Origin of the sequence: Pseudomonas sp. 10(2024) (genome assembly GCF_045164175.1) — a bacterium.
GTDB lineage: Bacteria > Pseudomonadota > Gammaproteobacteria > Pseudomonadales > Pseudomonadaceae > Aquipseudomonas > Aquipseudomonas alloputida.
Genome location: NZ_CP174006.1, coordinates 1524571 through 1580964 on the forward strand (window position 1 = coordinate 1524571; position 56394 = coordinate 1580964).

The 56394-nt window shown below is 62.8% G+C and carries 53 protein-coding genes and 1 pseudogene (2 of these 54 cut by a window edge); 28 read left to right on the top strand and 26 right to left on the bottom strand.

Translation table 11 applies throughout. The features are described 5' to 3' along the window. Positions 1-558 carry the final stretch of a long-chain-fatty-acid--CoA ligase FadD1 gene (fadD1, locus tag ACI7M0_RS07045; RefSeq protein WP_014590057.1) on the top strand. 1140 nt of this gene lie to the left of the window's left edge, so 558 of the gene's 1698 nt are visible here — the last part of the coding sequence; the start codon falls outside the window, past its left edge; the stop codon is at positions 556-558. A 527-nt stretch (positions 559-1085) separates the two neighbouring features. On the opposite strand, the gene ACI7M0_RS07050 is transcribed toward fadD1, so the two are convergent. The 3 genes from ACI7M0_RS07050 to ACI7M0_RS07060 form a co-directional block, all read right to left on the bottom strand. Continuing rightward, positions 1086-2144, bottom strand: a complete 1059-nt coding sequence (locus ACI7M0_RS07050) for an IS110-like element ISPpu11 family transposase (RefSeq protein ID WP_405314606.1) — start codon at positions 2142-2144, stop codon at positions 1086-1088. Between the two features lie 138 nt (positions 2145-2282). Next, positions 2283-3590, bottom strand: coding sequence for an FAD-binding oxidoreductase (locus ACI7M0_RS07055; protein ID WP_129932892.1), 1308 nt, complete (start codon positions 3588-3590; stop codon positions 2283-2285). 24 nt (positions 3591-3614) lie between these two features. Continuing rightward, a complete protein-coding gene (locus ACI7M0_RS07060; RefSeq protein WP_010955221.1) occupies positions 3615-4979 on the bottom strand; it encodes a glutamine synthetase family protein in 1365 nt (454 codons plus the stop codon). Between the two features lie 458 nt (positions 4980-5437). Here ACI7M0_RS07060 and hrpA point away from each other — a divergent pair, with 458 nt between their 5' ends. Then, positions 5438-9343, top strand: a complete 3906-nt coding sequence (gene hrpA / locus ACI7M0_RS07065; RefSeq protein ID WP_129932891.1) for an ATP-dependent RNA helicase HrpA — start codon at positions 5438-5440, stop codon at positions 9341-9343. 174 nt (positions 9344-9517) lie between these two features. Further along, positions 9518-10639, top strand: coding sequence for a beta-ketoacyl-ACP synthase III (locus tag ACI7M0_RS07070; RefSeq protein ID WP_049587008.1), 1122 nt, complete (start codon positions 9518-9520; stop codon positions 10637-10639). A 200-nt stretch (positions 10640-10839) separates the two neighbouring features. On the opposite strand, the gene ACI7M0_RS07075 is transcribed toward ACI7M0_RS07070, so the two are convergent. After that, positions 10840-12084: a putative porin gene (locus ACI7M0_RS07075; protein ID WP_003254615.1), complete on the bottom strand. Its 1245-nt coding sequence runs from the start codon at positions 12082-12084 to the stop codon at positions 10840-10842. A gap of 262 nt (positions 12085-12346) precedes the next feature. Between ACI7M0_RS07075 and ACI7M0_RS07080 the strand changes: the two genes are divergently transcribed. Continuing rightward, complete coding sequence (locus ACI7M0_RS07080; RefSeq protein WP_129932890.1) at positions 12347-13474, top strand: GNAT family N-acetyltransferase; 1128 nt, start codon at positions 12347-12349, stop codon at positions 13472-13474. Between the two features lie 124 nt (positions 13475-13598). Here ACI7M0_RS07080 and ACI7M0_RS07085 read toward each other — a convergent pair whose 3' ends face one another. The 4 genes from ACI7M0_RS07085 to ACI7M0_RS07100 all read right to left on the bottom strand — a co-directional run bounded on the left by ACI7M0_RS07085 (position 13599) and on the right by ACI7M0_RS07100 (position 17794). After that, positions 13599-15431, bottom strand: a complete 1833-nt coding sequence (locus ACI7M0_RS07085) for an ABC transporter ATP-binding protein (RefSeq protein WP_129932889.1) — start codon at positions 15429-15431, stop codon at positions 13599-13601. A 62-nt stretch (positions 15432-15493) separates the two neighbouring features. Then, positions 15494-16051, bottom strand: a complete 558-nt coding sequence (locus ACI7M0_RS07090; RefSeq protein WP_047604243.1) for a peptidylprolyl isomerase — start codon at positions 16049-16051, stop codon at positions 15494-15496. Further along, on the bottom strand, positions 16045-16857 hold the full coding sequence (locus ACI7M0_RS07095; RefSeq protein ID WP_020191623.1) for an alpha/beta fold hydrolase: 813 nt from the start codon (positions 16855-16857) through the stop codon (positions 16045-16047). Before ACI7M0_RS07095 ends, ACI7M0_RS07090 begins: the two co-directional genes overlap by 7 nt. Positions 16858-16870: 13 nt before the next feature. After that, positions 16871-17794, bottom strand: a complete 924-nt coding sequence (locus ACI7M0_RS07100) for a LysR family transcriptional regulator (protein WP_003254610.1) — start codon at positions 17792-17794, stop codon at positions 16871-16873. Positions 17795-17842: 48 nt separating this feature from the next. Between ACI7M0_RS07100 and ACI7M0_RS07105 the strand changes: the two genes are divergently transcribed. The 3 genes from ACI7M0_RS07105 (at position 17843) to ACI7M0_RS07115 (ending at position 20013) form a co-directional block, all read left to right on the top strand. Then, complete coding sequence (locus ACI7M0_RS07105) at positions 17843-18157, top strand: hypothetical protein (protein WP_012051530.1); 315 nt, start codon at positions 17843-17845, stop codon at positions 18155-18157. 111 nt (positions 18158-18268) lie between these two features. Beyond that, a complete protein-coding gene (locus ACI7M0_RS07110) occupies positions 18269-18868 on the top strand; it encodes an FMN-dependent NADH-azoreductase (protein WP_003254608.1) in 600 nt (199 codons plus the stop codon). Positions 18869-19137: 269 nt separating this feature from the next. Continuing rightward, positions 19138-20013: a carboxylate/amino acid/amine transporter gene (locus tag ACI7M0_RS07115; RefSeq protein ID WP_003254607.1), complete on the top strand. Its 876-nt coding sequence runs from the start codon at positions 19138-19140 to the stop codon at positions 20011-20013. Between the two features lie 41 nt (positions 20014-20054). Here ACI7M0_RS07115 and ACI7M0_RS07120 read toward each other — a convergent pair whose 3' ends face one another. Continuing rightward, a complete protein-coding gene (locus tag ACI7M0_RS07120; protein ID WP_129932888.1) occupies positions 20055-21356 on the bottom strand; it encodes a mechanosensitive ion channel family protein in 1302 nt (433 codons plus the stop codon). A gap of 103 nt (positions 21357-21459) precedes the next feature. Here ACI7M0_RS07120 and ACI7M0_RS07125 point away from each other — a divergent pair, with 103 nt between their 5' ends. Then, positions 21460-22821: a DEAD/DEAH box helicase gene (locus ACI7M0_RS07125; RefSeq protein ID WP_012051553.1), complete on the top strand. Its 1362-nt coding sequence runs from the start codon at positions 21460-21462 to the stop codon at positions 22819-22821. Positions 22822-22892: 71 nt separating this feature from the next. Here ACI7M0_RS07125 and ACI7M0_RS07130 read toward each other — a convergent pair whose 3' ends face one another. Continuing rightward, positions 22893-23165, bottom strand: a complete 273-nt coding sequence (locus ACI7M0_RS07130) for a hypothetical protein (RefSeq protein WP_012051554.1) — start codon at positions 23163-23165, stop codon at positions 22893-22895. Positions 23166-23392: 227 nt separating this feature from the next. On the opposite strand from ACI7M0_RS07130, the pseudogene ACI7M0_RS07135 reads away from it, so the two are divergent. From ACI7M0_RS07135 to ACI7M0_RS07150, 4 genes and pseudogenes are all read left to right on the top strand, one after another. Then, positions 23393-23518: pseudogene (locus ACI7M0_RS07135) on the top strand (BrnT family toxin); the annotation flags it as partial. Further along, complete coding sequence (locus ACI7M0_RS07140) at positions 23496-23750, top strand: BrnA antitoxin family protein (RefSeq protein WP_129932887.1); 255 nt, start codon at positions 23496-23498, stop codon at positions 23748-23750. The pseudogene ACI7M0_RS07135 and the gene ACI7M0_RS07140, both read left to right, overlap by 23 nt. A gap of 76 nt (positions 23751-23826) precedes the next feature. Beyond that, complete coding sequence (locus tag ACI7M0_RS07145) at positions 23827-24222, top strand: hypothetical protein (RefSeq protein WP_003254595.1); 396 nt, start codon at positions 23827-23829, stop codon at positions 24220-24222. A gap of 105 nt (positions 24223-24327) precedes the next feature. Continuing rightward, entirely contained in the window at positions 24328-25254 is a 927-nt protein-coding gene (locus tag ACI7M0_RS07150; protein WP_010955209.1) for a DMT family transporter, read from the top strand. An 18-nt stretch (positions 25255-25272) separates the two neighbouring features. Here ACI7M0_RS07150 and ACI7M0_RS07155 read toward each other — a convergent pair whose 3' ends face one another. Next, positions 25273-26445, bottom strand: coding sequence for an MFS transporter (locus ACI7M0_RS07155; RefSeq protein ID WP_129932886.1), 1173 nt, complete (start codon positions 26443-26445; stop codon positions 25273-25275). A 104-nt stretch (positions 26446-26549) separates the two neighbouring features. On the opposite strand from ACI7M0_RS07155, the gene ACI7M0_RS07160 reads away from it, so the two are divergent. Next, positions 26550-27443: a putrescine utilization regulator PtrR gene (locus tag ACI7M0_RS07160; RefSeq protein ID WP_129932885.1), complete on the top strand. Its 894-nt coding sequence runs from the start codon at positions 26550-26552 to the stop codon at positions 27441-27443. 124 nt (positions 27444-27567) lie between these two features. Beyond that, a complete protein-coding gene (locus ACI7M0_RS07165; protein WP_009683677.1) occupies positions 27568-27696 on the top strand; it encodes a PA1414 family protein in 129 nt (42 codons plus the stop codon). Positions 27697-27823: 127 nt separating this feature from the next. Here ACI7M0_RS07165 and ACI7M0_RS07170 read toward each other — a convergent pair whose 3' ends face one another. Beyond that, positions 27824-29203 carry a sodium:solute symporter gene (locus ACI7M0_RS07170; RefSeq protein ID WP_020191244.1) on the bottom strand — a complete coding sequence of 460 codons (1380 nt, stop codon included), beginning with the start codon at positions 29201-29203 and terminating at the stop codon, positions 27824-27826. A 132-nt stretch (positions 29204-29335) separates the two neighbouring features. Continuing rightward, complete coding sequence (gene speB / locus ACI7M0_RS07175; protein WP_129932884.1) at positions 29336-30286, bottom strand: agmatinase; 951 nt, start codon at positions 30284-30286, stop codon at positions 29336-29338. Between the two features lie 224 nt (positions 30287-30510). Between speB and ACI7M0_RS07180 the strand changes: the two genes are divergently transcribed. The 3 genes from ACI7M0_RS07180 to ACI7M0_RS07190 all read left to right on the top strand — a co-directional run bounded on the left by ACI7M0_RS07180 (position 30511) and on the right by ACI7M0_RS07190 (position 33771). Further along, positions 30511-31404 carry a LysR family transcriptional regulator gene (locus ACI7M0_RS07180; protein ID WP_003254585.1) on the top strand — a complete coding sequence of 298 codons (894 nt, stop codon included), beginning with the start codon at positions 30511-30513 and terminating at the stop codon, positions 31402-31404. Between the two features lie 137 nt (positions 31405-31541). Next, on the top strand, positions 31542-33107 hold the full coding sequence (locus tag ACI7M0_RS07185) for a PAS domain-containing methyl-accepting chemotaxis protein (RefSeq protein ID WP_129932883.1): 1566 nt from the start codon (positions 31542-31544) through the stop codon (positions 33105-33107). Between the two features lie 64 nt (positions 33108-33171). After that, positions 33172-33771 (top strand): tRNA-uridine aminocarboxypropyltransferase, encoded by a 600-nt coding sequence (locus ACI7M0_RS07190; RefSeq protein ID WP_017148157.1) that lies wholly within the window; start codon positions 33172-33174, stop codon positions 33769-33771. A 62-nt stretch (positions 33772-33833) separates the two neighbouring features. On the opposite strand, the gene ACI7M0_RS07195 is transcribed toward ACI7M0_RS07190, so the two are convergent. From ACI7M0_RS07195 to ACI7M0_RS07205, 3 genes are all read right to left on the bottom strand, one after another. Then, positions 33834-35192, bottom strand: coding sequence for a TolC family outer membrane protein (locus ACI7M0_RS07195; RefSeq protein ID WP_012051559.1), 1359 nt, complete (start codon positions 35190-35192; stop codon positions 33834-33836). A 311-nt stretch (positions 35193-35503) separates the two neighbouring features. Continuing rightward, entirely contained in the window at positions 35504-35869 is a 366-nt protein-coding gene (locus ACI7M0_RS07200) for a YbaN family protein (protein ID WP_010955201.1), read from the bottom strand. A gap of 7 nt (positions 35870-35876) precedes the next feature. Beyond that, positions 35877-36464, bottom strand: coding sequence for a YecA family protein (locus ACI7M0_RS07205; RefSeq protein ID WP_010955200.1), 588 nt, complete (start codon positions 36462-36464; stop codon positions 35877-35879). A gap of 243 nt (positions 36465-36707) precedes the next feature. On the opposite strand from ACI7M0_RS07205, the gene recQ reads away from it, so the two are divergent. Together recQ and ACI7M0_RS07215 are read left to right on the top strand one after the other, a co-directional pair. After that, positions 36708-38855 (top strand): DNA helicase RecQ, encoded by a 2148-nt coding sequence (gene recQ / locus ACI7M0_RS07210; RefSeq protein ID WP_129932882.1) that lies wholly within the window; start codon positions 36708-36710, stop codon positions 38853-38855. A gap of 151 nt (positions 38856-39006) precedes the next feature. Continuing rightward, positions 39007-39444, top strand: coding sequence for a MarR family transcriptional regulator (locus tag ACI7M0_RS07215; RefSeq protein WP_129932881.1), 438 nt, complete (start codon positions 39007-39009; stop codon positions 39442-39444). Between the two features lie 32 nt (positions 39445-39476). On the opposite strand, the gene ACI7M0_RS07220 is transcribed toward ACI7M0_RS07215, so the two are convergent. Next, positions 39477-41663: a patatin-like phospholipase family protein gene (locus ACI7M0_RS07220; protein ID WP_020191240.1), complete on the bottom strand. Its 2187-nt coding sequence runs from the start codon at positions 41661-41663 to the stop codon at positions 39477-39479. 67 nt (positions 41664-41730) lie between these two features. On the opposite strand from ACI7M0_RS07220, the gene ACI7M0_RS07225 reads away from it, so the two are divergent. Then, the gene (locus tag ACI7M0_RS07225) at positions 41731-42012 is read left to right on the top strand and encodes a SelT/SelW/SelH family protein (protein WP_020191239.1); all 282 of its coding nucleotides are present in this window, start codon (positions 41731-41733) and stop codon (positions 42010-42012) included. Here ACI7M0_RS07225 and ACI7M0_RS07230 read toward each other — a convergent pair whose 3' ends face one another. Beyond that, positions 42013-42903 (bottom strand): DMT family transporter, encoded by an 891-nt coding sequence (locus tag ACI7M0_RS07230; protein ID WP_010955195.1) that lies wholly within the window; start codon positions 42901-42903, stop codon positions 42013-42015. A 219-nt stretch (positions 42904-43122) separates the two neighbouring features. After that, positions 43123-43890 (bottom strand): AraC family transcriptional regulator, encoded by a 768-nt coding sequence (locus ACI7M0_RS07235; protein WP_129932880.1) that lies wholly within the window; start codon positions 43888-43890, stop codon positions 43123-43125. Between the two features lie 127 nt (positions 43891-44017). On the opposite strand from ACI7M0_RS07235, the gene ACI7M0_RS07240 reads away from it, so the two are divergent. Next, on the top strand, positions 44018-44815 hold the full coding sequence (locus tag ACI7M0_RS07240; protein WP_020191231.1) for a UDP-2,3-diacylglucosamine diphosphatase: 798 nt from the start codon (positions 44018-44020) through the stop codon (positions 44813-44815). A 38-nt stretch (positions 44816-44853) separates the two neighbouring features. On the opposite strand, the gene ACI7M0_RS07245 is transcribed toward ACI7M0_RS07240, so the two are convergent. Further along, positions 44854-45165, bottom strand: a complete 312-nt coding sequence (locus tag ACI7M0_RS07245; protein ID WP_014590083.1) for a DUF962 domain-containing protein — start codon at positions 45163-45165, stop codon at positions 44854-44856. A gap of 153 nt (positions 45166-45318) precedes the next feature. On the opposite strand from ACI7M0_RS07245, the gene ACI7M0_RS07250 reads away from it, so the two are divergent. Continuing rightward, positions 45319-46380 carry an AraC family transcriptional regulator gene (locus ACI7M0_RS07250; protein ID WP_104886532.1) on the top strand — a complete coding sequence of 354 codons (1062 nt, stop codon included), beginning with the start codon at positions 45319-45321 and terminating at the stop codon, positions 46378-46380. On the opposite strand, the gene ACI7M0_RS07255 is transcribed toward ACI7M0_RS07250, so the two are convergent. After that, positions 46337-47791, bottom strand: coding sequence for a TrkH family potassium uptake protein (locus tag ACI7M0_RS07255; RefSeq protein ID WP_010955192.1), 1455 nt, complete (start codon positions 47789-47791; stop codon positions 46337-46339). The two genes, ACI7M0_RS07250 and ACI7M0_RS07255, sit on opposite strands and share 44 nt — an antisense overlap. Before the next feature lie 102 nt (positions 47792-47893). Here ACI7M0_RS07255 and ACI7M0_RS07260 point away from each other — a divergent pair, with 102 nt between their 5' ends. Beyond that, positions 47894-48451, top strand: coding sequence for an NAD(P)H nitroreductase (locus ACI7M0_RS07260; RefSeq protein WP_010955191.1), 558 nt, complete (start codon positions 47894-47896; stop codon positions 48449-48451). A gap of 117 nt (positions 48452-48568) precedes the next feature. Here the strand turns inward: ACI7M0_RS07260 and ACI7M0_RS07265 are convergent, their stop codons facing one another. From ACI7M0_RS07265 to ACI7M0_RS07285, 5 genes are all read right to left on the bottom strand, one after another. Further along, positions 48569-49909, bottom strand: coding sequence for a HAMP domain-containing sensor histidine kinase (locus ACI7M0_RS07265; protein WP_064492116.1), 1341 nt, complete (start codon positions 49907-49909; stop codon positions 48569-48571). Positions 49910-49967: 58 nt separating this feature from the next. Further along, positions 49968-50384: a Spy/CpxP family protein refolding chaperone gene (locus tag ACI7M0_RS07270; protein WP_014590086.1), complete on the bottom strand. Its 417-nt coding sequence runs from the start codon at positions 50382-50384 to the stop codon at positions 49968-49970. Positions 50385-50542: 158 nt separating this feature from the next. Further along, complete coding sequence (locus ACI7M0_RS07275; protein ID WP_020193052.1) at positions 50543-51220, bottom strand: response regulator transcription factor; 678 nt, start codon at positions 51218-51220, stop codon at positions 50543-50545. A gap of 783 nt (positions 51221-52003) precedes the next feature. Beyond that, on the bottom strand, positions 52004-52303 hold the full coding sequence (locus ACI7M0_RS07280; RefSeq protein ID WP_003254549.1) for a YciI family protein: 300 nt from the start codon (positions 52301-52303) through the stop codon (positions 52004-52006). Between the two features lies 1 nt (position 52304). Continuing rightward, complete coding sequence (locus tag ACI7M0_RS07285) at positions 52305-52898, bottom strand: septation protein A (protein WP_010955188.1); 594 nt, start codon at positions 52896-52898, stop codon at positions 52305-52307. Positions 52899-52965: 67 nt separating this feature from the next. On the opposite strand from ACI7M0_RS07285, the gene ACI7M0_RS07290 reads away from it, so the two are divergent. The 5 genes from ACI7M0_RS07290 to rluB form a co-directional block, all read left to right on the top strand. Continuing rightward, a complete protein-coding gene (locus ACI7M0_RS07290) occupies positions 52966-53826 on the top strand; it encodes a PHP domain-containing protein (protein ID WP_129933982.1) in 861 nt (286 codons plus the stop codon). Positions 53827-53839: 13 nt separating this feature from the next. Beyond that, positions 53840-54469, top strand: coding sequence for an L-threonylcarbamoyladenylate synthase (locus ACI7M0_RS07295; RefSeq protein WP_014590089.1), 630 nt, complete (start codon positions 53840-53842; stop codon positions 54467-54469). 110 nt (positions 54470-54579) lie between these two features. Then, positions 54580-55320, top strand: coding sequence for a ScpA family protein (locus ACI7M0_RS07300; RefSeq protein WP_162490571.1), 741 nt, complete (start codon positions 54580-54582; stop codon positions 55318-55320). Beyond that, positions 55307-56074 (top strand): SMC-Scp complex subunit ScpB, encoded by a 768-nt coding sequence (gene scpB, locus ACI7M0_RS07305; protein WP_129933981.1) that lies wholly within the window; start codon positions 55307-55309, stop codon positions 56072-56074. The genes ACI7M0_RS07300 and scpB overlap by 14 nt, the downstream gene beginning before the upstream one ends. A gap of 265 nt (positions 56075-56339) precedes the next feature. Continuing rightward, a protein-coding gene (gene rluB / locus ACI7M0_RS07310; RefSeq protein WP_003254539.1) for a 23S rRNA pseudouridine(2605) synthase RluB crosses the window boundary here: on the top strand, positions 56340-56394 show its 5' end (the start). It continues 1013 nt past the right edge of the window; the window shows 55 of its 1068 coding nt (coding positions 1-55); the start codon lies at positions 56340-56342; the stop codon falls past the right edge of the window.

The following is a 56394-nucleotide window of genomic DNA, read 5'->3' on the forward strand; positions in this document are numbered from 1 at the left end:
GGTATTCCGGTGCCGTCGACCCTGTGCAAGGTCATCGACGACGCCGGCAATGAGTTGCCGCTTGGCGAAGTGGGCGAGCTGTGTGTCAAGGGCCCGCAGGTGATGAAGGGCTACTGGCAGCGTGAAGACGCCACGGCCGAGATTCTCGACAGCGAAGGCTGGCTGAAGACCGGCGACATCGCGGTGATCCAGGCGGACGGCTACATGCGCATCGTCGACCGCAAGAAAGACATGATCCTGGTCTCGGGCTTCAACGTATACCCCAACGAGCTGGAAGACGTGTTGGCGGCCCTGCCGGGCGTGCTGCAGTGCGCAGCCATCGGTGTGCCGGACGAGAAGTCGGGTGAAGTGATCAAGGTCTTCATCGTGGTCAAGCCGGGCATGACCGTGACCAAGGAGCAGGTGATGGAGCACATGCGTGCCAACGTTACCGGCTACAAGGTACCGCGCCACATCGAGTTCCGCGATTCGCTGCCTACCACCAACGTGGGCAAGATCCTGCGCCGCGAACTGCGTGATGAAGAGCTCAAGAAGCAAGGCTTGAAGAAGATCGCCTGACCATAAGCCTGCACGCTCAGTGTGGGCGCGGCCTCGTGTCGCGAAAGGGCCGCGACGCGGCCCTGGGATTTCGGCGGCGATGCATCAATGGCTGGGGGCGCTTTGCGCCCCTTTCGCGACACAAGGCCCCACAATAAGATGCGGCGCCGTCTTAACACATTGTGAGCCTCGGTAGGAGCGGGTTTACCCGCGAATACGGTAGTGGCGACAACGGTGAACGGCGGGTGGAGTTCGGTCAGCAGGGCCGGCCCTTTCGCGGGTAAACCCGCTCCTATGTATGGACTCGCCCACACTGTCTAGCTGCTTTTTTGAACATAGGAACCCGGTTGCATCTATGTATCAGGCCTGTTCGAGGAAGCTTTTTGCTTCTGGCCAACATCGTGGTGAGCTCGCAGTGTGCCGTTTACATTGAGGCCACTATCAGGCCTGTAGGAGCGGAGGCATCGGTCTGCGACGGTCTTACCTAGGGTCAATGTTCACTAGCAGGGGTTGGAGCGCCTAGCGCCCCGGTGGCATTACCCGGTGGGTCAGAGGCTCATAGCCGCCTCCGGTTTTTCGTTCGGTTTGCGTTGGTAAACCTGATCGCTCTGTAACAGGGCCCAGATAATCCGCAGATTTCGATTAGCCAGCCTGATCGCCGCCTCCTTGCGCCCAAGGCGGGATAGCCAACGCAAGAGGCGGCGATCATCTGGCTGATCGGAATCAGGCCTTAGCTGGCTCAAGACGGAATGCGCGCCCTGGATCATCAGGCTGCGTATGTAGCCGTCACCGCGCTTGCTCATCTTGCCCAATCTGATTTTGTTTCCGCTGCTGTGCTGATCGGGCACGATACCGAAGAAGGCGGAATACATTCGGCCACTGGCGAAGCGGCTGGGGTCGGTCTGTTTCGCCACGATCGCCGTGGCAATGATAGGGCCGACGCCGCGAATGGTGATCAGTCGCTGAGCGACTTTATCCTCTTGGGCAGTCGCTTCGAGCCGGCGGCTCAGCGCCGCTATGCGTTCACCTAGAGACAACCAGTCCATCAGCAACTCATCGAGCAACTCGCGCAACAGGTCGGGTAGAGGCAAGGAAGCATCCTCAAGCGCCTGAGGCACATGCTTATTGATCGCGGCATCGCCCTGGGGCATGGATACGCCATGCTCAAGTAGCAAACCACGGATCTGATTGCCCAGCGCGGTATGTCGCTTGATGTTACCGCGCCGGATACGGTGCAGCGCTTGAATAGCCAGTGCTGTGGTGCTCTTGATCGGTATCGAAGCGATGCTCGTATCGCGACCGGCACGCAAAATGGCATAGCAGTCGTTACGATCGTTCTTTGCACCGCTGCGATGTTCGGCGACACGTTGCGCCGGCAGGATGCGAACCGGATTACCTTTGGCCTGCAGCAGCCTGGCCCAGGCTTGCGCACCTGGACCGCACTCCATCAAGACGGCCACGGTCGTTGGCAGCCTGAGCAGGAAATCATGGAACGCTTGGCGGGATTTGATGCGATCTTCGTAGATCACCCGCCCAGTAGCGTCCTCGCCTGCTAATTGGAAGACCTGTTTGGCCAGGTCTACGCAGATGGTTGTGCAAAGCTCCACATCAGTGGAAGACAGGGAATCGTGTTTCGAACTATGCTTTTTCATGGTCTCGCCCTCGCTGCCGTTGGCTTCTTCGAACACCACCGTGGCACTGTGATGCCTCGGCGGGGGCGAGTCCATCGATTACATCCGCGCAACTCAGCGGAGCTTCTCGAGCATCTGGTAATACCACATCCCCGCCGCCAGCAGCGGGTTCCCCAGCAAGTCCCCCATCGGCACTCGCACATGCTTGCACTGGGCGAAGGTGTCGAACTTCTCCAGCGTCCCGGTCAACGCTTCGGCCATGATCTCGCCCATGATGTGGCTGGTGGCGATGCCGTGCCCCGAGTAACCCTGGCAGTACCACACGTTGTCCGACAGCTTGCCCAGCTGCGGGATGCGGTTGACCACGATGCCCATGGCGCAGCTCCACTGGAACTCGATCGGCACCCCCTTCAATGCCGGGAAGGTGCGTTCGATGCAGGGGCGCAATTCGCCTTCGATGTCGCGTGAATCCTTGCCTGAGTAGTTGGCACCGCCGCCGAACAGCAGGCGCTTGTCGGCCGTCAGGCGGTAGTAGTCGAGGACGAAGCGGCAGTCGTACACCGCCAGGTCCTGCGGGTTGATCTGCTCGGCCAGCTCACCCAGCGGCGCGGTGGTGACGATACCGCCCATGGCCGGGAAGATCTTGCCCTTGAGCTGGCGCTTTTCCAGCTTGTGATACACATCGCCGGCCAACATCACCTGGCGTGCCTCGACCCGGCCGTGGGCGGTAACCACCGCCGGGCGCGGGCCATGGACGATGTCCAGCACTTCGGAATTTTCGAATATCAGTGCACCCAGGCCATGCGCGGCACGGGCTTCGCCCAGGCACAGGTTGAGTGGGTGCAGGTGCAGGTTGCGCAGGTTCTTCAACGCACCCAGATAAAGCGGGCTTTGCAGATGCTCGGCCACTGCAGCGCGATCGAGCAATTGCACCTGATCGCCCATGCCACGGCGCCGCGCTTCGGCCTCGAACGCACGCAGTTCGTTCATGTGCGAAGGCTTCATGGCTGCATGCAGGTGGCCACGCTTGAGGTCGCAATCGATGCCATAGCGCGCCACGCGCTGCTCGATCACCTGGTGCCCGCGCCAGCGCAAGTGCCAGATGAAGTCGTCAACTTCGGCGCCCAGGTGGTTGCGCATCTGCGAGCGCATGGCCTCGTCGCCCGACAGGCTGCCGGTCACCTGGCCGCCGTTGCGCCCGCTGGCGCCCCAGCCGATACGGTTGGTTTCGACGATGGCGACCTTCAGGCCGCGCTCGGCCAGTTCAACCGCCGTGGCCACGCCCGTAAAGCCACCGCCGATGATCGCCACATCCACCTGCACCGTGCCCTTGAGTTGCGGGTACGCAGTTTGGTCGTTGAGGGTGGCGCTGTAGTAGGACGGCGCGCGTTGCGCCGGGCCGTTGTTCAATGCTGCGTTCATGGGTGTTCCTTGTTTTGTAGGGGCTCAGGCCTGGTGCAGGTACCAGCGCCAGTCCTGTTCGCTGACTTCGGCCATGAACTGGCGGTACTCGGCGCGCTTGACCTTCAGGTACACGCCAAGGAAGTCTTCGCCCAATGCTTCACGGGCCCAATCGGAATGTTGCAGGGCGTCGAGTGCGGTCAGCCAGTCAGTGGGCAGGTGTTCGGTGGCCTGGGCATAGCCGTTGCCTTCAACGGGCGCGCCTGGGTCAAGCTGTTCGCGGATGCCCCAGTGGCTGGCAGCAAGGATCGCCGCTGCAGCCAGGTAAGGGTTGGCATCTGCGCCACAGATGCGGTGCTCCACATGGCGGCTGTTGGCAGGGCCTCCTGGCACACGCAGGCTCACGGTGCGGTTGTCCACGCCCCAAGTTGGCGCCAGGGGCGCATAGCTGTTGGCCTGGAAGCGGCGGAAGGAGTTGGCGTTGGGGCAGAACAGCAGCAGCGAGTCGCGCAGGTGGCGCAGCATGCCGGCCACGGCCTGGCGCAGCAGCGGGGTGCCGGCCTTGTCTTCGCTGGCGAACAGGTTGTTGCCGGCGCTGTCGGCCAGGCTCAGGTGCATGTGCATGCCGGTGCCGGCCAGTTGGGCGAATGGCTTGGCCATGAAGCAGGCCTGCATGCCGTGGGCATGGGCCACACCTTTTACCAGGCGCTTGTAGCGCACCGCCTGGTCCATCGCCTGCAGCGCATCGCCATGCTCCAGGGTGATTTCCACCTGGCCCGGGGCGTACTCGGAAATGGCCGTGCGCGCCGGGATGCCTTGGGCCTTGCAGGCAGCGTACAGGTCGGCGAGGAACGGTTCGATCTGCTCCAGTTCGCGCAGGCCATAGACCTGGGTGCTGCGGGGGCGGCCGCCATCGTTGTCCAGTGCCGGTTGTGGGCGGCCCTGGGCATCACGCTGCTGGTCGAGCAGGTAGAACTCCAGCTCGCAGGCCATCACCGGGTGATAACCATCGGCCTTCAACGCTTCGATGGTGCGCAGCAGCACATGGCGTGGGTCAGCGATGCTGGCCGGCAGCCCCTCGCTGGGGTGCATGCTCACCTGCACTGCGGCGGTGGGCACCCGGCGCCAGGGCAGGCGCACCAGGCTGCCGTCAAGCGGGTAGGCACGGCAGTCGATATCGCCGACGTCCCACACCAAGCCGGAGTTTTCCACATCGTCGCCATTGAGGGTCAGGCCAAGGATGGTGCTGGGCAGTGGCCGGCCTGTCTGGTACACGGCCAGCAGTTCCTCGCGGTGCAACAGCTTGCCGCGTGGCACACCGTTGGCGTCGAGGATGAACAGTTCGAACAGCTCGATATCGGGGTTGTCGGCCAGAAAACGGGTAGCCTGCTCTACAGGGGCAAAGTGCATGATCAATTCGCTCATAGACGCGCAGGGCCACCGCGCAAGCAGGCGGCCCGGTTGAGTCAAACGGCCAGACGCTGGCCGGGTTTGGTCACAATGGCGTGAGCGAGGTGTCCGGTGGGCGCGCGTGACGGCAGTGCCACAAGGCCCAGAAGGCGAGGATGATGTGGACCAGCGGATTTTCCCCGGCACGGCTCCGGGCCTTCGGCAGCGAAGGGCGGGACGACGGTGGGGCGATGGGCTGGGCGGGAGTCATGCCTTTGATACTCACATGCGGCGTAAGGTTGATTAAAGCAGTGAATGGCAACCTTTACATCGCACTTGGCTAAACATTCGTGCTGAAAGCATCACGGTCAATGTGGGAGCGCGCAGGCAGCAGAGAATCCGCAAATCTGCGACAATCGCCCGACTTTCCGAATGCCGATCATGAAAAAGCAGGCTCACCTGCATCACTAAAAAGCCCCATGACTGACCACGCCATCGACAAACTGCTGCAAAACCTCGACCACGCCATGATTGCCGACCGCCATCGCCTGCGCCGGCAACTGCACGAACTGCGCAAGCGCCCCGACGAGGCGAAGCTGGCGCAATGGGTGGAGAAGGTCCAGGCCTCCTGCGCTCAGGTCACCGCGCGTCAGCAGAGCGTGCCGACCGTACGCTACGACGACAACCTGCCCATCGCCGCCAAACGTGACGAAATCAAGAAGGCCTTGGCCGAAAACCAGGTGTTGGTGATCGCCGGCGAAACCGGCTCTGGCAAGACGACCCAGTTGCCGAAAATCTGCCTGGAGCTTGGCCGTGGCAGCCATGGGTTGATCGCCCATACCCAGCCACGCAGGATCGCAGCGCGTAGCGTGGCCGCGCGAGTCGCTGAAGAGCTGGGCACGCCCTTGGGCGCGCTGGTCGGCTACCAGGTGCGTTTCGAAGACCAGAGCGATTCCAACACCTTGGTCAAGCTGATGACCGACGGCATTCTCCTGGCCGAAACCCAGCATGACCGCTTCCTTGAACGCTATGACACGATCATCGTCGACGAAGCGCACGAGCGCAGCCTGAACATCGACTTCCTGCTCGGCTACCTGAAAACGTTGCTGCATCGCCGACCGGACCTGAAACTGATCATCACCTCGGCCACCATCGACCTGGAGCGCTTCTCCAGGCACTTCGACGGTGCGCCGATCATCGAGGTGTCCGGGCGCACCTTCCCGGTGGACACCTGGTACCGTCCGCTGACCAGCGAACAGGACGAAGAGGGCAACCAGATCGAGGATGACCTCACCGTCGATCAGGCCATCCTTGCCACCCTCGACGAGCTGGCGCAGCACGAACGCAGCGAGGGCAAGGGCCCGGGCGATGTGCTGATCTTCCTGCCGGGCGAGCGGGAAATCCGTGATGCCGCCGAGATCCTGCGCAAGGCGCAACTGCGCCATACCGAGATTTTGCCGCTGTACGCGCGCCTGTCGCCGGCCGAGCAGCAGCGTATCTTCCAACCGCACACCGGGCGCCGCGTGGTGCTGGCCACCAACGTCGCCGAAACCTCGCTGACCGTGCCTGGCATCCGCTATGTGATTGACACCGGTACTGCGCGCATCAGCCGCTACAGCTACCGCGCCAAGGTCCAGCGCCTGCCGATCGAGGCCGTGTCACAGGCCAGTGCCAACCAGCGTAAAGGCCGTTGCGGCCGGGTCGAGCCGGGCATTTGCGTGCGTCTCTACAGCGAAGAGGACTTCAACAGCCGGCCAGCGTTTACCGACCCGGAGATTCTGCGCACCAACCTGGCGGCGGTGATCCTGCAGATGTTGCACCTGCGCCTGGGCGCAATCGATGCCTTCCCGTTCATCGAGCCGCCGGATGGCAAAGCCATCAGCGACGGCTTCAACCTGTTGCAGGAGCTTTCGGCGGTCAACCGCGAGAACCAGCTGACGCCAATTGGCCGCCAGCTGGCGCGCTTGCCGATCGACCCGCGGCTGGGCCGCATGCTGCTTGAAGGCGCGCGCCTGGGCAGCCTGCAGGAAGTGCTGATCGTCACCAGCGCGCTGTCGGTGCAGGACCCGCGTGAACGCCCTCCAGAACGCCAGCAGGCCGCCGATCAGGCGCACGCACAGTGGAAGGACGTGGACTCGGACTTCGCTGCGCTGGTCAACCTGTGGCGCGGCTTCGAGGAACAACGCCAGGCGCTGACCGCCAACCCGCTGCGCAACTGGTGCCGCAAGCAGTTCCTGAACTACTTGCGGCTGCGCGAGTGGCGCGATGCTCATCGTCAGTTGGCGCTGATTTGCCGTGACCTGCAGCTGACGGTGAACAAGGAACCGACCGATTACCAGAAGATGCACAAGGCAATCCTCAGCGGGCTGCTCAGCCAGATTGGCCAGAAGACCGAAGAGGGCGACTACCAGGGCGCCCGTCAGCGGCGCTTCTGGGTGCATCCTTCGTCGGGCCTGGGGCGCAAGCGCCCGCAGTGGGTCATGGCTGCCGAGCTGGTCGAAACCACCAAGCTGTATGCGCGCATGGTGGCCAGGATCGAGCCGGACTGGATCGAGCCGCTGGCCGGCCACCTGATCAAGAAAAACCATTTCGAGCCGCACTGGGAGAAGAAGCGCGGGCAGGTGGTGGCCTACGAGCAGATCACGCTCTACGGGCTGATCCTGGTCGGCCGTCGGCCGGTGCACTACGGCCCGATCGACCCGGCGACCTCGCGCGAGCTGTTTATCCGTGAAGGCCTGGTGGGTGGCGAAATCCAGTCGCGGGCCAAGTGCCTGGCGGCCAACAAACGCCTGCTTGAAGAGCTGGACGAGCTGGAAGCCAAGGCTCGCCGGCGTGACATTCTGGCTGACGAAGAAACGCTGTACGCTTTCTACGAAGCGCGCCTGCCGGCGGAAATCCACCAGACGGCGACCTTCGACAGTTGGTACCGCATGGGCAGCCAGAAGGACGCCAACCTGCTGATCATGCGCGAGGAGGACGTGCTGGCCCGCGAGGCCAGCGAAGTGACCGCCGCACAGTACCCCGACAGTATGCAGGTGGGCGATCTGCGCCTGCCGCTGAGCTACCACTTCGAGCCCGGCCACCCCCGTGATGGTGTGACGGTGCGGGTGCCGGCACCGCTGTTGCCGAGCCTGCCGGGCGAGCGCCTGGAGTGGCTGGTGCCGGGCCTGCTGGAGGCCAAGTGCGTGGCGCTGGTGCGCAACCTGCCCAAGGCCCTGCGCAAGAACTTTGTCCCGGTGCCAGACTTCGTCAAGGCTTCGCTGGCACGCATGACCTTCGGCCAAGGGGCGCTGCCTCAGGCCCTGGGCCAGGAACTGCTGCGCATGACCGGTGCACGTGTGTCGGACGAGGCCTGGGACGAGTCGGTCAACCAGGTCGAGGGCCACCTGCGCATGAACATCGAAGTGGTCGATGGCCAGGGCAAGTTCCTTGGCGAAGGCCGCGACCTGGCGGAACTGACCGCGCGCTTTGCTGCCGCCAGCCAGGCTGCCCTGGCCGTGCCGCGTGACGCCAAGGGTGAGCAGCCGGTGCAGGCCAAGGCCTTCAGCGAAGTGAAGCAGACCGCCCAGCAGAAGATCGCCGGCCTGTCGATGACCGTGTACCCGGCACTGGTGGAAGACAACGGCACTGTGCGTGAAGGGCGTTTCTCGACCCAGGCCGAAGCCGAGTTTCAGCACCGCCGCGCCTTGCAACGGCTGTTGCTGCAGCAACTGGCCGAGCCAGCCAAGTTCCTGCGCGGCAAGCTGCCGGGGCTGACCGAGCTGGGCCTGCTGTACCGTGAAATGGGGCGGGTAGAAGCGCTGGTCGAAGACATTCTGCTGGCCAGCCTGGACAGTTGCATCCTTGAAGGCGAACAACCGTTGCCACGTGATGGCGCGGCCTTGGCCGCGCTGGCTGAACGCAAGCGCGGCAGCTGGGCCGAGCATGCCGAGCGCCTGGCAAGGCAGACCCTGGAAGTGCTGAAGCTGTGGCATGGTCTGCAGAAACGCTTCAAGGGCAAGATCGACCTGAGCCAAGCGGTGGCACTGAACGACATCAAGCAGCAGCTAGGCAACCTGGTGTACCCGGGCTTCGTACGCGAAACGCCTGGGGTGTGGTTCAAGGAGTTGCCGCGTTACCTCAAGGCGGTTGAATTGCGCCTCGAGAAACTCGGCTCGCAAGTACAGAAGGACCGGGTGTGGAGCGGCGAGCTGGCCAATTTGTGGGCGCAGTACAAGGCCCGTGCCGACAAGCATGCCCAGGAAGGCAAGCGCGATGAGCAACTGACCGTGTACCGCTGGTGGCTGGAAGAATATCGAGTGTCGCTGTTTGCCCAGCAGTTGGGGACCAAGGTGCCGATTTCTGACAAGCGATTGAGCAAACAATGGAGTCAGGTGGAAGGCTAACCTCCATTATTTGTGGCAAACTTTGGGGCGTTAGGGGCCGCTTTGCGGCCCTTGGCGGATAAGCCCGCCGCGCGGGGGTAAACGTATGCCCCTGAATTGGCACTAAAGTGCCATTAACCTGTCATGTTTCCAGCCAGCGCCCTGTGGCGATGGCCTTTGACCAGAGGAACGACCGTGCATAACGTCGTGATCAGCGGCACCGGCCTGTACACCCCGGCCCAGAGCATTTCCAACGAAGAGCTGGTGGCTTCCTTCAATGCCTGGTCGCAGCAGTTCAACCAGGACAACGCTGCCGCCATCGAGCGCGGTGAAGTCGAGGCGGCGCCGCTCTCCGACGCGGCGTTTATCGAAAAGGCCTCGGGCATCAAGAGCCGCTTTGTCATGGACAAGGCCGGTATCCTCGACCCGCAGCGCATGAAGCCGCGCCTGCCCGAGCGTAGCAACGATGAACCGTCGGTGCTGTGTGAAATGGCCGTGGCCGCTGCCCGCCAGGCCCTGGAGCGCGCAGGCCGGACGGCGGCTGATGTCGACGGGGTGATCGTCGCCTGCTCCAACTTGCAGCGCCCTTACCCGGCGATCGCCATCGAAGTGCAACAGGCACTGGGTGTCCAGGGCTTTGCCTTCGACATGAACGTGGCCTGCTCGTCGGCCACCTTCGGCATACAGACCGCCGCCAACAGCGTAGCGCTGGGCCAGGCGCGGGCGGTGCTGATGGTCAACCCCGAAGTGTGCACCGGCCACCTCAACTTCCGTGACCGCGACAGCCATTTCATTTTTGGCGATGCCGCCACCGCCGTGTTGCTGGAGCGTGCCGACCAGGCCACTTCGGCGCACCAGTTCGACATCGTCAGCAGCAAGCTCTGGACTGAGTTCTCCAACAACATCCGCAACAACTTCGGCTTCCTCAACCGTGCGGCGGAAGAGGGCGAAGGCGCTGCGGACAAGCTGTTCATCCAGGAAGGCCGCAAGGTGTTCCGCGAGGTGTGCCCGAAGGTGGCCGAGCTGATCGGTGAGCACCTGCAGGAGAACGGGTTGCAACCGGGCGACGTGAAGCGCTTCTGGCTGCATCAGGCCAACCTCAGCATGAACCAGCTGATCGTCAAGAAACTGTTGGGGCGTGAAGTGGCCGAGGAAGAGGCACCGGTGATTCTGGACCGTTACGCCAATACCAGCTCGGCGGGGTCGGTGATTGCCTTCCACCTGTACCAGGATGACCTGGCCAAGGGCTCGTTGGGCGTGTTGAGCTCGTTTGGTGCGGGGTATTCGATTGGTAGCGTGATTCTGCGCAAGCGCTGATTCATCAGGCGCCTGTTACGGCCTCTTCGCGGGCTTGCCCGCTCCCACAGGTACAGCACAGTTCTCAAGGTCTGTGGTGATTCTGTGGGAGCGGGCAAGCCCGCGAAGGGGCCGGCGCATTTCACACAGGCAAAAAGAAGCGGGAAACGCCGGATGGGGTCGGCGTTTCCCGCTTCAGGTGAAGCAGAGCAGGGTGTTGCTTAGAACTTGGCTTCCAGATCAACCTGCAGGGTGTCGACGTCAGCATTGCTGTTCGGCAGCTGCGACAGGTCGGTCTTGGCCATCAGGTAGGCAGCACCCAGGGAGAAGTTCTTGTCGATTTCGTAACCGACCTTGAACTTGTGACCACGCGAACCGGTGTAGCCGTTGCCGAAGTCCGAATCGGTGAACAGGCTGACCACCGCGTTACGCTGCACATCGCGGTAGTTGTAGTCCAGGCTCCAGGCACCCATTTTGGTTTTCAGGCCAGCCAGCCAGGCCTGATCTTCGCCGTCGGTGCTGTCGGTGTTCTTCACGTACTGGCCATAGGCCGACAACGGAATGGCCAAGCCAGTGAAGTCGATCTGGCCAAAGCCTTCCACCAGATTGAACTCGTTGGTGGTGTTGCCGAACGACTGCAGGATGGCGGCTTCCTTGTCGTTGTCGTAACCATAGATGCTGGCACCCACGGTGAGCTTGAGCACGTCGGCCGGCGCGAACTTGGCGCCCAACTGGCCGTGGTAGACCTGCGCATCGTGCTTGTACTGGACGCCGTCACCATCGACGTTGTCCTTCAGGGTGTACTGACCGGCGCTGGCAAAGACTTCGGCCCCGCCCAGGTCAGCCTTGTAAGTGGCCGCCACACCTTCCGGGTTGATGTCGCTATCCCAGATGATGTCGCCCATGCTCACCCAAGGCTGTTGCATCTTGCCGCCAATCAGGTGCAGGTTAGGGACTGCAGTCGGGTGCCAGTCGAGGTAGGCCAGGTCGACCCACAGCGACTTCTTGTCGAAGTAGTTGTCGAAGCTCTGGTTGGTCGAACGTCGGTCAGCGCTGCTGCCAGTGGCGATACGGACCCCAGCGTCGACCTGCGGGTTGATCTCGCTGTAGAAACCGACACGGGCACGTACCCGCTGGCGGTCCTGGTTGCCGCTGCTGCTGTTCGGATCGTCGACGTTGACGTCTTCGTAACGCAGGCGCACGTCACCCTTGATCTGGGTCTTGGCGGCCCATGCCACTTTTTGTTCAAAGGAGCTCATGCGTTCGGACTGAGCTTTCTGGTCGGCCTTTTCCTTGGTTTCTTTTGCCAGGTCGCCCTGCAGTTCGTTGTACTGCGCCTGGTTGATCGAGCCATTGGCGCGGAGCATTTCGAGCAGCTTGGCGTCGACAGCAGCACTGGCCGGGGCACTCAGGGCCAGCATCATGCCGGTGAGGCTTACTCCGGTAAGTGTGGAAACAAGACGCATAAGGTTCTCCCTACTGAAAAAAATGGGGGAGGCTCAAGCGCCTGCCCCTGCGTTGGCATGTCTTCGGAAAGGGCCTGAATAGACAGGTTCTAGGGTTCCGGAAAACAGGCGCAAGTATTGCGGGGGCCAATGACAGATTAATGTCTGATTAGTGGCACTGTTGTTAAGTAATTGAGTATTGAAGGACCCACCCGGCGTTCGTCATTTGAGCGACGGGCCTTCCTTGGGGATACTGACGGTCTTCAGACAGCGAGCCGAAAACGTGACCAGCCTGTACAGCCTTGCCCACCTGCGTGATCTTTCGACGGCCACCTGGGATGCCCTTGTGCCAGCCGGCCAACCCTTCCTGCGCCATGCTTTTCTCAGTGCAATGGAGGACAGCGGCAGCGTGGCGCGCAACACGGGCTGGGCCGCCGAGCACCTGGTGCTGGAGCGTGACGGACAGGTACGGGCGCTGTTGCCCGCGTACCGCAAGTGGCACTCATTTGGCGAGTATGTGTTCGATCATGGTTGGGCCGATGCTTGTGAGCGGGCCGGTATCGCCTACTACCCAAAACTGCTTGGCGCTGTACCGTTCAGCCCGGTCAGCGGCCCACGGCTGCTGGCGGCCGATCCGGCTGACGGTTTGTTGATGCTGCAGGCCCTGCCGGAGTATCTGGGCAAGGGTGGGCTTTCCGGAGCGCATATCAATTTCACCGACCCGGCGCTGGACGCGCAGTTGGCGGGCCTGCCTGGGTGGATGGAACGCCTGGGCTGCCAGTTTCACTGGCAAAACCGGGGGTATCGCGACTTCCAGGACTTTCTCGACAGCCTCAGCTCGCGCAAGCGCAAGCAGATGCGCAAGGAGCGCGAGCAGGTGGCGGGGCAGGGTATCGACTTCCGCTGGTACCGCGGTGATGAACTGGACGAGGCACAGTGGGATTTCGTCTTTCTGTGCTATGCCAACACCTATGCGGTGCGCCGCCGGGCACCTTACCTGACCCGTGAGTTCTTCAGCCTGCTGGCCGAACGCATGCCCGAGGCGGTGCGCGTGGTAATGGCTCGCCAGGGCGGGCGTGATGTGGCGATGGCCCTGAGCCTGGTGGGCGGCGACAGCCTGTTTGGCCGCTATTGGGGCTGCCTGGATGAGTTCGATCGGCTGCATTTCGAGACGTGTTTCTACCAGGGCATGGACTTTGCCATTGCCGAGGGTTACCAGCGTTTCGATGCCGGGGCGCAGGGGGAGCACAAGTTGATTCGCGGTTTCGAGCCGGTGTTGACGCGGTCGTGGCATTACCTGCTGCACCCGGGGTTGCGGCGGGCGGTGGAGGATTTTCTGCTGCAGGAACGGGAAGGGGTCAAGGGGTATGCCGAAGAGGCGCGGGGGATGTTGCCCTACCGCCGGGACTGAGCGTTTTGTGTTGCCTGTGCCGGCCTTTTCGCGGGCTTGCCCGCTCCCACAGGTATTGCACAGTTCTGAGGCCTGTGGTGATCCTGTGGGAGCGGGCGAGCCCGCGAAGAGGCCGGTGCAAGCGTCAATCGACCCCGACAAAACCTCCGGTCTGGTGGTGCCACAACCGGGCATACAGCCCTTGCTGCTCCAGCAACTCACTGTGGCTGCCACTTTCGGCAATTCGTCCCTTGTCCAGCACTACCAACCGGTCCATACGGGCAATGGTGGAAAGCCGGTGGGCGATGGCAATCACCGTCTTGCCCTGCATCAGCGTCTCCAGGCTTTCCTGGATGGCAGCCTCCACCTCCGAGTCCAGCGCTGAGGTGGCCTCGTCCATGATCAGGATCGGCGCATTCTTCAACAGGACCCGGGCAATGGCGATACGCTGACGCTGACCGCCCGACAACTTGACCCCGCGTTCGCCCACATGGGCATCGAAACCGGTGCGGCCCTGGGCATCCGAAAGCTGTGGGATGAACTCGTCAGCCCGCGCGCGGCGCACAGCTTCATGCAGTTCTGCATCGCTGGCACCGGGGCGGCCGTACAGCAGGTTTTCGCGAATCGAACGGTGCAGCAGCGAGGTATCCTGGGTGATCATGCCGATCTGTGCACGCAGGCTGGCCTGGCTCACCTTGGCAATGTCCTGGCCGTCGATGAGGATGCGCCCACCCTGTACGTCGTACAGGCGCAACAGCAGGTTGACCAAGGTCGACTTGCCAGCCCCGGACGGGCCGATCAAGCCAATTTTCTCGCCAGGGCGGATGTCTAGGTTGAGCCCTTCGATGACATTGGCAGCCTTGCCGTAATGGAAGTCGACGTCATCGAAACGCACCGCGCCGCGGCTGACCTTCAGTGCCGGCGCATTGGGCGGGTCGGTGACGGTGACCGGCTGGGCGATGGTCTGCAGGCCGTCCTGCACCATGCCGATGTTCTCGAAAATGCCGTTGACCACCCACATGATCCAGCCTGACATGTTGACGATGCGGATCACCAGGCCAGTGGCCAGGGCGATGGCGCCAACGGTGATCAGCGACTGGCTCCACAGCCACAGGGCAAGGCCGGTGGTAGTGACCACCAGCAGGCCATTGAGCGTGGTGATGACCACGTCCATGCTGGTGACCACCCGCGAGGCCAGCTGGGTTTTCTCGGTTTGTTCGCGGATTGCTTCGCGAGCGTATTGCTGTTCGTAGTCGGTGTGGGCGAACAGCTTTAGGGTGGCGATGTTGGTGTAGCCATCGACGATACGCCCCATGAGCTTGGAGCGGGCGTCGGAAGAAATTACCGAGCGTTCCTTCACCCTCGGCACGAAGTAGCAGAGCGCGGCGATGTAGCCGATGATCCACAACAGCAGCGGCAGCATCAGGCGCCAGTCGGCCTCGGCAAACAACACCAGCGACGTAATGGCGTAGATCAGCACATGCCATAGCGCGTCCACGGCCTGTACGGCGGAGTCGCGCAGCGAGTTGCCGGTCTGCATGATGCGTTGGGCAATGCGCCCGGCAAAGTCGCTCTGGAAGAAGTTCAGGCTCTGCTTGAGCACGTAGGTATGGTTCTGCCAGCGGATCAGGCTGGTCATGCCAGGGTTGATGGTCTGGTGCACCAGCAGGTCATGCAGGCCGAAGAACACTGGCCGCAACAGCAGGACCACCACCAGCATCCAGATCAGCTCGCCGCTGTGCTCGCTGAAGAAGTTGGCATTGGGCGTACCCTGAGCCAGGTCGATGATGCGGCTGAGGTAGCTGAACATCGCCACCTCGATCAGCGAGGCGAACAGGCCAACCACCAGCAGTGCAAGAAAACTAGGCCATACCTGGCGCAGGTAGTACAGATAGAACGGCCACACCGTGCTCGGGGGGGCTTCGCTCGGTGCCTCGCGGAAAATATCGATCAGTCTTTCGAAACGGCGGTACAGCATGGGCGACAACACTCCTGTTCGTCCGACCCTCAGGCGGTTTCACATCCCTGTGAAGCCTGCAGTCAGTCGATACGTTTGGCGGACTTGATATAGACCGGATCGGCCGGTACGTCGCGCATGCCTTTTTTGATGGTGGTCGGCGAGTTGACGATCTGATCGACCACTTCCATGCCTTTGGTCACTTTGCCGAACACGGCATAACCGGCGTCGCGACCTGGGTTGAGGAAGTCGTTGTCGGCGACGTTGATGAAGAACTGGCTGGTGGCCGAGTTCGGGTTGGACGTGCGTGCCATCGAAAGGGTGCCGCGGGTGTTCTGCAGGCCGTTGCTGGCCTCGTTCTTGATCGGGTCGTTGGTGTTCTTCTGCACCATCTGGTCAGTAAAACCGCCGCCCTGGACCATGAACCCCGGGATCACGCGGTGGAAGATGGTGTTGTTGTAGAAGCCGCTGTCCACGTACTCCAGGAAGTTCTTGGTACTGAGCGGTGCCTTCTCGGCGTTCAACTCGATTTCGACCTGGCCGAAGCTGGTGTCCAGCAGGACGTGCGGGGTCTTGTCGGAAGCCATGACACTGGTGGCGAAGGCGACCGAGCAGGCGGTGAGCAGGAGTTTTTTCAGCATGGGCTCAAAGATCCTTGAGAGGTGGAAGCGGCTGCGAGGAACTGCAGCAGGGTCTGGTTGAAGACCTCGGGTTGATCGAGGGGTGTAGCGTGCCGGGAATCGTCGACGACGACCAGCCTGGCGTTGGGTATGAGGGCGACGTAGCGCTCTTTGAGTTGTATCGGCGTGTAATCGTGGTCGGCGGCGATCACCAGGGTAGGACAGTGAATCTGCCCGATGCGTTCCTGCACGCCCCAGTCGACGATGGCGTCGAAGCTTTTCAGGTAGGCGCGTTTGTCGTTGCGCGCCCAGCGCTGGGCCATCTTCTGCCGCAGGTCTGCTTGTTGTGGTTTGGGGAACAGCCGTTCGGCCAGCCCCTTGCCGACGGTTTCGACACTGAGCACGCGCGCCAGGCTCCAGCGCTTGAACCACCATAGCCAGTCACTGCGGGTGCGACGCTTGACCTCGGGGGCGCTGTTGACGATGCACAGGCTGCGCAACCATTGAGGGTGGTCGACGGCAAACTGGAAGCCGACCATGCCGCCCATGGACAGGCCGACGAAGTGCACCGGGCCTGTGTGCAAGTGTTCGAGCAGGGCCAGCAGGTCGGCACTGAAGGTGGCGATCTGGTAACCGTCAGCGGGTTTGTCGGAGCGACCGTGGCCGCGGATGTCCATGAGTATCACCCGGTAGTGGCCGCTGAGCACCGGCACCTGCAACTCCCAGTCCTGGCAGCTGGAGCCCAGGCCGTGCAGCAGCACCAAGGGTTCGCCCTGGCCATATTCCTCGTAATGCAGCGTGCATCCTTCGTGTTCGAAATAGGCCATGGGCGCGGTCCTCTCAGGCTTGTGGGGGGGCTGCGAAGGGCACGTCCAGTGGCGCGGTGTCGAAATTGCGCAGCAGGTCGATGAGAATCTGCGTGGCCGGGCCCAGGGTCTTCTCTTTGCTCGAGTAAAGGTAGAACAGTGGGTGGCGGCTGCCACCCTGATCCAGCGGCAATGGCTTGAGCACGCCTTCGCGCAGCTCGCGCTCGATCATGTGACGGGGCAGCCAGGCAAAGCCCAGGCCGCTGCTGACGAAGGTGGCGGCGGTGCCCAGGCTGCCGACGGTCCAGCGCTGCTCGGCGCCCAGCCAGCCGACGTCGCGCGGTTGGGCGCGGCCGGAGTCGCGGATCACCACCTGCAGCTGGCTTTCCAGGTCCTGGAAGGTCAGTTCGCGTCCCAGGCGGTGCAGGCTGTGTTCGGGGTGGGCGACGGCGATGAACTCCACGGCGCTCAATTCGGCGCCCAGGTAGCCGCCGATGCTGTAGCTGCTGATGGCCAGGTCGGCGATGCCTTCGTGCATCACTTCCTCCACGCCAGACAGCACTTCTTCACGCAGGCGCACCCGGCAGCCGCGGCTTTGTGGCATGAACGCAGCCAGCGCGCGCACCAGGCGGGCGCTGGGGTAGGCGGCATCGACCACCAGGCGCACCTCGGCTTCCCAGCCCTGTTCCATGTGGTGGGCCAGGTCTTCGAGCTGGCTGGCCTGCTTGACCAGGTGGCGCGAGCGGCGCAGCAGCACATTGCCGGCCTCGGTCAGCACCGCCTTGCGGCCATCGATGCGCAACAGCGGGACGCCCAGCTGCTCCTGCATGCGGGCCACGGTGTAGCTGACCGATGACTGCGAGCGGTGCAAGGCCTCGGCGGCCTGGGCAAACCCGCCGTGATCGACCACTGCTTGCAGGGTTCGCCACTGGTCAAGGGTTACGCGCGGCGCTTTCATCTTTCGCTCCTGTTGTCCTAAGCTGCGCTCTTTCAAGGAGAGCGGCCCATGAAGAAATGTTGTGCGGCAATACTGATGTGCCTGCCCCTCGGGGCCATGGCTTATCCCATCGATGTGGAGAAGGAGCTGACCGGGGTCAAGCTCGACTACACCGCCTATGACACGGCCTATGACATTGGCGCCATCACCCTCAACAACTATGGGCAGGTCCCGGCGGCGTGCAAGGTGACCTTCCGCAATGGCCCAGAGGCACCGCGGGTGCGCCGTGTGAACGTACCGGCAGGTAAAAGCGTCGATGTCACCGCGAAATTCAATCGGCAAATCATCAAACTGCGGATCGCCTTGAACTGCAGCGCGGAATAAACTGATTAATCGATAGATTGGACCCACTTTTTACGCTTTTTTATCGATAGGTCAAGCCTTAATCTCACCTCCATCGAATCGCACCCTTTTTTGCCGATGGAGGCACCCCCCATGTCCCGCGTACTGATCATCGAAAGCAGCGCCCGCCAGCAGGATTCCGTTTCCCGTCAGCTGACCAAGGACTTCATTCAGCAATGGCAGGCCGCTCACCCGGCCGATCAGATCACTGTGCGCGACCTGGCAGTAAGCCCGGTTCCCCACCTGGACGCGAACCTGCTGGGTGGCTGGATGAAGCCCGAAGAACAGCGCAGCGCCGCCGAACTGGAGGCCCTGGCCCGTTCCAACGAACTGACGGATGAGTTGTTGGCTGCCGACGTGCTGGTGATGGCTGCGCCCATGTACAACTTCACCATCCCCAGCACCCTGAAAGCCTGGCTGGACCATGTGCTGCGTGCCGGCATCACCTTCAAATACACCCCGACCGGCCCGCAAGGCCTGCTGACCGGCAAGCGCGCCATCGTCCTGACTGCCCGCGGCGGCATCCATGCGGGTGCCAGCAGTGACCACCAGGAACCGTACCTGCGCCAGGTGATGGCTTTCATCGGCATCCACGATGTCGACTTCATCCATGCCGAAGGCCTGAACATGAGCGGCGAGTTCCACGAGAAGGGCGTCAACCAAGCCAAGGCCAAGTTGGCGGCGGTGGCCTGAGGCATCACGAATTCCCAACCCTGACACCTGTTTTTGCTCCTTTGGGTGTACCTGCCCGGCTTGTATGGCCGGGCTTTTTTATGCCCTGGGGTTTTGAGGTCGCCAATGTCGGCCTCTTCGCGGGTAAACCCGCTCCTACAAAGGCCATTGCGGTCCCTGTGGGAGCGGGCGTGCCCGCGAAGAGGCCGGTACAGCCCCTACATTCCTCATGGTTGAACTCATTCGCTGCAACCCGCTAAGGTCGCGGCCTTGATTCACGAGAGGCAACCATGGGCTACCTGATAATCGTCGCGCTGATCCAGGCGTTTTCCTTCAGCCTGATCGGCGAGTACCTGGCCGGGCACGTCGACAGCTATTTCGCAGTGCTCGCCAGGGTGCTGCTGGCCGGCCTGGTGTTCCTGCCGCTGACCCGCTGGCGCCAGGTCGAGCCACGCTTCATGCGTTCCATGCTGCTGATTGGCGCGTTGCAGTACGGCATCACCTACGTCTGCCTGTACCTGAGTTTCCGCGTGCTTACCGTACCGGAGGTGCTGCTGTTCACGATCCTCACGCCGCTACACGTGACCTTGATCGAAGATGCCCTGAACCGGCGCTTCAACGCTTGGGCGCTAGTGGCCGCGCTGGTCGCCGTGGCCGGTGCTGCCGTGATCCGCTTCGACAGCATCAGCGGCGAGTTCTTCATCGGCTTCCTGCTGCTGCAACTGGCCAACTTTACCTACGCCGCTGGCCAGGTGCTGTACCGTCACCTGGTCGCTCGCCATCCCAGCGACCTGCCACACTACGCGCGCTTTGGGTACTTTTACCTCGGCGCGTTGCTGGTGGTGCTTCCGGCCTTCCTGCTGTTCGGCAACACTCAGCACCTGCCGAGCACTGATGTGCAATGGCTGGTGCTGTTGTTCCTGGGGTTGTGTCCGACGGCGCTGGGGCTGTACTGGTGGAACAAAGGTGCATGCCTGGTTTCTGGCGGTACGCTGGCGGTGATGAACAACCTGCATGTGCCGGTAGGGCTGCTGCTGAACCTGCTGATCTGGAACCAGCACGAGCCGCTAGGGCGGCTGTTCATCGGCGGGGGGATCATCCTGGCGTCGGTGTGGCTGAGCCGCCTGGGTGGTCGCGCGCAAGCACCGCTGGCCGGCAAGGCCTGACGCGCCCGTTGATCCGGGGCTGCAGGGCAGCCCCGGTAATCTCAAGCCTCGCTCATATCTTCAATGCGACGCGGCATCGGCTCTGCCGCCGTGCGCCCGGCCAACCCCACGCGCATATCATTGCCACTCGGCTGCTGATACAGGCTCAAGCCGAACTCCGGCAATACCGCCAGCAGATAGTCGAAGATATCCCCCTGGATCCGTTCGTAATCCGCCCACACCGTGGTTGTGGTGAAGCAGTAGATCTCCAACGGCACGCCTTCGGCGGTGGTCTGCATCTGCCGCACCATGCAGGTCATGTTCGGGTGAATATTGGGGTGGTTCTTCAGGTAAGCCAGGGCGAACGCGCGGAAGGTGCCGATGTTGGTCAGCTTGCGGCGGTTGGCTGACAGGTCCGCCACCGGCCCCAGCGCCTCGTTCCAGTTTTGCAGTTCCTGGCGCTTGCCTGCCAGGTAGTCACTCAGTAGCTGCACCTGGCTCAGGCGCTGTTCTTCTTCGCGGGTGAGGAAGCGCACGCCGGCGGCGTCGATGAACAGGCTGCGCTTGATGCGCCGGCCACCGGACTGCTGCATGCCGCGGTAATTGCGGAATGACTCGCTCATCAGGCGCCAGGTGGGGATGGAGACGATGGTCTTGTCGAAGTTCTGCACTTTCACCGTGTGCAAGGTGATGTCCACCACGTCGCCATCGGCGCCTACCTGCGGCATTTCGATCCAGTCACCCACATGTAGCATGTCGTTGCTGGTCAACTGCACGCTGGCGACGAACGACAGCAGGGTGTCCTTGTACACCAACAGCAGCACCGCCGACATCGCACCCAGGCCGGACAGCAGCAACAGCGGCGAGCGGTCGATCAGGGTAGCGACGATGACGATCGAGGCGAAGATCCACAGCATCATCTTGGCCAGTTGAACGTAGCCCTTGATCGAGCGGGTGCGGGCATGTTCGGTACGGGCATAGATGTCGAGCAGGGCATCCAGCAGGCATGACAGCGCCATGGTCATGAACAGCAGGGTGAAGGCCAGGGCGACATTGCCGAGGAAGTGCTGGGCGGTGTCGGACAGCTCAGGCACCAGCTTCAGGCCGAATTGCAGCACCAGGGACGGGGTTGTTTGCGCCAGGCGGTGGAACACCTTGTTGTGGCGCAGGTCGTCCAGCCACTTCAGCGCAGGCTGGCGGGCCAGCAGGCGCGCGCCGTGCAGTATCAGGAAGCGCGCCAGGCGGCCGACTACCAGGGAGATGAGCAGCAGTACCGCCAGACCGATGGCGGCGTGCAGCATGGGATGTTGGTCGAGGGTGCCCCACAGGTCGAGGGAGTCACGCCAGATTCGTTGGATATCCATGGGCTTGCGTACAGTCTTGTTGCGAAACGAAGCCGTATTAGAGCGCGGATAGCGACAAAGTTGCCAAAAGAAATTCGGCTAAGGCTGCAGAAAACGTTACCCTATGCAACTGAATTTCCCGCACTTGTCTGAGGTTACCTCCGTGTTCTCCCAATTCGCCCTGCATGAACGCCTGCTTAAAGCCGTGGCCGAGCTTAAATTTGTCGAGCCAACCCCGGTGCAGGCCGCGGCCATCCCCCTGGCCCTGCAAGGGCGGGATCTGCGTGTGACTGCACAGACCGGCAGCGGCAAGACGGCGGCCTTCGTACTGCCACTGCTCAACCGTCTGGTCGACCTCAGCGGTCCGCGTGTCGAGATTCGCGCGTTGATCCTGCTGCCGACCCGTGAACTGGCCCAGCAAACCCTCAAGCAGGTGCAGCTGTTCTCGCAGTTCACCTACATCAAGTCGGGCCTGGTTACTGGCGGCGAAGACTTCAAGGAACAGGCCGCCATGCTGCGCAAGGTGCCTGACGTGCTGATCGGCACCCCGGGTCGCCTGCTCGAGCAGCTCAATGCCGGCAACCTCGACCTGTCCCACGTGCAGGTCCTGATCCTGGACGAAGCCGACCGCATGCTCGACATGGGCTTTGCCGAAGACATGGAGCGCCTGTGCAAAGAGTGCGAAAACCGCGAGCAGACCTTGCTGTTCTCGGCTACCACCGGTGGCGCGGCCCTGCGCGACATCATCGGCAAGGTGCTGAAAGACCCTGAACACCTGATGCTCAACAGTGTCTCGCAACTGGCTGAAGGCACCCGCCAGCAGATCATTACCGCCGACCACGACCAGCATAAAGAGCAGATCGCGCAGTGGTTGCTGGCCAACGAAACCTTCGACAAGGCGATCATCTTCACCAACACCCGCGCCATGGCCGACCGCATCTACGGTCACCTGGTGGCCAAGGACGTGAAGGCCTTCGTGCTGCATGGCGAAAAGGACCAGAAGGACCGCAAGCTGGCCATCGAGCGCTTCAAGCAGGGCAGCTCCAAAGTGCTGGTGGCGACCGACGTGGCAGCCCGTGGCCTGGATATCGACGGCCTGGACCTGGTGATCAACTTCGACATGCCACGCAGCGGTGACGAGTACGTCCACCGTGTGGGCCGTACCGGCCGTGCCGGTGGCGAAGGCCTGGCGATCTCGCTGATCACCCACAACGACTGGAACCTGATGTCGAGCATCGAGCGCTACCTCAAGCAGCAGTTCGAGCGCCGGGTCATCAAGGAAGTGAAGGGCACCTACAACGGGCCGAAGAAGGTCAAGGCCTCGGGCAAGGCGGCCGGTAGCAAGAAGAAAAAGGTCGAGAAGAAGACTGGTGACAAGAAAGCCGCAGCCAAGCGCAAGCCTACTGCCAAGCCGAAGGCCAACGCGCCTCTGGCCAGTGCTGACGGCCTGGCACCGCTGAAGAAGCGCAAGCCTGCTGCTGAATAAGACTCACGCAGGCCCTTTGCAGAAGCGACGCAAGTTCGCATCTGCGAAGGGCGTGCGCAGGCGACGAACGATCACTCCGCTTTTTTCTCTGCCTGTTTCAACTCCTTGATCCGCTGGTCGATCAGCTGACACTTGTCGGGCAAGTCCTTGCTCGCCGTCCCCAGATCCATCCCCTGAAGCTCATCATTGATCTCCTTGGCCTTTTGCGGGTTCTGCTCAGTCAACTGAGTAACCAGCCCGGCCAGCTCCTCACGTTTCTGCGTTGCTTCTTCAGGTGTGCATGCCCAAGCGGGCAGGGCGCAGAGCAGGGCAGTGGCACAGGCTATGGGCAGTAGCGGTTTCATCCTTCCAACCTCCGGCGGTGGTGATGCCCGGTGGAGGGCTGTGGGTGCAGGGAAGTTCAGGGCTTGCGACCGATGGAAGATTTCTTTGGTGGTGGTAGTCCGTTTCTGAAACGTTCCCGTGTCCCTCCAGCGCTGTTGAGCAGCACGCTACGTCGCTCTAGTCTCGAAAGAAAAGAGGGGGTGTTGTATGTACAGCTGTAAATACAGGTCGTCCCATGTTCTTTGAATGGCTAAAGGCGCTGATAGGTGTCGTCGTGTACACGGAGAGGCGGGGTGAGGTGTTACGCATCATTTCTGCAAGAAAAGCCACCAAACGGGAGGCCAGGTACTATGACCAAATCATCGAGAACTGACTGGAGCCGCCTGGCCCGACAGGACGACAAGGATATCGATACATCAGATATCCCTGAACTGGACCAGGACTTTTTCCGCCAGGCCGAGCTGCACGTTCCCGCCAAGCAGACGGTGACCATTCGACTGGACTCAGATGTCCTCGCCTGGTTCAAGGAGCAGGGCAGCGGCTACCAGACCCGCATCAATCAGTTGCTGCGCCAGTACATGCAAGCGCAACAACGCCAGCGCTAAGCGCTTCGGAACGCTTGGCAACCTTGGCAGGTCCCAACCTGTGTACCCCTTTCGTCCACAGCAGGAGCCCGTAGCCATGAGCATCGCCTACGACTGGGACCTGATCGAACGCTTGCTGCACGAAGTGCAGAACGGCGCCGGTCACAGCTTCACGCCCCGCCCCTATGCCGAGCAGCATGCTGCTGCACTGGCCGCCAAGGGTGAGCCGGTGGGTGACGTGGATCACCTGAAAACCCGTGCATGCGAGTATGAAAAGCTGCTATTCGAGCGCGGATTCATTGAATGCCGACCTGAAGAGGACGGCGGCAATGGCGAAAACTTCGTCCTGACCGAACGCGGCTCGCGCTTGATGAGCCTGATCGACAGCAGCATCCCCGGCTTCGAGCACCCGCGCCAGGTGCTGGATGAGCAGGAGGATGCGCTGGACGAAACGACATTCGAACAGGTATCTGCGAAGGCACAGATTGCTTGAGGTCGTTTTAAGGCTGGCAAGTGCAGCGTTCGAAACCCGATAATCGGTAGCCTCTGAACGCTGCCGAGCCTTGCCCATGCCTACGATCACCCCAGAGGCCCGCTTATGAGCGCGGTCCGCAAGAACCCTGACGCCTTTGCCTTCCAGGTAATGCTGGGCCTTTGCCTGATCTGGGGCTGCCAGCAGGTACTGATCAAGACCGCTGCCGTCGACATCGCGCCGGTGATGCAGGCAGCCCTGCGCAATGGCATTGCCGCTGTGCTGGTAGGCCTGATGCTGTGCTGGCGGGGTGGCTGGGAGCAGGTCGGCAGCACCTGGCGCGCAGGGTTGGTGGCGGGCGGGCTGTTCGGGGTGGAGTTTCTGTTCATTGCCGAAGGGCTGAAACTGACCTCGGCGGCGCACATGTCGGTGTTCCTCTATACCGCGCCGGTATTTACCGCTTTGGGCCTGCATTTTCGGCTACCCAGTGAACGCTTGCGGCTGCTGCAGTGGCTGGGCATTCTGCTGGCCTTCGGCGGCATTGCCATGGCCTTTGCCGGTGGCTCTTCGTTCGAGCACATGGACGGCCGCACCTTGCTGGGTGATGCCTTTGGCGTGATCGCCGGGCTGGCCTGGGGCGCGACCACGGTGGTGGTGCGCTGCTCGCGGTTGTCGGAGGCGCCAGCGACCTTGACCCTGTTCTATCAGCTGGCGGTCGGTTTTGCCGGGCTGTTGCTGATCGCCCTGCTCAGCGGGCAGATCGGCGCGGTGTCGCTGACGCCGCTGGCGATGGGCAGTGTATTGTTCCAGGGGATTGTGGTGTCGTTCATCAGCTACCTCACCTGGTTCTGGTTGCTGCGCAAATACCTGGCGTCGAACCTCGCGGTGTTTTCCTTCATTACCCCGTTGTTTGGGGTGACCTTTGGCGTTTTGCTGCTGGATGAGCCGCTCAGTGCGAATTTCGTGGTGGGCGCGTTGATGGTGTTGCTGGGTGTGATCCTGGTAAGTGCCGAGCCTTGGGTGAAACAACAATTGCGGCGGTTGGTAGGGTGATGGGTTGCCTGTACCGGCTCAGGATGCAACCTTGGCCTGACAGGCGCTTCCTTGTTGTGCATCACCCGGCAACTGGACCAACCCGCCAGCCACCACCAACCCGCCCGCCGCCAGCATCAATGCGGGTTGCAGCCCACCGCTGTAGTGGCTGCTGAGCGCCGCCAGCAGCGGCCCACTCAACTGCCCCAAGGCAAAGCACGCGGTCAGCAGCCCGGCATTGCGCTGTGTGGCATGTGGCGCCAACTCGCGTGAGCGTTGCATGACCAGTTGCATGCAGGCCAGGAACGGCCCGCCACACAGCGCAACACCCAGCGCCAGCCCGATACCCCCACCCATCAGGCAGGCCAGCACACCCAGCCCTTGCAACCACAGGGTGGCGGTCAACCAGGTTGAAGTGCGGCCACCACGGCGCACGCTCACCAGCAAGACGCCCAGCGCCGCCGCCAGGCCAAACGCCGGCCAGAACAGGTCAGCCAGCCACTGCCCGCGAAACTGCTGATTGGCCATCTGTGACAGAAAGGTGGCTGGCAGGATATAGCCCATGCCATACAGGCCATACACCAACCCCAGGCGGCCAGTGCCGACATTGCGCGTCGGGCCTTGTCGTACTGGCGACTGAGTCGGTGCCGCTTGCAATGCCCGTGGCAACCACGGCCGCACGGCCAGCAGCATCACCAGCGCAGCCACGGCATAGATCAGCCACAGGGCTGCCGAGCCAAGCCCCAGCACATGCGCAACCAGTGCCAGTAGCCCGGTCACGGCGATACCGAGGCCGGGCCCGGCGAATACCAGCGCTCCCAGACGTTGGCGGTTGTGCGCAGTGGCTACTTGCTGGCTGAGGCTGGTGATCATCACCAGCACCCAGGCGCTGGCTACGCCTGTGCCGAAGCGCAGCAGCAGGTGCCCCCAGAAGCCATTGGCAGCCCAGGAGGCCAGGGTCAGCAGCACACACAGCCACAGCCCCCCATGCAGGCGCCGCCGTACCTGGCCTGGCGAGCGGGCGAACATGGCGTCCACCGCGCCCACGAAATAGCCCAGGTAATTGGCCGCCGCGACCAGCCCGGCGACTGTCAGGTCGAACTGGCCTTCGGCAATCAGTTGCGGCAGTTGCGGGGTGAGGGCGAAACGGCCGATGCCCATGGCCATCATCAGCGCCACGGCGCTGGCGAGCAGTTGAATGAGTGGCGACATGACAGGTCTCCTGCGCAGGTAAGCGATAGATGGCAGGTTAGGGCGGTTTATTTTTCAATAAAATTGAATAATGATGATCAAGTTGTTCTGTTTTGGAGAATGCCGTGGAATTCAGCCAACTGCGTATCTTCCAGGCCGTGGCCGAGGAGGGCTCGGTTACCCGCGCCGCAGAGCGCCTGCACCGGGTGCCATCAAACCTTTCCACGCGCCTGCGCCAACTCGAGGAGCAGCTGGGCGTCGATCTGTTCCTGCGCGAACGTCAGCGCCTGCAACTGTCGCCAGCAGGCAAGGTGCTGCTGGACTATGCCAACCGTATGTCCGCCTTGCGCGACGAAGCGCTGGGCGCCGTGCGCGGCGGTCAGCCGGCTGGGGACTTCGTGCTGGGGACCATGTACAGCACGGCGGCGACCCACCTGCCAGCGTTGCTGGCGCGCTATCACCAGGCTTACCCGCAGGTGAACCTGCAAGTGCGTGCTGCACCCAGCGGCGAGTTGCTTGAAGGGCTGCTGAACCACACCCTGGATGCTGCTCTTGTGGACGGGCCACCGAGCCTTGCCGGGCTGGATGGCGTGCCGCTGTGCGATGAGCAACTGGTACTGATCACCAGCCCCGAACACCCGGCGGTACTCACAGCCAAGGACGTGTCGGGCAAGGAGGTGTTCACCTTTCGCCAGGGCTGCTCGTACCGCATGCGCCTGGAGGCCTGGTATGCCCATGCCCATACGCCGATGGGGCGGGTGATGGAGATCGAGTCGTACCAGAGCATGCTGGCCTGTGTGATCGCGGGTGCGGGTGTGGCGATGATGGCCCAGTCGATGCTCGACAGCCTGCCTGGGCGTGATCGGGTAAGGGTGCACGCGCTGCAGGCTCCTTTCGATCAGGCGGTCACCTGGCTGATGTGGCGCCAAGGTATGCGCGGGGCTAATCTGCAGGCATGGATCGACCTGCAACAAAGCGAAACGATTAACCAGTCGTCGGAATGCGCCGCCACGGCTTGATCCGAGTCAAAATCGCCCTTATCTGTAGGAACAGAGGAATGCGTAATACAGGACATCGGGCTATGATCTGTATGAAACATCGCAGGATTGATTTGCCGTGAGGCTGACCCGTCAAGGGGGCATTATGAATAAACCACTGTCAAACTGGCTCCATGACTTGGCTGTCGCCTTGGGGCTGATTCCACCACCCTTGCAGCCGGTGCCGATCCCGACTGATGAAGAGCAGCGCAAACGTCAACCGCGTCGGCGCTGATTAACGACAAAGGCCGCTTCACCCGAGTGGGTGCAGCGGCCTTTTTGTGTCTGCTGATTGTCTATTGCCTGTACCGGCCCTTTCGCGGGCAAGCCCGCTCCTACAAGCGAAAGGGCCGGTACAGCAGTCAGGCCAGCTTCACCGCTGCCACCGACTTGCGCGACACCAGGCTCACGCCCACAAAGCTCACCAGCCCTACTGCCAGGCTGTAGTAGATCGGCGTATTGGCCTCCAGCCCGTCCAGGAACATGAACAGCAGGGCGGTGGCAAAGCCCAGCGACATGCTGGCAATCGCGCCTGCAGTGGTCGCACGCTTCCAGAAGATCGCCCCGATCAGCGGGATCAGCATGCCGCCGACCAGCAGGTTATAAGCCAGGGTCAGGGCGTTGATCACATCATTCACCACCAGCGCGATGCCCAGCACCACCAGGCCGGTGAGCAGGGTGAACAGGCGGCTGGTACCCAGGCTCGACTGCTTGCCGCCACGCAGCTTGGGCAGCAGGTCTTCGGTTACGGTGGTCGAGGCAGCCAGCAGACCGGCGCTGGCGGTGGACATCATGGCCGCCAGGGCCGCAGCCATCAGCAGGCCACGGATGCCATCGGGCAGGGTGGTCTTGATCATCTCGGCAAAGGCGTTGTTCGGGTTGGCCAGGTCGGGCATCAGCACATGCGCAGCCATGCCGATCGCAGCGCAGGCCAGGCCATACAGCACGCAATACACACCAGCGGCGGTACCGGCACGCTGACAGACCTTTTCGTCACGGGCGGTGAACACCCGCTGCCAGATGTCCTGGCCGATGAGGATGCCGAAGAAGTAGATCAGGAAGTAAGTGATGATGGTGTCCCAGCCAATGGTAGTCAGCTGGAAGCTGGCCGCTGGCAATTTGGCCACCAGGGTATCCCAGCCACCGGCCTTGTACAGGCACACTGGCAGCAGGATGAACATCAGGCCGACGGTCTTGATCACGAACTGGACGATATCGGTCAGGGTCAGCGACCACATGCCGCCGATGGTCGAGTACAGCACTACCACGCCGCCGCCGAGCATCAGAGAAGCCCAGAACGGCAGGTCCAGCAGCACCTGCAGGACGGTGGCCATGGCCAGGGTCGAGGTGACCCCGATCATCAGCGCGTAAGCCAGCATGATGACGGCGCTGGCCTGGCGTGCGGTGGGGTTGTAGCGTTGCTCCAGTACCTGGGTCACGGTGAAGATGCGCAGGCGCAGCAGCGGTTTGGCGAGGAACAGGTTGATGGCGATGATGCCCAGGCCAAGGGCTGCGCACAGCCAGAAGCCGGAAATGCCGTGGACGTAGCCCAGGCGCACGGTGCCGACGGTGGAAGCGCCACCGAGTACGGTGGTGGCCATGGTGCCCATGTACAGCACCGGGCCGAGATTGCGCCCGGCTACCAGGTAGTCTTCATGGGTTTTCGCGCGGCGCATGCCATACCAGCCAAGCCCTAGCATGCCAGCGGTGTAGATCATTACAACAATGATGTCCAAGGCCATTGGGGGTCTCCCGATTATCTTTATTATGGCGAGATCGACCGCGCGGGCGTTTGCACGGCGCCCGGCGGTCTTTTCTTGTGTTGGCGGGCCTCAGTGGCCCTCCCTCATGGCTCCTGCCGGGGTAGAGCGGTATTAGCGACGCACCACGCCAGGTAGCACGCAGAGCATCTCGAACAGCAGGTTGGCACCGAGCAGCGAGGTGTTGCCGGTGGTGTCGTAAGGCGGGGAGACTTCGACAAGGTCACAGCCGATCAGGTCCAGGCCGTGGCAGCCGCGAATGATCTCCATTGCCTGGATGGTGGTCAAGCCGCCGATTTCCGGGGTTCCGGTACCGGGGGCCCAGGCCGGGTCGATGCCATCGATGTCGAAAGACAGGTAAACCGGGCCACCGCCGACCTTTTCCCGCACTTCGGCCATCAGTGGCTCCAGTGACTTGTGCCAGCACTCTTCGGCCTGGACCACGCGGAAGCCCTGGCGACGGCTCCAGTTGAAGTCATCGGCGGTGTAGCCCTGGGCGCGCAGGCCGATCTGCACCACGCGCTCACAGTCGAGCAGGCCTTCTTCCACGGCGCGGCGGAAGGTGGTGCCGTGGGCGATCTTCTCGCCGAACATGTGGTCGTTGACGTCGGCGTGGGCATCGATGTGCACCAGGCCGATCTTGCCGTGTTTCTTGTGCAGTGCACGCAGGATCGGCAGGGTGATGGTGTGATCGCCCCCCAGGGTCATGGGAATGACGTTGTGCTCGACGATCTCGTCATACGCTTCTTCGATGATGCGCACGGCGTCCAGCAGGTTGAAGGTGTTGATTGCCACATCGCCGATATCGGCGACCGACAGCGAGTCGAACGGGGCGGCACCGGTCGCCATGTTGTACGGGCGGATCATCACCGATTCGGCGCGGATCTGCCGTGGGCCGAAGCGGGTGCCGGAACGTAGCGAGGTACCGATATCCAGCGGGACGCCGATGAAGGCCGCATCCAGGCCTTCGGCGCTTTGCAGGTGGGGGAGGCGGAGCATGGTGGCGATGCCGCCGAAACGCGGCATTTCGTTGCCGCCCAGTGGTTGGTGGAGAGTCTTGTCCACGGTGGGCCTCATCAGTCGGTCGATTGTTGTGTTTGTTCGAACCTGTGCCGCCGCGCGCCATTCACGTGTGGTTTGCCGGCGGGCAGGGACATTTCGGCCAAGTCTGCTCAAGCGAGCGCCGGGGAAGAATCGCTACCGACAAATACTTAGTTCAGGAATTTCTGAACTAAAGGCGGGTAGAGCAGTTAGACTGCGCGCACATACCCTTGTGGAACCGTTGCACCATGGCCTCGACCTTGCCCGACCTGAAACTGCTGCGCATCTTCATCAGCGTGGTGCGCCACCAGGGCTTTGCCAACGCCCAGCGCGAGCTGAACCTGTCGACCTCCGCCATCAGTACCTACATGAGCCAGCTGGAGGGCGCCTTGGGTATCGTGTTGTGCCACCGGGGTCGGGGGGGCTTCAGCCTGACCAGCAAGGGCGAGCTGTTCCATCAGGAAACCCTGCGCCTGCTGGCCGAGCTGGACGGTTTCGAGCAGTATGCCGCCGCCCTGAAGGGCGAACTGCGTGGCACCCTCAACCTTGGGGTGATCGACTCCACCGTCGGTGATCGCGCCTTGCCGCTGGCCGAAGCCATCGGTGCCTACAGCCAGGAGCACCCGGCGGTGCACCTGCACCTGTCGGTGTCCAGCCCCTACGAGCTGCAACTGGGAGTGCAGGACAACCGCCTGGACCTGGCCATCGGCGCGTTTTCTTCGCGGATGAGCGGCCTGCTCTACCAGCCGTTGTACCGCGAACAGCACTGGCTGTACTGCAGCAGCCGCCACCCGTTGTATGCCGAGCGGCGCATTCCCGAGCAGGTGGTGACCCAGCAGCGCATGGTCGGCCGTGGTTATTGGAGCCAGGCCGAGCTGGCCCGGCATGGCTTCAAGCACAGTGCGGCGACGGTTGAAAGCATGGAGGCGCAGCTGATCCTGATCCTTTCCGGGGCCTATATCGGCTACTTGCCTGAACACTACGCCCAGGCCTGGGTCGACAAGGGTGACTTGCGCGTGCTGTCGCCGTCGACCTTTGGTTACCAGGCCCCGTTCTCGCTGATCATTCGCCGCGGGCGCAGCCGCGAACCGTTGATCCAGACCTTCCGTGACCTGTTGAAAAGCCAGCTCAACGTGGGCTGAGATGCGACGCATTCATGCATTCCGTCGGGAGCGGATTAAATTCCGCTAAACGCTGGCCGCTAACCTGATAGCGCTCTGCTACATATCAACTTGCGCTGATGATTTCCCCTTATTTCATCCTGCAAGGATCGCCCAAGATGCGCATGAATTTGCCCGTCACTGAGCACGAAAGAACCTTCCCCCGCGATCAACGCCTTATTTCCACGACTGACCTCGACAGCCGCATCACCTACTGCAACGACGCCTTTGTGGCGATCAGCGGCTTTACCTACGACGAACTGATCGGCCAGCCGCACAATCTGGTGCGCCACCCGGACATGCCGCCGGCGGTGTTTGGCCATATGTGGGAAACCATCAAGCAGGGCAAACCCTGGATGGGCATCGTCAAGAACCGGGCGAAGAACGGCGATTACTACTGGGTAAGCGCCTACGTCACGGCGATATACGAACAGGGCCGGATCAGTGGCTACGAGTCGGTGCGCTCGGTGCCCACGCGTGAGCAGATCCGCCGTGCCGAGGCGCTGTATGCGCGCTTGCGCGATGGCCGCAGCCCGGTGCCCTGGGCTGCCCGCCTGGGGCACGGCCTGGGCCATGGCTGGCCACTGATCGGCGCCGGCCTGCTGTCGGCGGCGGGTTACCTTTGGCTGCCCCCCTATGCGGCGCTCGGGGTGCTGATGGCAAGTCTGCTGCTGGCTTGGTACTGGGTCGAGCACCGGCAGAACCAGGCCATTCGCCGCACATTGGCTGAGCATCCCAAGGCCTTTACCAGTCCGTTGGTGGCGCTGACCTACAGCGACAACCCAGGCCTGAAGGGCCAGCTCGACCTGGCCATCATCAGCGAAGAAGCCCGCCTGCAAACGGCCCTGACCCGCCTGGTGGATGCCGGGGTCGGGGTAAAGTCGCGGGCGGCGCAATCTTCCGACCTGTCCGATGCCCAGGCGCAGATGCTCGACCGGCAGCGCAGCGAGACTGACCAGTCCGCCACGGCCATCGCGCAGATGGCGGCGACCATCCAGCAGGTCACCCACAACGTGCAAAGTACGGCACACGCGGCAAGTGATGCCGACCAACTGGCGCAGCAGGGCAGCGAGCTGGCCCTGAAGAGCCTGAAAGACATGGGCAGCATGAGCGATGCGGTCAATGACATTGGTCAGGCAGTCAACGCCTTGGCTGAGCAGACCCAGTCGATTGGTAGTGTGGTCGACGTGATCACTTCGATTGCCGAACAGACCAACCTGCTGGCGCTTAACGCCGCCATTGAAGCGGCGCGTGCCGGTGAGCAAGGGCGGGGGTTCGCCGTGGTGGCTGATGAGGTGCGGTCATTGGCGCAGCGTACCCGCGCGTCGACCGAAGAGATCCACCATATCATTGCCTCGCTGAGGGCCGGGGCGGAGCGAGCGGTGAGCACTGCCAGCCGGGGCGAGCAGATTTCCCGGGACAGTGTGCACAGTGTCGAGGCGGTGCAGGCGGCGCTGAGCGGGATTGCCGTGGCGGTCAGCCGCATCACCGGCATGAGCCAGCAGATGGCCACGGCATCGGAGCAGCAGAGCCATGTGGCTGAAGACATCAACCAGCAGATCGTGAGGATTGCCCAACTGTGCGACCAGAGTGCCGGGCAAGCCAGGCAAGGCGCGGAAATCAGCCAGGACCTCGAGCGCATGGCGGAGTACCTGCACAGCCTGGCGGAAAGGTTCAACCGTTGAAATCGCGGAGCCCGCAAAGCGGGCCCCGGTTATGTGGCAAACTGTCCCCGCCAAGGAGACCGCCATGCCCAGACCCCGCTGCGAGCGCTGCCAGCGCCCGCTCGACCATTGCCTATGCCCACTGATCCCCGCGCTCGACAGCCGCACCCGCGTGATCCTGCTGCAGCACCCCAGTGAAACTGCCCATGCCCTTAACACGGCGCGCCTGGCTGCCCTTGGCCTGAACAATGCCGAGCTGCGGATTGGAGAGGTGTTCGATGACCTGCCTGACCTGCTCGCCACCCCTGGATACCAGCCGGTGCTGTTGTTCCCGGGTGATGACGCCCAGGTGCTGACAGCTTATGGCGAGGCGGGCGACAAACCTTTGCTGCTGATCGTGCCCGACGGCACCTGGCGCAAGGCGCGCAAACTGCTGTACCTGAACCCGTTGCTGGGGGGGCTGCCACGGGTGACGCTGGCCCAGGCGGCCGCTTCACGCTATCGGTTGCGCAAAGCGCCGGAGGCGGGTGCATTGTCGACGATCGAGGCGGTGGTCGGGGCATTGAATACGCTGGAGCAACCGGCTTGCTTCGATGCACTGCTGGCGCCGTTCGAGGCGTTGATCGAGGGGCAGATCAGGGCCATGGGCGTAGAAACATTTCAGCGTAATCATGGCCGCGAATGAGGGTTGGGGGCTGCTTTGCAGCCCAATCGCAGCACAAAGCGGCCCCGCTACCTAAAACCCGCTCAACGCATCTCAGGCAGACGCGCCTCGGTGCGGACTTCGGTGGTCGCCAGCGCCTCTGGCGGCAGCGAAATATGCTGTTTGCTCAGCAATTCACCCATGGTCGCCAGTACGCGGTAGCGCGAGAACTCTTCGGTGTAACGCACCTCAGTGTAGCGGCGGTCGGCGTTGTACAGCTCGTTCTCACTGTCGAGTACGTCCAGCAGGGTGCGCTGGCCCAGGCCGAACTGGTCCTGGTAGGCCGCACGCACACGCTTGGTGGTTTCGGCGTATTCACGCGCGGTCGGCAGCTGCTTGCTGGCGTTGTTCATGGCGTTCCACGCCAGGCTCAGGTTCTCGGTCAACTCACGCAGGGCGTTGTTGCGAATGTCCAGTGCCTGGTTGATCTTGTGCGCGTCGGACTGCAGGCGAGCCTTGTCGCTGCCACCGCGGAACAGGTTGTAGTTCATCTCCACGCCAGCTTGCCAGTCGTTGTTGTTGTGGCCTTTCTCGCCGCCGGTGTTGTTGTTGGCACCGGTTGCCAGAATGGCGTCGAAGCGTGGGTAGAAGGTCGACTTGCCCACTTCGTACTGCTTCTCGGCGGCGTTGACGTCAGCCTGGGCAGACTTGATGTACGGGTTGTTCTGACGCATGCCATCGCGGGCTTCGTCGAGGGTGCCTGGCACCTCGCCCTTGATGCTCTGCGGGCTTTCCAGCTCGTCCGGGGCACGGCCGATCACACTGAAGAAGTTGGCCTCGGCATCGGCCAGGTCGACTTCGGCGGTGTCCAGGTTGTTTTCCGCCAGGGCGCGACGGGCGCGGGACTGGTCGAGGTCGGCGGTGCTGCCGACGCCGCGCTCGTTGCGCAGGCCAATCTGATCGTTGACGCGCAGGTGAGCTTGCAGGTTGTTCTTGGCCAGGGTCACCAGTTCACGGCGTTTGAGCACTTCCAGGTAGACCTCGACTGCGCGCAGGGCGACATCCTGGGCAACGGCCTGGGTGTAATAGGCGCGGGAGGTAGAGACCGCCTCGGTGCGGCCTACTTCATTCGAGGTGTTGAAGCCGTCGAAGATCATCTGCCGCAGGCGCAGTTCGGACTGGGTGTAGTTGAGGGTTTCCTTGTTGTGGTTTCCCTCGGCGCGGGTAGTGGCGTTGTCCGAGCGCTGGCGGCCGTAACCGGCAACCAGGTCCACGGAAGGGTAGTAGCCACCACGCGCGAACTTCACGTCTTCATCGGCCGACAGCTTGCTGTTACGGTTGGAGCTGACTTGTGGGTGGTAGTCCACGGCGCTTTGGACAGCCTCGGTAATCGACATCGCCTGTACGTTGGCACTCGCCAGGGCCAACAGTAAAGCACTGGTGATGGGGTTCAAAACGCGCATGGTACATCTCCCTGATCCTGGAATTGATCCTGCTGTTCGCCAAAAAAATGACGATAAACTTATCGCGTATAGTGTTGCAGGTTTTTAACAACACAGCTAAGTACATTCAACGCGATAGGTAAGAAGATTTATTCATATCAAATTGCCATATAATATCTTTGTTGTCTAATAAGTGTGCATTCAAGGGCACGGAATGAACGCAGGAAATGCCTTGAAAACCAATGGATACAAGGGCTATGCGCAGTTCCAGAACTAATTCGGATAAAGAGGGCATTGATTAGGCGAAAGCGATATTTGGCGACAAAATATTGTCACTTTGGCTTGTGCAGGGTTTTCAGGCTGAGGATGTACAGGGTGACCAATGCGGCACTGGTCAACATGAAGGTGCGCGCCCAGAACAGCGGCACCAGATAGCACGACAGGCCAATGCTGGCCCACATAAGGCCGATGGCGTAGACCTTGCCCTTGAGGGGGATGCCTTCACCACTGAGGTAGTCACGGATCCATGGCCCCAGCTTGGGATGATGGACCAGCCAGTGATGGAAGCGCGGCGAGCTGCGGGCAAAGCAGGCCGCCGCCAAAAGCAGGAATGGGGTGGTGGGCAATACCGGCAGGAATATCCCCAGCACCCCCAGCGCGACGCTGAGCCAGCCAGTGGCCAGCAGCAGGTAGCGCACAGCTTGCTCAGTGGTGGCGTGGCTTGAGCAGCGCCGGTTTTTCGTCAGGGGCGTGCAGCAGCAGGAACAGTGCGCTCAGTGCCTCGGGGATTTGCACGATCATGTCATCCTGCAGGTTGGCGTTGCTGGCGATGTCGGCGAACTCTGGTTGTTCGTCGAACAAGCCCGAACCCACCATGATCGGCAGCAGCATTTCGCTGACTTCTTCCTCGGCGTTTTCGAACCACGCCTCTTCCCGCAGGAACACGCCTTCCATGAAGCCGATGCACCAGCCGCGCAGGTCGGAATCGTCCGGCTCATCGGTCAGGTCGAGGTCGCAGGGCAGGTCGAATTCTTCGTCGCTGGCCAGCTGGCGGGCAATGTGCGCCTTGAGCGCCACCAGGGTGGCCTCGATCTCGGTGCGCTGGGCTTCGCTGGCGTAGTGCGGCTCCTCGGCGAACAGGGCGTCAATCCATTCGCGCTCGGGCACGTCCTCGGCGTTGATCGAAAGAGCGGTGAGGTAGCCGTGTGCGGCGACATAGTCCAGCGCTTCTTCGTGCAGCTCGTCGGCGTCGAGGAAGGCTTGCAGGCGGGTCAGTTGCTCGGCGAAGGACATTACAGGGCTACCTTGGGGAATAAACGATAACGAATTCTAGCACCTTGCAGCGGCAGCGGGGCAAAGGGAACGTCTATCGCCGCGGTGCATGTGCAGCACGGTGCTGCGGTATACTCCGCGATTTTTCATCCAGGGGCAGGTTTCAACGGCTGCCTGGCAAAAACCGCTTACGCATTTGGCGTGTGCGGGGCGGGTTTTTCGTCCAGCCTTTATCCAGGATGGTACGGCGATTTGGAGTTGCACATGCTCGAACAGGCTCAGCGCGTTCTCAAGGACATCTTCGGCTACGACAGTTTCCGTGGGCGCCAGGCAGCGATCATCGAATGCGTGGCCAATGGCGGCGATGCCTTGGTACTGATGCCCACCGGTGGCGGCAAATCGCTGTGTTTCCAGGTGCCGGGGCTGCTGCGCCCGGGCCTGACGGTGGTGGTATCGCCACTGATCGCGCTGATGGACGACCAGGTCGCCACCCTTGACGAGCTGGGTGTGTCTGCGGCCGCCCTGAACTCTACCCTGACGGCGGAGCAGCAGCGTGAACTGGCCGGGCGCCTGCGCCGTGGTGAGGTCAAGATGCTGTACCTGGCGCCGGAACGCCTGGTGCAGCCGCGCATGCTCGACTTCCTGCGCGATCTGGACATCTCGTTGTTCGCCATTGACGAGGCCCACTGCGTTTCGCAATGGGGCCACGATTTCCGCCCCGAGTACCTGCAACTGGGTCAGCTGGCCGAACTGTTTCCGCATGTGCCGCGCATTGCGCTTACCGCTACGGCCGACATGCGAACCCGCGAGGAGATCGTTCAGCGCCTGCACCTGCAAGGCGCCGAGCGCTTCCTGTCGAGTTTCGACAGGCCCAACATCTTCTACCGCATCGTGCCCAAGGAGGCACCGCGCAAGCAGTTGATGGCCTTCCTCGGCGAACGTCGTGGCAACGCTGGCATCGTCTACTGCCTGTCGCGCAAGAAGGTCGACGAAACCGCCGCCTTCCTCTGCAGTCAGGGGTTCCCCGCGCTGCCGTATCACGCCGGCCTGGCCGCCGAGACGCGGGCGGCCAACCAGCATCGCTTCCTGAACGAGGAAGGGCTGATCATGGTCGCTACCATTGCTTTCGGCATGGGTATCGACAAGCCCAACGTGCGCTTCGTTGCTCACCTCGACCTGCCCAAATCGCTTGAGGCCTACTATCAGGAAACCGGCCGGGCCGGCCGTGACGGCCTGCCCTCCGATGCCTGGATGGCCTACGGGCTGCAGGACATGGTGATGCTCAAGCAGATGCTGCAGAACTCCGAAGGCGACGAGCGCCACAAGCGCATCGAGCAGCACAAGCTGGACGCCATGCTGGCGCTGTGCGAAGAAACGCGCTGCCGCCGCCAGTCGCTGCTGGCGTACTTCGACGAGATCCTCGAACAACCGTGCGGGCACTGCGACAACTGTGTCGACAACATCCAGACCTGGGACGCTACCGAGCCGGCCCGCCAGGCGCTGTCGGCGGTGTTCCGCACGGGCCAGCGCTATGGTGTTGGCCACCTGGTCGATGTGCTGTTGGGCAAGGACACCGAGAAGGTGCGCAATTTGGGCCACGAGAAGCTGTCGGTATTCGGCGTTGGCAAAGGCTTGGCCGAGGTCGAGTGGCGCTCGCTGTTCCGTCAACTGGTGGCGCGCGGCCTGGTCGATATTGACCTGGAAGGCTACGGCGGCCTGCGGCTGTCCGACAGCTGCCGGCCGCTGCTGCGCGGCGAGGTGACCTTGCAACTGCGCCGTGATCTCAAACCGCAGACCACGGCCAAAACCTCGTCGTCCAGCGGCGGCAGCCCGGCCAGCCAGCTGGTGCGTGCCGAAGAGCGCGATCTGTGGGAAGCGCTGCGTACCCTGCGCCGCAAGCTGGCCGAAGAACACAGTGTGCCGCCCTACGTCATCTTCCCCGACTCGACACTGCTGGAGATGCTGCGCAGCCAGCCGGTCAGCCTCAGCGACATGGCCCAGGTCAGCGGTGTGGGGGCGCGCAAGCTGGAGCGCTACGGCAAGGCGTTCCTCGAAGTGCTGAACAACAGCGGTGGCACCGACGAGGCACCGAAAGTGGTGCTCGACCTGCGCCACGAACTGGTCAGCCTGGCCCGTGCCGGCATGACCCCGGCGCAGATCGCCGGGCAGCTCAATTGCAGCGAGAAGAACGTGTATAGCCTGCTGGCCGAGGCGTTGGGCCGCCAGGAACTGAGTCTGGACCAGGCCATCGACCTGCCGGAAGACCTGATGATGGAGGTGCAGGACGCCTTTCTTGATGGCGAGGGTGAGCTGCCACCGGTGTCGGCCATTGCCCCGCAGTTCGGGGCACGGGTGCCGGAGGGCGTACTCTATTGCGTGCGCGCAGCGCTGGCAGCGGAATTCGAGTTGTAAAGGCATGCAGGATCGAAGGCAGAAGCGCCATCTGCTGACCTTTGTCATGCTTTTTGACGATTATCGAACGCGTAACCATGGCCGAGCCTTGCCTCGTGGGGCAGGGCATGGTTAGCTGCCTAATAATTAGATCTACTCCAATGAGTTCCTTATGCCCCTGAACGACAACCAACACCGCTTTGGCATGCAATTGGCTCAGATGTCCCGAGGTTGGCGTGCCGAGCTGGACCGCCGCCTGGCCGGGCTCAACCTGTCCCAGGCGCGCTGGCTGGTGTTGCTGCACCTGGCCCGCTTCGAAGAAGCCCCGACACAGCGTGAGCTGGCCCAGAGCGTAGGCGTCGAAGGCCCGACCCTGGCGCGTCTGCTCGACAGCCTGGAAGCGCAAGGGCTGGTGCGCCGGCAGGCGGTGCTGGAGGATCGGCGGGCGAAGAAGATTGTGCTGTGCCCGCCGGCCAAGCCGTTGATCGATCAGATCGAGACCATCGCCAACCAGCTGCGGGTAGAGCTGTTTACCGGCGTGGACGAGGCGGACTTGCAGGTCTGTATGCGCGTGCATGCCAATATCCTGGCCAACCTCGAAAAGTCCTGAACTCCCCCATCGATGCAGGTGCAGTGCAAGCCTCAGAAGGTGTGCCCAAGGTTCAGGTACACCGCTTGCTCATGCGCACTGTTGGCGCCGTAGCTGAAGTTCAGCGGCCCTAGAGGCGTATCCAGCCCCAGGAAGATGCTCGCCGCATTGATGTACCCACTGTCGAATTCGTTGTCGTTGTTCCACGCCCGCCCACGCTCCAGCGAGCCGCCGATGTACAGCGGGAAGTCCAGCGGCACATAGGCCCGCGGCGTCAGCCGGCGGTAATAGACCATGCGCAGCAGGCTCGCGTTCTGCCCCGATACCGAGTCCTCGCGGAAGCCTGACAGCTGTCGCGCCCCGCCCATCACGAAGCTCGACGTCACCACTTCGGTATCGTCAAGCGTGCGCCCGTAGCTCCCACCCAGCACGAACGTGTTCGGCCCGCTGCTGATGGCCTTGTCCAGGGTGAACAGCCACTGCCGGTAATCCTGGTCGGAGTCCAGCGACTTGTCGTATTTGCGCAAGGTCAGGCCGATGTCCTCGCCATGGTGCGGGAAGTACACGTTATCGAGGGTGTCGAACGAGTACTTCAGCTCGTAGAAACCTTCGTTGAAACTGACTTTGGGCAGGTCCTGGTCGCCGATGCGCACCTCGGCCTCGCCCCAGGCCTTGCCCACGCCCAGGCGCACTTCACCGCTGTTGCCGATCTGCCGGCCTACGTTCAGGCCAAAACCGTAGCGCTCCAGGCGATACTCGGCGACGGGGTCGTTGTCCAGGGTGGCTTCGATGTTCTGCGAGCCCAGGTCCAGGTATGGCGCGATGAAGTAGCGTGAGCCCACATCCAGGGGTTGGTAGAACTCGCTGTACAGCGCTTGCTGGTCACCGATCTGGCCGCGGGTCAGCCATTCGGCGCCAAGGCTGTTGATGCCGTTGACCCGGTAGCTGGCGCCCAGGTTGAAAGCGCTGTCGCCGCGCAGGTCATCGGACAGGTTCAGGCCCAGGCGCAGGTAGTCGGTGCCGCCGCGTCTGCCGCGGGCGTTGATCACCAAGGTGTGGTCGTTGCCCTTGTGCACCACGCGGTACTGCACCCTGTCGAAGTAGTCCAGGCCATACAGCGTACCCATGTCGGTCTGCAGGCGGTCCAGTTCCAGCGGCGCGTCGATCGGCTGGCGGATGTACGAGCGGATCACATCATCGCTGACCTTGGAGTCGTTTTCGATCCGGATTGCGGTGATTACCGGCGTGCGCTGGCGCGGCGAGCGGGCCACGGCCAGGCTGGCGTCGCCCTCGAGCTGGCGCAGGGCGGCCAGGCGCGGGTCAAGCAGGCGAGTGGCGCGGTAACCGGCGTCGATCATGTCGCGTGCACGGCCGAAATCTGTCACGCCGAAGGCGGTCAGCGATGGCTGGATGAGGATGTCGTCGCGGTGCAGGCTGGCCAGTTGTTCTTCGGAGTTGCGCCGGGTCATCAAAGTGATCGACTGATTCAGCACGTCGACCACCGTCAGTAATTGCTTGCGATCGCGCAGCGGGGTGCCGATGTCGACCACGATGGCCAGGTCCACGCCCATTTCGCGGGCCACATCCACCGGAATGTTGTCGACCATGCCGCCGTCCACCAGCAGACGGCCGTCCAGTTCGACCGGGGCGAACACGGCGGGGATCGACATGCTGGCGCGGATTACCTGGGGCAGGTGACCACGGCGGAATACGACTTTTTCGCCACTGGCGATGTCGGTGGCCACGGCGCGGAAGGGGATGGGCAGCTTGTCGAAGTCGCGGGTATCGGCGGTATGCGCCAGTTTGCTTTCCAGCAGCAGTGACAGGTTCTGGCCCTGAATCACACCCAGCGGCAGGCCCAGGCTGCCGTCGTCGCGAAAGCTGAGCTTCTGCTTGACCAGAAAGTCGCGGTCATCCTGCTTGCGCCGGAACGGCACATCCTCGCGCGGCGGTGCATCGGAGAGCGCCTGTTGCCAGTCAAGGGTGGTCGCGAGTTTTTCCAGCTCTTCGACACTGTAGCCCGAGGCGTACAGGCCGCCGACCACCGCGCCCATGCTGGTGCCGGCGATGGCGTCGATGCGCACACCCTGTTCCTCCAGCGCCTTGAGTACGCCGATGTGGGCCAGGCCACGGGCCGCACCGCCAGACAACACCAGGCCGACCTTGGGCCTGGCGGGTTCCGCCGCGATTGCCGTAAGCGAGGTAAGGACGAGCAGAAAACAGAACAGCAAACGGCGCATCGTGAGTCTCAAACCGTGGGCTAAAGACCGCTAGTATAAGCGGCCCCTTACCTGGAGATGTTTCACCATGGCTGACCACAAGCCGGAAATCGTCATCACCTATTGCACCCAGTGCCAGTGGCTGCTGCGTGCTGCCTGGCTGGCTCAGGAACTGCTCAGTACCTTTGCCGACGACCTTGGCCGGGTAGCGCTGGAGCCGGGTACCGGGGGTATCTTCCGCATCACCTGCAATGGCGTGCAGATCTGGGAGCGCAAGGCCGACGGTGGTTTCCCCGAAGCGAAGGTACTGAAGCAGCGGGTGCGCGACCAGGTCGACCCGCAACGTGATCTTGGTCACAACGACCGCTGATCAGGCGCCCTCGGTCAGTGGTCGCTGCCTGGGCGGTTGCTCGGCAGCCAGACGGCTGGACAGCACGATGGCGAAGATGATCAGCGCGCCGCCCAGCAGCATGCGCACGGTCGGGGTTTCGGCGAACACTGCCCAGGCCACGGCAATGCCGTAGACCGGCTCCATGCCGAACACGACCGCGGCGGTGCGCGCCTTGATCACCGCCAGGCTGGCGACGAACAGGCTGTGCGCCACACCCGTGCAGAAGATGCCGAGCAGGGCGATCCACAGCCAGTCCAGGGCCGCAACGTCGGCCAGGCCGGGCGCTGCGAACGGCAGCAGGCACAGGCCCACTACCAGGTTTTGCCACAGTGCGGCCTGTACCGCAGGCAAACGGCCCGAGCCGGCCCGGTTGGTCAGTGACAGCAGCGAGAACAGCAGGCCCGAGAGCAATGCCCAGAGCAGGCCGCCGGTGGCTTCGCTGGCCAGGTCGAATGCTGGTGTGACCAGTATCAGGCCGATGCTGACCAGCACGACCAAGACGGCTTCGTTACGGTGGATACGCTCGCGGAACAGCAGGCTTTCGAGGATCACCGTAAAGGCCGGGAAGCTGGCGAAGCCGAGGGTGGCGATGGCTACGCCGCCCACTTTGACGGCGATGAAGAAACTGACCCAGTGGCCGGCCAGCAGCACACCACCGAGCAGCAGGCGGCGCGCATCCTGGCTGCTCAGGCGTTGCCAGCCCGGGCCGGCCAGGCTGGCGAACAGGGCCAGGGCGAGTACGGCGAAGGTGGCGCGACCGAAGACGATGATCGCCGGGCTGGCGCTGGTGGCCAGTTTGCCGAAGACGCCGGTAAGGCCGAAGAACAGCGCGCCAATGTGCAGGGCGCCGAGGGCGGTGCGGTGGTTCATGGTAGTCCTTGATGAAGATCTCTACAGGCAGTGCCGGCCCTTTCGCGGGTGAACCCGCTCCTACAGGTGTGCCGGGCCTTTCGCGGGTGAACCCGCTCCTACAGGTTTTTGCACAACCTTCAGGCGGGGGCATCCTGTAGGAGCGGGTTTACCCGCGAAAGGGCCGGTAAAGGCAAAGTCTAAAGCCTCAGGCAAACACATTCTGTCGCAAGACTGCTGTCAGTTATCGCCAGACTCTCGCCGCAAAGCCAAAGGTGTACACCCGAACGCCCGCAGCATCGCCGCTGAAAAGGCACTTTGCGAGCTATACCCCACCTGCGCCGCAATTTCGCCCATCGGCAGCACGGTCTGCACGATTAGCCGCCGCGCCTTGAGCAACCGCCGCTGGCGAATGTAGTCCATCGGAGTCATCCCGCACTCCGCAGTAAATCGCGCATGCAGCCGGGCAATGGACAGCCCGGCGATGCGTGCCAGGTCGGCAACCTGCAGCGGGTAGGCAGCATGCTGTTCGATATGCGCATCGAAGGCGCTGTAGGGCAGGCGCTGGCTGGCGTGCACGCTGGCTGCCGCCGTGGCGTTGAGGCTGGCCAGCAGCAGTGCCGCGCCCTGACGGGCAATCAGTGGGTCGTGCACGGGGCTGGTCGCCAGCCAGTCCACCAGTTGCTGCTGGCGCTCATCCAGGCTTACGGCGGCCGGGCGGTCGAGCAGGCGGCGGCTGGCATCGGCATGCTCGCCCAGGTGCTCGCGCAGCCAAGGCTCCCCAGGCACATCAAGCACCAGGCAATCACTGCCGGCATCGCTGGCGCACGTGTGATGAGCACCCGCCGGGACCACGATCAGCCCCTGGCGATCGATGCCGGCGCCATGCCCCTGGACCTCGAACTCCAGGCGGCCGCGCAGGCCGAACACGAGTTGCGGGTGTTCGTGGCTATGGGCGATCAGGCTGTCGCGGTAATGGCGCAACGAGAGGATCGGGCCGGCGGTCATGGGGGCTTCCTCGCAGGGCAGGCGCCCATTGTGCCTCAATCCCTGCACGCCATCACTCGTCACTGTTTTGCCATGGCGCTGTCATGTGCGCCTGCCAGTCTCCAGCAAACTGCGCCGGAGCCTACCCATGACCCATGCCGAACTGTCCCGCCCCTCGCGCAAGCAACGCGTGCGTACCCTGTGGATCTCCGACGTGCATCTAGGTACCCGCGACTGCCAGGCCGAACACCTGTCGCAGTTTCTCAAGGGCTACCAGGCTGATCGCGTCTATCTGGTGGGCGATATCATCGATGGCTGGAAGCTGCGCGGCGGGATCTACTGGCCGCAAGCCCACACCAACGTGATTCGCCGGCTGCTGACCATGAGCAAGCGCGGTACCGAGGTGATCTACGTCACCGGCAACCATGACGAATTCCTGCGCCGCTACTCGAAGTTGATTCTGGGCAACATTCAGCTGGTAGACGAGGCCGAGCACCTGACAGCCGATGGCCGCCGACTGCTGGTGGTCCATGGCGATCAGTTCGATGTGATTACCCGTTACCACCGCTGGCTGGCGTTTCTGGGTGACCGCGCCTACGAATTCACCTTGGTGCTCAACCGCTGGCTCAACCACTGGCGTGCGCGGTATGGCTATGGTTACTGGTCGCTGTCGGCGTACCTCAAGCACAAGGTGAAAGGCGCGGTGAACTTCATCAGCGACTTCGAGAACGCCATTGCCCATGAGTGCACCCGCCGTGGTTTTCACGGGGTGGTGTGCGGGCATATCCATCATGCCGAGATCCGCAAGGTGGGTGAGGTGGACTACCTCAATTGCGGGGACTGGGTGGAGTCGTGCACGGCCCTGATCGAGCATTGGGACGGCAGTGTCGAGCTGTATCGGCTGGCCGAAGCGCAGGCCGAGGCGGCGTTGCGCGAGCCGGCTTAAGGCTCGAGGGCAGGGGGCCGCCAAGCGGCCTCAGATGCTTACAGCCTGAGCTTGCCTAGCAGGATATCCCGGAACATCACGAAATCCCCGGCCAGGCTGTACAGCGGATAGGTAAAGGTCGCTGGCCGATTCTTCTCGAAAAAGAAGTGCCCAACCCAGGCAAAGCCATAGCCGAACACCGGCACGGCCAGCAGCAGCAACCATTTGCCACTGCCAATGGTGTAGGCCAGCAGCGCTATCACCAGGCTGGTGCCGACGAAGTGCAGGCGGCGGCAGGTGGGGTTGCTGTGCTCCCCCAGATAGTACGGATAGAACTCGGCAAAACTGCGAAACTGCGCTTTGCTGTTCATGGCAGTGCTCCGGGATTAATACTTCTGGACAAGATACACGGCGTGGAGCCTGATTCGAGTCTAGAGTGACTGACGGGGCCTACCAGTGACAATAGGCGCCAAATGAGTATCCTTGGGGTTCACCGCAGGAGCGGTCGGTAAAAGAAGCCTGTCATGAGCGAAAGAACAACGTCAGCCAGTTGGGCATCAGGGATCGTGAAGGCACTTGAACTGGAAGGGCTGGATTGCAGAGCCATGTTCAAGCAATTGGGGTTGGACTTTGCCGCCCTCGACGACCCCGATGCACGTTTTCCGCAAGATTCCATGACCCGCCTCTGGCAACTGGCGGTGGAGCTGTCGGGCAATGAGGCCATCGGCCTGAACATGGCACGGGTGGTTCGCCCGGCGTCCTTCCATGTGGTGGGCTATGCGTTGATGTCCAGCCGCACCCTGGCCGAGGGCTTCGAGCGCCTGGTGCGCTACCAGCGCATCATCGCCGAAAGCTCCGACCTCAGTTTCGTCCTCGGCCCCGAGGGCTATTCGCTGATTCTGACCGTGCACGGCGATCACCTGCCGCCAACCCGGCACAGCGCCGAAGCGTCGCTGGCCTGTGCGCTGGCGCTGTGCAAATGGCTCAGTGGCCGGCCGGTCCAGCCGCGGCGGGTACTGGTGCAGGGGCCGCAGCCGAAGAATGTCGAGCCTTACAAGGTGGCGTTCCATTCGCCGCTGGTGTTCGGCGCCCCACATGATGCGCTGGTGTTCGAGCGGGCCGACATGGAGGCGCCGCTGCCGACCGCCAACGAGGCCATGGCGGTGCTGCACGACCGGTTTGCCGGCGAGTACCTGGCACGCTTCTCCGAAACCCGGGTCAGCCACCGCGTGCGCCAGGTGTTGTGCCGCATCCTGCCGCAGGGTGAGCCCAAACGCGAAACCCTGGCCCAGGCCCTGCACCTGTCGCAGCGCACCTTGCAACGGCGGCTGCAGGAGGAAGGCACCAGCTTCCAGACCTTGCTTGACGACACGCGCCGCGAACTGGCCGAACAATACCTGGCCCAGCCGGGCATGACCTTGCTGGAAACCGCCTACCTGCTGGGCTTTGCCGACCCCAGCAACTTCTATCGGGCGTTCCGCCGCTGGTTCGATGCCACGCCCAGCGAGTACCGCGCCCGCCTGGGCGCGGAAGGCGAAGTGCTCAGTGACGCCAGAACGCCGGCATGCACAACACCAGCACCGTGATGATTTCCAGGCGACCCAGCAGCATGCCGGCCGCCAGAATCCATTTGGCTGCGTCAGGCAGCGTGGCGTAGTTGCCCGACGGGCCGATCACTTCACCCAGGCCCGGGCCTACACCCGAAACCGTGCCAGCCGCACCGGTCAGCGCGGTCATCCAGTCCACGCCCAGCAGCGACAGCAGCAGCGCCATGACACAGATGGTGATGGCGAAGAAGAACGAGAACGTCAGGATCGAACGCACGATGTCTTCGTCGAGGCGATGGCCGTTGTATTTCTGCTTGATCACCGCGCGCGGGTGAATCAGCTGGTTGAGGCTGGCCTTGAGCAGGATGTAGGCCACCTGGAAGCGGAAAATCTTGATGCCGCCTGCGGTCGAGCCGGAGCAGCCGCCAACGAAGCCCAGGTAGAAGAACAGCATCAGCGAGAAGTTGCCCCACAGGCTGTAGTCACCCAAGGAGAAGCCGGTGGTGGTGACCACCGAGGTCACGTTCAGCGCCACATGGCGCAGGGCATCGAGCCAGTGCAGGTTGGTGCTGTACCAGTACCAGGTGCCCAGCACCAGCCAGGTGACCACCAGCATGCCCAGCAAGCCTTGCACCTGCTGATCGCGGATCAGCGCCTTGCGGTTGCCGCGCAGGGTGGCTACGTAGAGGGTGAACGGCAGGCTGCCCATGATCATCACCACCACCGCCACCCAGTGCACGGCCGGGATATCCCATTTCGCCAATGACTGGTCGGAGGTGGAGAAACCGCCGGTAGAGATAGCCGACATGGCATGGTTGATTGCATCGAACGGGCTCATGCCCGCCCACCAGAAGGCCAGCGCGCCGAGTATCGAGAAACCGACGTAAACCCCCACGATGGACTTGGCGACCATGTGCGAACGCGGCATGACCTTTTCCGAGCGGTCGGACGATTCGGTCTGGAACAGGCGCATGCCACCGATGCGCAGCAGCGGCAGGATCGCCACCGCCATGGCGATGAAGCCGATACCGCCAAGCCAGTGCAGCATCGAGCGCCACATGAGGATGCCCGGCGACATGTTATCGAGCCCGCTGAGCACGGTGGCGCCAGTGGCGGTGATGCCTGACATGCTTTCGAAGAAGGCGTCGGTGTAGCTGATGTGCTGGGTCAGCAGGAACGGTAGCGCGGCGAACACGCACACCACCAGCCAACTGCTGACGGTCAGCAGGTACATGTCGCGCGGGCGCAGGTGTACATGCTCCGGGCGCCCCTGCACCACCAGGGCCAAGCCGGCGATGAAGGTGATCAGGCTCGACCAGAGAAACGACGGCATGTCGCCGGTGCGCTCGAAGATCACCAGGGTCGCCATGGGCACGGCCATGCTCACGGCCAGCGTAATCAGGAAGATGCCGATGATGAAACCAATAATCCTTAAGGTCGGCAACGCCATGTGATCTGCTCAGACTCGAAACGGAAGGGCGCCATTCTACCTATGGGTCTGGTGATGTAAACGCTAGAATGGCCGCACATTCACCTGCCAGGAGGGTAGCCGATGGAGGCTCTCGACGCATTGCTCAACCGTGTTTCCGTGCCACGCCTGACTGACCCGGCGCCCAATGCCGCCCAGCGCGAGGCGCTGTTCCAGGCTGCCCTGCGCGCCCCGGACCATGGTCAGCTGCGGCCGTGGCGTTTTCTAACCATCGAAGGCCAGGGCCGCGAGAAGCTGGGTGAGCTGTTCGCCGAAGCCGTGCAGCACAAGGGCGATGCCAGCCAGGCAGCCTTGGACAAGGCCCGTGCCATGCCGCTGCGGGCGCCGTTGCTGATTGTGGTGGTGGCCAGGTTGCAGGACCATTTCAAGGTGCCCAAGTCCGAGCAGCGCCTGGCGGCGGGCTGTGCGGCGCACGGTATTCTGATTGCTGCGCACGCGCAGGGGATCGGCGCGGTGTGGCGTACCGGTGACATGGCTTTCGATGCCCATGTGCACAAGGGGTTGGGGTTGGCCGAGAACGAGGAGCTGATCGGCTACCTGTATGTCGGCACGCCGCTGACCGAGCCGCGGACGGCGCCGGTGCTGGAAACGGCTGATTTCGTCAGTAGCTGGGGTGAGTAACCTGGCCTTGGGCTGATTCATGCATCAAGGCATCCGGCCTCTTCGCGGGTGAACCCGCTCCACATCCCCTGTAGGAGCGGGTTTACCCGCGAAGAGGCCTGGCGCCTTTGCACCCCATCAACTGCCTGCCGCTCCAGCCAGGGGCAACTCCAGCCTGGCCACAAACCCACCCTGTGGATGATTCTCCAGCACCAGGCTACCGCCATGGCGCTCCGCTGCCTTGCGCGCAATCGCCAGCCCCAGGCCATGCCCCGGCGCTTCCTGCCCCGGCGCGCGGAAGAACGGCTCACCCAGTTGCGCCAGGTGCTCCTCTGCCGCCCCAGGCCCATGGTCACGCACGCTGATCACGATGCGGTCCTGCTCGCGCGCGGCGCTGACCTCGACCGGCTGGCCCGCCGGGTTGAAGCGCAGGGCATTGCGCAGCAGGTTGTCAACGGCACGCTCGATCAGCGTTGGCCAACCCTGCAAGCTCAAACCTGGCTGCGCCTCCAGGCGCACGTCCTGATCCGGCGCGCTCAGCAGGGCGTCCTTGCGCACGCTGCCGAGTAGTGCATTGAGGTCGACCGGTTCGGCATGGGCTTGTTCGGCATCCACCCGGGCCAGGGCGAGGATTTCGCTGATCAGGTCTTCCAGGCGGTCGCATTCGCGGGTCAGGCGCGGCCACAGCGCTTGCCGCTGCTCAGGCTCGGCGCGTTCGGCCAGGGCCAGGGCGATGCGCAGCCGGGCCAGTGGCGAGCGTAGCTCGTGAGACACGTCGCGTAGCAGCTGGCGCTGGCTGCCAATGGTGCTTTGCAGGCGTGCGCCCATCTTGTTGAAGTCCTTGGCCAGCACGCCAAACTCGTCGCGCCGCGCTGCCAGCCGTGCCAGGCTGTTCTGCTGATAGGTGGTCTGGCCCAGGTCGTGTACGGCACTGCGCAGGCGGCTTAGCGGGCGGGTGATGGACAGCGTCACCAGCAGGCTGAACAGGGTCAGCACGACCAAGGCAATGCCCAGGGCGCTGAGCGGCCACAGCAGGCTTTCACGGTGCCAGGCATCCAGCGCCGGGTGGGGGATGCGGTAGATCAGCAAGTAGGTTTCGCCGGTGTCGGGGCTGGTGTATTCCTCGGTCAGCCGGCGCCATGGCAAGCGCCGCTGGTCATTGTGCTGGCGCGCTTCGAAGGCTGCCGCACGGCGTGGGAAGGTACCGGGCACCACGGCTTCACCGCTATCGTCGAGCACCTGCACGTCGATCTTGTAGCGGTCCTTGCGTCGTTCCAGAAAGTGCTGTGCCGCCTCCAGGCCTTCCTGCTCGTAGTGCTTGGTCCACTTGCTGGCCAGGGTATTCAGGCCCGGGTGACGGCTGAGGATCCAGGCGTCCTGATTGAGCATGTGCCCCAGCAGGATCGACAGGCCTGCGACCAGGGTGATGGCCAGCCAGAAACTGGCCAGGATGCGCCAGAACAGTGAACGCAAGTGCACCTCCTAAACGGGAAAAGCCCGGCCCGCAGTGATGCGGGCCGGGCATGGGGCGGACAGCTTACTGGGCCTTGGCGCCTTTTTCAGCTTTCCAGGCCTGGAACTCCTGCCACTCGGCTTTCTTGGCGGCGCGTTCTTTTTGCAGTTCATCGAACTTCTTCTGCTGGTCAGGCGTGAGCAACTTGCGCACTGCGCTGTCGGTCTTGTCGCGGCTGGCTTGCAGCTCATCCTTCATGGCCTTCTGGTCAGCTGCCGGCAGTTTGGACAGGTAGCGCTCGGTAATGTCGCGGCGCTGCTGCATCTGCTCGCCCATCAGCTTGCCGATCTGCTGGCGCTGATCGCGGCTCAGGTCCAGTTGGTGGAAAGGCGCATCACCGCGATGATGCGGGCCGTCGTGGCGCGGGCCGCCGTCAGGCATGGCCATGGCCACGGTCGGCAAAGCGGCAGCGAACATCAGGGCGATAAGGGTCTTGCGCATGGTGTCTCTCCTTTCATAGGCCGGTGATTACCGGATGAGCACAGTCTAGGGAGATCACCGTCAAGCGCAGTCAGGGGATGGTAAAGGCAAAGTAAAGATGATGGGGTCGTGCAGCCCGGCCTTGTGCCGCGAAGGGGCGCGCAGTGGCCCCGGTGTGTTTACAGGCAGTAGTAATAGCCACGGCTACGCAACGCCACAATGCGTGGCCGGCCATCGGCGTGGGGGCCGATCTTCTTGCGCAGGTTGCTGACATGCATGTCCAGGCTGCGGTCGTACAGGGTCAGCTTGCGGCCCAGGCCGATCTGCGCCAGTTCCTGTTTGTCCAGCGGCTCGCCGGGCTGACGCAGCAGCGCTTCAAGAATACGGCTTTCGGACAGGGTCAGGGTCATTTCGCGGCCATCGATGCTGGCCACGCCCCGCGCAGGACTGTAGACCAGGTCACCCAGTTCCATCTGGCTGGTCGTGGCGGTGGGGTGGCTGCGGCGCAGTACTGCGCGCAGGCGGGCAGTGAGCTCACGCGGGTCGCAGGGTTTGGCCAGGTAGTCGTCGGCGCCCAGTTCCAGGCCGAGAATGCGGTCCAGCGGCTCGCCGCGGGCTGACAGCATCAGCACCGGCAGCTCGGCATGCTCGCTGCGCAGCTGCTTGAGAAGCTCCAGGCCGCTGCCGTCGGGCAACATCACATCCAGTACCACGGCAGCAGGGGCATGCTCAGCCAGGGCCTGGCGTGCGCTCTGGCCATCGTGGCAGGCACGCACGGAAAACCCTTCCTGGGTCAGCCAGCTGCCGAGCAGCTCGCACAGTTCCTGGTCATCATCAATCAGTAACAGCTCGCTCATGACTCACTCAATTCAACCATTGACGGCGGTGATTCGGTCCGCCAGTGGCAAAGATACCGCAGACTGATGGGCTGAGTATAACTGCTGGTAACGCGTGGCCCTCTTCGCGGGTAAACCCGCTCCTACAGCGGGCTGTGTCCAACCACCGAGATGTGTCCACCACCAATCTGTGTAGGAGCGGGTTTACCCGCGAATACGGTAGCGGCGGCAACGGTGAACGGTGGGTGGAGATTGGCCAGCAGGACCGGCCCTTTCGCGGGTGAACCCGCTCCTACAAAGGGCTGTGTCCGACCACCGACATGTGTCCACCACCAATCTGTGTAGGAGCGGGTTTACCCGCGAATACGGTAGCGGCAGCAACGGTGAACGGTGGGTGGAGATTGGCCAGCAGGCCTGGCCCTTTCGCGGGTGAACCCGCTCCTACAAAGGGCTGTGTCCGACCACCGACATGTGTCCACCACCAATCTGTGTAGGAGCGGGTTTACCCGCGAATACGGTAGCGGCAGCAACGGTGAACGGCGGGTGGAGATTGGCCAGCAGGACCGGCCCTTTCGCGGGTGAACCCGCTCCTACAAAGGGCTGTGTCCAACCACCGACGTGTGTCCACCACCATCGTAGGAGCGGGTTTACCCGCGAATACGGTAGCGGCGGCAACGGTGAACGGTGGGTGGGGATTGGCCAGCAGGCCCGGCCCTTTCGCGGGTGAACCCGCTCCTACGGGCGATCGCACAGATCCGAAGGTTTGTGGGTGCCTTGTAGCGAAGAGGGCCGTGCCGTCTCAGGTCAAGGCAGTACTTGCTTGAACGGCTTGACCACAACCTTGTCGTACACGCCGGCAGCGATGTACGGGTCGGCATCGGCCCAGGTCTGCGCGGCTGCCAGCGACTCGAATTCGGCAACGATCAGGCTACCGCTGAAACCCGCTTCGCCCGGGTCGTTGCTGTCGATGGCCGGGTGTGGGCCCGCCAGTACCACGCGGCCTTCGGCCTTGAGCTGCTGCAGGCGTTCGATGTGCGCCGGGCGGGCAGCCAGGCGCTTTTCCAGGGAGTTTGCGACGTCGCTGGCGATAATGGCGTAGAGCATGTCAATCCTTGGGTTTGGAGGTAGAAGGGTCATCGTGCAGGTGGCGCGACAGGTACACGCCTTGCGCCACCAGGAAAATCACGGTCATGCCCAGGCTGCCGAACACCTTGAAGTCCACCCAGAAGTCCTGGAAGGTGAAGGCGACGAACAGGTTGGCCGCGCCGCAGAACAGGAAGAAAGCGATCCAGGCCAGGTTCAGGCGCGTCCAGATGGCATCAGGCAGGGTCAGGGCGTGGCCCATGATGCGCTTGATCAGCACCCGATCGCCGATGAAGTGGCTGCCGGCAAAACCCAGGGCGAACAGCCAGTTCACGACGGGGGCTTTCCATTTGAGGAAGGTTTCGCTGTGAAAGGTCAGGGTCAGGCCACCGAACACCAGGCAGGCGATCAGCGTCAGCCACTGGCCCTTCTCCAGCTTGCGCTGGCGCAGGAACAAGGCGCCGTACACGACCAGCGAGCTGATGATCAGCATGGCCGTGGCGCTGTAGATGCCGCCAAATTCGAAGTGATGGCCGGCGACTTCCATGGGGCGCGGGTCGAGCTTGTAGACGATGAAGAACAGCAGCAGCGGGATGAAATCGATGAATTGTTTCACAATGGCAGCCAGAATCGGGATGTGACGGCATAATAACAAACATCGATTCCAGCGAAAGCGCTCCTCTATGAATGTTGATCTGCACTGTCACAGCACGGCCTCCGACGGCGCCCTGTCGCCTTCGGTACTGGTTGCCCGGGCTCATGAGCACGGGGTGCAAGCGCTGGCACTGACCGACCATGACACCCTCGAAGGCCTGCCCGAAGCGCGCCAGGCCTGCGTTGACCTGGGTATGCGCTGGGTCAGCGGGGTGGAGCTGTCCTGCACGTGGGGCGGCGCGACCATCCATGTGCTGGGTTATGACTTCCCGCTCGACGCACCGCCATTGCTGGCGGCGATTCAAGCGCTGCACCAAGGCCGCTGGCTGCGTGCCGAAGAAATCGACAAACGGCTGGCGGCCAAGGGCATGCCCGGCACGCTCGAAGGCGCGCGCGCCGTGCAGCACGAGTTGGGTGACAGCGGCAATGCCCCGGCGCGCCCGCATTTTGCCGAGTATCTGGTGCGGGCCGGGCACGTCAAGGACCGTGGTGAAGCGTTTCGCAAGTGGCTGGGCGCCGGCAAGCTGGGCGACGTCAAGCAGCACTGGCCGACGCTCGACGAAACCGTTGCCACGCTGAGGCAGTCCAACGCCTGGGTGAGCCTGGCGCATCCCATGCACTACGACCTGACCCGCAGCAAGCGCAGGCGGCTGATTGCCGACTATATTCAGGCAGGAGGGCAGGCGCTTGAAGTGGTCAACGGGATGATGCCTGCCGAGCAAGTGGGCACCATGTCCATCCTTGCCCGTGAGTTCGGCCTGCTGGCAAGCGCTGGCAGTGACTTCCACGGCCCCGGCACCTGGGGCGAGATCGGTGCCTATCGGCCTTTGCCCGAGGATCTGCCACCTTTGTGGCGTCGATTCAGCCATGAACAGCCTTTGGCGCTATGAACAGGACGATTACGTGAGCCAATTTTTCCAGATTCATCCGGAGAACCCACAAGCGCGCCTGATAAAACAGGCCGTCGAGATCATCCGCAAGGGGGGCGTGGTGGTGTATCCGACGGATTCGGCGTATGCGCTGGGTTGCCAGATAGGCGACAAGTCGGCAATCGAGCGGGTGCGGCGCCTGCGCGGGCTGGACAAGACGCACAACTTCACCCTGATGTGCTGCGACATGTCGCAACTGGGGTTGTACGCCAAGGTTGACACCGGCACCTTCCGCTTGCTGAAGGCGCATGTGCCGGGGCCTTACACCTTCATCCTCAACGGCACGCGTGAAGTGCCGCGCCTGCTGTTGCACGATAAGCGGCGTACCATCGGTCTGCGTGTGCCGGACCACGCCATCACCCTGGCCTTGCTGGCCGAGCTGGGCGAGCCACTGATGAGCGTAAGCCTGATCCTGCCGGGCGACAGCGAGCCGATGACCGACCCTTACGAGATCCGTGAACGGCTGGAGCACCATGTCGACCTGGTGATCGATGGCGGGTTCGGCGATCTCAAGGCGTCGACCATCATCGACCTCTCCGGCGACGAACCGGAACTGATCCGCGAAGGTTGTGGCGACCCCACGCCGTTCCTGGTCAACGCGTGAGCCAGCTGGAAGCGCCTGAGGCGCCGGCCGAACGGGTCGAGGAGCCTCGGCAACTGCAGTTGGCGCTGGTCTATGGTGAAGCCCTGACCGAGCTGCCGCTGGACCTGTACATTCCGCCGGACGCCCTTGAAGTCATCCTCGAAGCTTTCGAAGGCCCGCTGGACCTGTTGCTGTACCTGATCCGCAAGCAGAATATCGACATCCTCGACATCCCTGTGGCCGAGATCACCCGGCAGTACATGGGCTATGTGGAGCTGATGAAAAGCGTGCGCCTTGAACTGGCCGCCGAATACCTGGTGATGGCTGCCATGCTGGCCGAGATCAAGTCACGCATGCTGCTGCCGCGTTCCGCCGACGTCGAGGAGGAGGAGGGTGATCCACGCGCCGAACTGATCCGCCGCCTGCAGGAGTACGAGCGCTTCAAGGCTGCCGCCGAGGGCATCGACGAATTGCCACGGGTCGGGCGCGAGGTGGTGGTGCCGCGCCTGGAAGCGCCGCAGGCCAAGGTACGCAAGCTGTTGCCTCAGGTCAGCCTGGAAGAGCTGCTGATGTCCATGGCCGAGGTGATGCGCCGCAACGACCTGTTCGAAAGCCATCAGATCACCCGTGAGACCTTGTCCACCCGCGAGCGCATGAGCCAGGTGCTGGAGCGTCTCAAGGGAGGTGCCTTTGTGCCATTCATCGCGCTGTTCGCTGCCGAGGAGGGCAAGCTGGGCGTGGTGGTGACCTTCATGGCCGTTCTCGAACTGGTGAAGGAATCGCTGATCGAACTTGTGCAGAATGAACCTTTCGCCGCCATTCACGTGCGGCTTCGCCCGGCGCCAGTTGAAGAACCCAATGAACCTGAATGAACCCCGCGACCTGGCGTCGCTGATCGAAGCCTTCTTGCTCGCTTCGGGCAAGCCGCAATCCCTGGAGCGCCTGTACGAGCTGTTCGAGGAAGCCGAGCGCCCCGAGCCCAAGGTGTTCAGGCAGGCCCTGGAGGTGCTGGGCAAGTCGTGCGATGGGCGTGCGTTCGAGCTCAAGGAGGTGGCCAGCGGCTATCGCCTGCAGATTCGCGAGGATTATGCCCCTTGGGTCGGGCGCCTGTGGGAAGAGCGCCCGCAGCGCTATTCGCGAGCGCTGCTTGAGACACTGGCCCTGATTGCCTACCGCCAGCCGATCACCCGTGGTGAAATCGAGGACGTGCGGGGCGTTGCGGTGAACAGCAATATCATCAAGACCATGATGGAGCGCGAGTGGATTCGCGTGGTCGGCTACCGCGAAGTGCCCGGGCGGCCGGCGATGTTCGCCACCACCAAGGCGTTTCTCGACCATTTCAACCTCAAGAGCCTTGAAGACCTGCCGGCCTTGGCCGAGCTGCGGGAAATGGAACCAGAGCCGCAACTTGACCCGGATGATGCGCCGGTGCCTGCGCACCTGCAGGCGTTGGCGGATGCCAGCCTTGGGGACGAGGAGGTTGGTGAGCCGAAAGAGGAGACCAGCTTCCGTAGCCTGTTGGTGGAGCTGGATGCCATGGAAGACGGTTTGAAAACCGATTTTGATGATCTGCGGGGAAAGGAGCCTGAGCCTCCGGTGGAGGAGGAGATCAAGGCTCAGCCCTGATTGATCTGCTGCCTGTGCTGGCCTCTTCGCGGGCAAGCCCGCTCCCACAGGGGTATCACAGGTCCCGAAGGTTGCGCGAACCTGTAGGAGCGGGCGTGCCTGCGAAGAGGTCAGCACAAAGCCCACTGGGCAGAAAATCATGCCCAGCCCCACAAAACCCTCTACCCTCCAGTGCGTTCCCCTGATGAACCGCGTATGATGCGCGGCCTTTTGGCGCGTTCGTCGCCAGAAACCTGTTTTCATTCCTACACCGGGAGGTGCCCAGATGAGTGAGCAAGACCTGAAAGAAACCGAAATCACCCCGCCATCCGGCGAAAAGC

What these genes read in the sequence shown, in the direction of transcription:
- ACI7M0_RS07275 (WP_020193052.1), bottom strand. Translation starts at nt 51,220, where the DNA reads ATGAGCGAGCTGTTACTGATTGATGATGACCAGGAACTGTGCGAGCTG.
- ACI7M0_RS07230 (WP_010955195.1), bottom strand. Translation starts at nt 42,903, where the DNA reads ATGAACCACCGCACCGCCCTCGGCGCCCTGCACATTGGCGCGCTGTTC.
- ACI7M0_RS07180 (WP_003254585.1), top strand. Translation starts at nt 30,511, where the DNA reads ATGGCCTCGACCTTGCCCGACCTGAAACTGCTGCGCATCTTCATCAGC.
- recQ (WP_129932882.1), top strand. Translation starts at nt 36,708, where the DNA reads ATGCTCGAACAGGCTCAGCGCGTTCTCAAGGACATCTTCGGCTACGAC.
- ACI7M0_RS07130 (WP_012051554.1), bottom strand. Translation starts at nt 23,165, where the DNA reads ATGAAACCGCTACTGCCCATAGCCTGTGCCACTGCCCTGCTCTGCGCC.
- ACI7M0_RS07155 (WP_129932886.1), bottom strand. Translation starts at nt 26,445, where the DNA reads ATGTCGCCACTCATTCAACTGCTCGCCAGCGCCGTGGCGCTGATGATG.
- ACI7M0_RS07190 (WP_017148157.1), top strand. Translation starts at nt 33,172, where the DNA reads ATGCCCAGACCCCGCTGCGAGCGCTGCCAGCGCCCGCTCGACCATTGC.
- ACI7M0_RS07220 (WP_020191240.1), bottom strand. Translation starts at nt 41,663, where the DNA reads ATGCGCCGTTTGCTGTTCTGTTTTCTGCTCGTCCTTACCTCGCTTACG.
- ACI7M0_RS07095 (WP_020191623.1), bottom strand. Translation starts at nt 16,857, where the DNA reads ATGGCCTATTTCGAACACGAAGGATGCACGCTGCATTACGAGGAATAT.
- ACI7M0_RS07145 (WP_003254595.1), top strand. Translation starts at nt 23,827, where the DNA reads ATGAGCATCGCCTACGACTGGGACCTGATCGAACGCTTGCTGCACGAA.
- ACI7M0_RS07205 (WP_010955200.1), bottom strand. Translation starts at nt 36,464, where the DNA reads ATGTCCTTCGCCGAGCAACTGACCCGCCTGCAAGCCTTCCTCGACGCC.
- ACI7M0_RS07075 (WP_003254615.1), bottom strand. Translation starts at nt 12,084, where the DNA reads ATGCGTCTTGTTTCCACACTTACCGGAGTAAGCCTCACCGGCATGATG.
- ACI7M0_RS07215 (WP_129932881.1), top strand. Translation starts at nt 39,007, where the DNA reads ATGCCCCTGAACGACAACCAACACCGCTTTGGCATGCAATTGGCTCAG.
- ACI7M0_RS07165 (WP_009683677.1), top strand. Translation starts at nt 27,568, where the DNA reads ATGAATAAACCACTGTCAAACTGGCTCCATGACTTGGCTGTCGCCTTG.
- ACI7M0_RS07140 (WP_129932887.1), top strand. Translation starts at nt 23,496, where the DNA reads ATGACCAAATCATCGAGAACTGACTGGAGCCGCCTGGCCCGACAGGAC.
- ACI7M0_RS07235 (WP_129932880.1), bottom strand. Translation starts at nt 43,890, where the DNA reads ATGACCGCCGGCCCGATCCTCTCGTTGCGCCATTACCGCGACAGCCTG.
- hrpA (WP_129932891.1), top strand. Translation starts at nt 5,438, where the DNA reads ATGACTGACCACGCCATCGACAAACTGCTGCAAAACCTCGACCACGCC.
- ACI7M0_RS07105 (WP_012051530.1), top strand. Translation starts at nt 17,843, where the DNA reads ATGAAGAAATGTTGTGCGGCAATACTGATGTGCCTGCCCCTCGGGGCC.
- ACI7M0_RS07225 (WP_020191239.1), top strand. Translation starts at nt 41,731, where the DNA reads ATGGCTGACCACAAGCCGGAAATCGTCATCACCTATTGCACCCAGTGC.
- ACI7M0_RS07115 (WP_003254607.1), top strand. Translation starts at nt 19,138, where the DNA reads ATGGGCTACCTGATAATCGTCGCGCTGATCCAGGCGTTTTCCTTCAGC.
- ACI7M0_RS07250 (WP_104886532.1), top strand. Translation starts at nt 45,319, where the DNA reads ATGAGCGAAAGAACAACGTCAGCCAGTTGGGCATCAGGGATCGTGAAG.
- ACI7M0_RS07150 (WP_010955209.1), top strand. Translation starts at nt 24,328, where the DNA reads ATGAGCGCGGTCCGCAAGAACCCTGACGCCTTTGCCTTCCAGGTAATG.
- ACI7M0_RS07055 (WP_129932892.1), bottom strand. Translation starts at nt 3,590, where the DNA reads ATGAACGCAGCATTGAACAACGGCCCGGCGCAACGCGCGCCGTCCTAC.
- ACI7M0_RS07240 (WP_020191231.1), top strand. Translation starts at nt 44,018, where the DNA reads ATGACCCATGCCGAACTGTCCCGCCCCTCGCGCAAGCAACGCGTGCGT.
- ACI7M0_RS07110 (WP_003254608.1), top strand. Translation starts at nt 18,269, where the DNA reads ATGTCCCGCGTACTGATCATCGAAAGCAGCGCCCGCCAGCAGGATTCC.
- ACI7M0_RS07125 (WP_012051553.1), top strand. Translation starts at nt 21,460, where the DNA reads ATGCAACTGAATTTCCCGCACTTGTCTGAGGTTACCTCCGTGTTCTCC.
- ACI7M0_RS07170 (WP_020191244.1), bottom strand. Translation starts at nt 29,203, where the DNA reads ATGGCCTTGGACATCATTGTTGTAATGATCTACACCGCTGGCATGCTA.
- ACI7M0_RS07195 (WP_012051559.1), bottom strand. Translation starts at nt 35,192, where the DNA reads ATGCGCGTTTTGAACCCCATCACCAGTGCTTTACTGTTGGCCCTGGCG.
- ACI7M0_RS07260 (WP_010955191.1), top strand. Translation starts at nt 47,894, where the DNA reads ATGGAGGCTCTCGACGCATTGCTCAACCGTGTTTCCGTGCCACGCCTG.
- ACI7M0_RS07085 (WP_129932889.1), bottom strand. Translation starts at nt 15,431, where the DNA reads ATGCTGTACCGCCGTTTCGAAAGACTGATCGATATTTTCCGCGAGGCA.
- ACI7M0_RS07245 (WP_014590083.1), bottom strand. Translation starts at nt 45,165, where the DNA reads ATGAACAGCAAAGCGCAGTTTCGCAGTTTTGCCGAGTTCTATCCGTAC.
- ACI7M0_RS07280 (WP_003254549.1), bottom strand. Translation starts at nt 52,303, where the DNA reads ATGCTCTACGCCATTATCGCCAGCGACGTCGCAAACTCCCTGGAAAAG.
- ACI7M0_RS07120 (WP_129932888.1), bottom strand. Translation starts at nt 21,356, where the DNA reads ATGGATATCCAACGAATCTGGCGTGACTCCCTCGACCTGTGGGGCACC.
- ACI7M0_RS07100 (WP_003254610.1), bottom strand. Translation starts at nt 17,794, where the DNA reads ATGAAAGCGCCGCGCGTAACCCTTGACCAGTGGCGAACCCTGCAAGCA.
- ACI7M0_RS07255 (WP_010955192.1), bottom strand. Translation starts at nt 47,791, where the DNA reads ATGGCGTTGCCGACCTTAAGGATTATTGGTTTCATCATCGGCATCTTC.
- ACI7M0_RS07060 (WP_010955221.1), bottom strand. Translation starts at nt 4,979, where the DNA reads ATGCACTTTGCCCCTGTAGAGCAGGCTACCCGTTTTCTGGCCGACAAC.
- ACI7M0_RS07185 (WP_129932883.1), top strand. Translation starts at nt 31,542, where the DNA reads ATGCGCATGAATTTGCCCGTCACTGAGCACGAAAGAACCTTCCCCCGC.
- ACI7M0_RS07290 (WP_129933982.1), top strand. Translation starts at nt 52,966, where the DNA reads ATGAATGTTGATCTGCACTGTCACAGCACGGCCTCCGACGGCGCCCTG.
- scpB (WP_129933981.1), top strand. Translation starts at nt 55,307, where the DNA reads ATGAACCTGAATGAACCCCGCGACCTGGCGTCGCTGATCGAAGCCTTC.
- ACI7M0_RS07270 (WP_014590086.1), bottom strand. Translation starts at nt 50,384, where the DNA reads ATGCGCAAGACCCTTATCGCCCTGATGTTCGCTGCCGCTTTGCCGACC.
- ACI7M0_RS07090 (WP_047604243.1), bottom strand. Translation starts at nt 16,051, where the DNA reads ATGCTGAAAAAACTCCTGCTCACCGCCTGCTCGGTCGCCTTCGCCACC.